The following is a 55530-nucleotide window of genomic DNA, read 5'->3' as shown; positions in this document are numbered from 1 at the left end:
CGCGCCCTGCGTCGGCGGCCTGATCGGCTCGCGGCTCGCGGGGCGGCTCGTCGAGCGGTACGGGCGGCACCGGGTCCTTCGCACCGCGGGGACGCTGCGGGCCTGCTGGCTCATCGGCCTCGCCTTCATCGGCCCCGGTGTCGCCGGGCTCGTGCTCGTCATCGTCGTCGAGTTCGGCCTGATCATGTGCTCGGGCGTGTTCAACCCGGTGTTCGCCACCTATCGCCTCGACCACACCCCGGCGGACCGCGTGGCCCGCACCCTGTCCGCGTGGTCGGTCACCAGCAAGCTCTCCATCGCGGCCATGACCGGCCTGTGGGGTCTGCTGGCGGGCGTCACGGGACCCCGTACCGCGGTCGGGATCGCCGGGGTCCTCATTCTGGCCACGCCGCTGCTGCTGCCGCGGCGCGACCACGAGCCGCGCGACGAACGGGACACCGCCACCCCGAAGCCGCACCTGACCTGACTCTGCACCTGACCTGACGCCGCACGGCAGTCACGCCTCACGGCAGTCACGCCGCACGGCAGTCACGCCGCAAGGCAGCCACCCCGCACCTCACATCTTGCGCATCCGGCTGATCTCCGCCGTCTGCTGCGCGATCACGTCGGCGGCCATCTCCTCGACCTGGATGTTGTTGCCGTCGGAGAGCGCATCGGTGGCCATCGTCACCGCGCCGTTGTGGTGAGTGATCATCAGCTTCAGGAAGAGCTCGTCGAACGTCTTGCCCTTCGCGGCGCGCAGCTGCTTCAGCTGGCCCTCCGTGGCCATGCCCGGCATCGTCCCGTGGTCGTGCCCCTGCTGCTTCTTCGCGCCGCCGTGCTTCTTCAACCAGCCCTTCATGGCGCCGATCTCCGGGCGCTGCGCGGCCGCGATGCGGTCGGCGAGGCGCTTGACCTTCGTGGATTCGGCACGTTTCGGGGCGAGTTCGGTCATCGTCAGTGCCTGGCCGTGGTGCGTGATCATCATCTGGGTGTAGGTGAAGTCCGCCGAGTTGGGGGTGTCGTCGTCGGTTCTCTGCTTGGCCGCGTCTTCGGCGGACATGGTCGCGGCCGTCTCGCCCGGTTTGCCGGGAGCGATCACCGAGGGCCCTGGCGCGGCCTTCTTGCCCGGTTCCGAACCGGAGTCGGAACCTCCCGAATCGCAGGCGCCGAGCGCGAGAACGGCGGCCGTGAGGAACACGGCGACGGCGGGCGTACGACGGTGGTGCACGGCTGCCTCCTGTGGCGCGCGGGGGAGTTGAGGACCGTCCTAGCACGCAAACGTGCGGGATTGATCAAAAACTTTCATTACAGATGCGTTGCCATCTGTTGATCTGTGCATGCTGAGCACGATACTGCGGGGTGTCCGTGAACCGTTCAACTACGAACGGCGACTAGGGAGGACGCAGTGACCCTGTTGAACAACCCCCGAACACGGCGCAGACGCTTCGGCGTCGGCGCGGCCGCGCTCGGTCTGATAGCCGCGCTGTTCAGTGCGGCGCCCGCCGGAGCGACGCCCGACCCGGGCGACTCTCCTGCCGCGCCCAAGAGTGTGTCGAAGAGTGACGCCGCCGAAGCGAGGGCGGCCATCAAGGACGGCGAGATACCCGCGCCCGACGAGATCGTGCACTCGGCCAACATCAAGCATCTCGCCAACATCCCCAAGGACGCGCTGCCGGGCACCAACTCGGACCTCGCGTTCCAGGGGAAGTACGCCTTCGCGGGCAACTACGACGGCTTCCGCATCTTCGACATCAGCAACCCGAAGAAGCCGCGGACCGTCTCCCAAGTCCTGTGCCCCGGCTCGCAGAACGACATCTCCGTCTCCGGGAACCTGCTCTTCCTCTCCACCGACTCCTCGCGCAGCGACAACTCCTGCAGCAGCACCTCGCAGCCCGCGACGGAGAAGTCCTCGTGGGAGGGCATGAAGGTCTTCGACATCAGCGACAAGTCGAACCCGAGGTACGTCTCCGCCGTCGAGACCGCCTGCGGCTCGCACACGCACACCCTGGTGCCGGAGAAGCGCAACGTCTACGTGTACGTCTCCTCGTACTCCCCGAGCGCGACGTTCCCGGACTGCCAGCCTCCGCACGACGGCATCTCCATCATCAAGGTGCCCCGCAAGGCCCCGCAGAAGGCGGCGGTCGTCGACTTCCCCGTCCTCTTCCCGGGTGAAGGCCCCGACGGCGGCGGAAACCCGGGCGGGCCCACCAACCCGGGCGTCTCCAAGACCACCGGCTGCCACGACATCACCGTGCTGCCCTCCAAGGACCTGGCCGCGGGCGCCTGCATGGGCGACGGGATCCTCTTCTCCATCAAGAACCCCGAGAAGCCCAAGGTCATCGACCAGGTCCAGGACAACAAGAACTTCGCGTTCTGGCACTCGGCGACCTTCAACCAGAAGGCCAACAAGATCGTCTTCACCGACGAGCTCGGCGGCGGCGGCGCGGCCACCTGTGACGAGGCCACGGGCCCGGAGCGCGGGGCCAACGGCATCTACGACGTCACCGGCAAGGGCGACAAGCGCAAGCTGGTCTTCAAGAGCTACTACAAGATCCCGCGCCACCAGGCCGCGACCGAGAACTGCGTGGCCCACAACGGCTCGTTGATCCCGGTCAAGGGCAAGGACCTGATGGTCCAGGCCTGGTACCAGGGCGGTGTCTCCGTCTGGGACTTCACCAACTCCTCGAAGCCGAAGGAGATCGGCTACTTCGAGCGCGGTCCCCTCAGCGCCGACACCCTCCAGACGGGCGGCTCGTGGTCGGCGTACTACTACAACGGCTACGTGTACTCGAACGACATCGCCAAGGGCTTCGACGTCCTGAAGATCGACGACAAGCGGACGGATCCCGCCGAGCGGGTCCGCGTCCGTGAGCTCAACGTCCAGACCCAGCCGGACTACTTCGACTGACCGGACGGTCGCGTGCGGCGCTGCGTGGACCGTTGAGGGGACCGTGTCTCCTGCGCGGCCTGATCGGCGACGCGCGCATGTGTCCCGCCGGGCGGTTCGTCGCCCGGCGGGACCCCGAGCTCCCAGGCGAGCCCGTACCGCTGGAAGAGCTCGGCCCGCAGCGCCGACGGCGGCATCGGCGCCCCCGGAAGCAGCACCGCGAAGACCGCGCCCATCAGCAGGGCGCGCAGCAGCGGATAATCGGTGTCCACGTCGGGCGAGCCATGGCGTACGACGGTGTCGCGGAGCAGTTCGGCGAGGTGCTGCTGCTCGGGGCAGCGCACGAATCCGTCCGCCTGCAGGATTCCCGCCATGTGCGTGCGCATCAGCAGGGGCTGGTCGTGGGCCAGGCCCAGGATCGCGTCGATGGCGCGGGCCAGGAGCTCGTCGCCGTCCGCCGACCGCGGCTCCCGTTCGAGGGCGGCCTGGAGCGTGCGGTGCATCAGCCGGTGCACCGCCGACTGCAGGAGCTGGCGCTTTCCGGGGAAGTAGTACGACACCAGGCCGCGGGCCGAGCCCGCGCGGTCCGCGATGTCGCCGAGTGTCGTCGCCTCGTACCCGCGTTCGCTCACCAGGTCGACCGTGGCCTGCAGGAGCCGCTCCCTGGAACGCCTTCGCAACTCTTCATTGACCGATGCGCTACGCGGGGACATCCTGTAACTCCTGCGTTGACTGGCTGAGAGCCAGTATACTCAGCGTGTCGCGGGCCAAGACCCTCAGTGGTCGTCGCATGGTCCGGTGCGACCTGGGGCAGGCAACACCGCGGGGGAGTGTTGCCTGCTCACAGGTGCCGATCGGCCGAACCCTCCTTACAGTGGGCCGGGGGGCCGAGGAGGCGTACTGAGATGGATCAAGAGCAGATTCTGTCCCGGATCTCGTCGATGGTCGACGACGAACGGACGCTGCGGGAGTCCCTCGCGGCGGGCGCGATCGACGAGGCGACGGAGCGCGCGAGGCTCGGCGCGCTGGAGCGTGAACTGGACCAGTGCTGGGACCTGCTGCGCCAGCGGCGCGCCAAGGCCGAGTTCGGCGAGAACCCGGACGAGGCGCGGGCCCGCCCCGCGGCCCAGGTCGAGGGCTACCGCTCATGAGGCGCCCCGCACCCTGACCCCCAGCACTGCGAAGCCGTCGAGGCCCGCGACATCTCAGCCCCCGTCGACGAGACCGAGGACGGGGCGCAGTCCGTCCGGCCGCCGGTCCACGGGCAGATGGTCCACGAAGTGGACGGCGCAGCCGAGTGCGGTGGCGCCGGCGTCCGCGTGCCGGTCGTCGCCGACCATCAGCGTGTCCGCGGGATCGACGCCGAGCGCTTCGCAGGCACGCGCGAAGAGGCGCGGGTCGGGCTTCTGGATCTCGTGCTCGAAGGACAGGGTGTACGCGTCGACGTACGGGTCGAGGCCGTGGGCGCGGAAGACGGGGCGCAGGTCCCACCCGATGTTGCTGATCACCGCGACGCGGATGCCCCGTTCGCGGAGCCCGGTGAGCACCTCGGCCGCGTCGGCGTAGGGGCGCCAGGCCTCCGGCCGCATGTGGCGGTCGTACAGGGCGTCGTGCAGGAGCGGATCGGGCAGCCGGACCTCGCGCGAGAGGGCGGTGAACGCGGCGCGGTGCTGAGCGGCGCTGCGGTCGCGCTGGGCCCACAGCGCCGCAAGGCGTTCGGGAACGAGGTCGGGCCGCGCCCCACCCGGCTGCGCACCGGCACGCTCGAGTTCCTCCGCCAGCCGCTCGAAGTCGGCCGCGGGGAGCGGAAGTCCGGCCTCCTGGAGCACCGCCCGCAACCAGGACCCGGTGGACTCGATGCGGAACAGAGTCCCGGAGAAATCGAAGAGCGCGCCCTTGATCGTCATGTCAGGGATCCTCCGGGACGGGCGGAGGGGTGGTCAAGTGCGCTTTGCGGCGTAGGCGTTGGGGGTGCGTCGGGGGGCTAGGTGGTCTCAGGGGCGCGGGTGCCCGGGCGGCGGGCGTACGTGGCGATCGCGAGGGTCACCATCAAGGTGCCGAGCAGCCAGCCGCCGACGACGTCCGAAGGCCAGTGCACGCCGTTCCAGACGCGGGTCACGCCGACCCCGACGACGGAGACCGCGGCGATCACGACGGCCGTGCGCCACACGGCGGCTCCGACGCCGTACATGCGCAGCAGCCACAGGAGCAGCCCGCAGACGACCGTCGCCGTCATCGCGTGGCCCGAGGGGAACGCGGCGAAGTGGGCGGAGTCCACCGGGTCCGGCCATCGCGGGCGCGGCTTGTCGACCGCGGCCTTGAGGCCCTGCTGCACCAGGGTGCCCACCGCGCAGGTGACCGCGAGCCACACGGCAGGGCGGTGCTGCCCGCGGAAGAGCAGCCACAGCACGGCCGCGGTGATCAGCAGGCGCATCGTCCACGGGTCCCACACCCAGTCGGTCAGGATGCGGCTGGCCTGGGTGACGCCGTCGTGCGCGACCGCCCAGCGGTGCGTGGTGCGCGCGATGTCACCGTCGAGGGTGCCGAGCGGGCCCCACTCCAGCTCGACCAGGAGGATCAGCAGGAGCGAGAGGACGCCCAGGAGCGCGGCGACGAGCGGGGCGCGGGGCCTGCGGGGACGGGTCGGACCGGGCGGCGAGTCGAGGGGAGCGGCGGGGTGCATGGAGAGATCCTCGCCGACGAGCGGTGCCGGAGGCCATCCCGGGGTGGTGTCCCGCGGGGTGCGCCCCGGCTTCCGCGGTCTCCGGCGGCAGGCCATCACCCCAGGGCGCGCAGCCCCGGCACGAACGTCACCAGGAGCGGGACCACCGGCACGAGCGCCGCGGCGGCCGTCAGCCGCAGCCGCCGCCCCGCGGTGAGCCGTGGCCGCGCGGACAGCAGCCGGTGCACCCGTTGCGGCACGTGGGCCTGCGGGGTCGGGCAGGGGCCGAACACGCCCCGGTCTTCGTTGAGCTCGACCAGCGCCAGGGCGATCGTGAGACGCCCGAAGCGCCGCGAGGCCACGTCGTCGGCGGCCAGCTCGACCAGGCGGTGCATCTCGTCCCGGAACGCGGCGAAGACCGGAACCTGCGGGAACCCCGTGGCCAGCGCGCCCGAGCAGTGCAGGAGCCAGTCGTGCCGCGCCTGCGCGTGCCCTTGCTCATGGGCGAGCACGGCATCCAGCTGACGGCCCTTCAGGCGGCGCAACGCGGCGGTGGTGATGACCAGTTGGGGAGCGGAGCCAGGCAGCCACCAGGCGTCGGGGCGCTCACCCTCGAGGACGACAAGCCGGTCGGCGCCGGGCTCCTCGCCCGGCAACAGCGGCGCGCGCAGGCGGAGTTCGGTGCGTCCCTTGCGGCGCCTGGCCCGGGCCCGGATGATCTCGCGGGTCAGCATCGCGGCGGTCCACACGCCGCCCAGGGCCAGCGCCACGGCCGTCGCGGGTGCCCAGGAGCCGCCCGCCCCGAGCGCGTACGCGTCGATCACGTCGTGCGGGGCGGGGGCGAAGACGTGGCCGCGCACGGCCTGCCATGCGGCGGCGGCGCTCAGGGTCATCGACAGGGCGCAGCACATGAGCACGCCCGCCACGACGCACTGCCACGCCCACAGCGCGACCACCGGTTCGCGCTCCGGCCAGTCGGCGCGTGCGATCAGGCGCGGGGCGACGACGGCGGTGAGGGCGCCCAGCAGCAACAGCGCGACGGGGAGCAACATGTGTCAAGACTATGAGGGCGGCGCTGCCGGAGGGTATGACCTATCGCCGCAAGTGACGCACGCCACGGCCGTTCGCGGGATATCACCCCTTACGGCCGCCGGGCTCCTCCCGCCCGGCGCCCCGCGGCGGCCTACAGCGTGAGCAGCATCGCGATCATGGCGATCCCCATGGACAGCCGGCACACCATCGCCAGTTCGGTGCGGTCACCCCACCCCGTGACCGCGCCGGCGCCGCTGACCCCGCCCCTCGCCGCCGCGAGCGTGGGGACGGGCAGCAGGCGGACGCCCGACCACAGGACGTACCCCGCGAAGTAGAGCAGCAGCGCCCCGGTGAGCGCCGGGGTGCCCCCGCCGCCGTGGCCCGCGTGCGCGGTGGGCGTCGCGGCCATGGCCACCGCCATGTAGACCATGGCGCACGCGCCGACCAGATGATGCAGGTGGTGGCGGTTCTGGCGGGCCGCCCAGAGCGCGCGGAGCGCTGCCGCGCCGAACACGGCCGCGTATCCGAGCCAGGCCCACCGCGGCGGGGTGAGCACGGCCGCGGGCAGAGCCATCAGGGCCATCCCGAACCCCATGAGCGCCTCGCCGCCGGCGGTCCGGCGCTGGGCCTCGATCCTGCTGCGCATCCGCAGCAGGCAGTAGGACCCGGTAGCCGCGCACAGCGCGACGAGCAGCCAGCCGGCCTGCGCCGGTCCGTGCACCGCGCACCTCCCCGATCGACGGTGTCCCTGGGGTCGATGCCCTCGCGCGGCGCGTCGTACGCGAGCGCATGGGTGTACGCGGGGAGCGCGGAGGGGGCGGACGCGGCGTGACGGAGGAGACTTCCGAGGTAAATCGTTTTCGAGTAAAACACTTGCTAAGGTTCTGGGTATGAGCAGTGCACCACCCTCCTCGCCCCGCCCCTCCGGCCCCTCCCGTGTCCGTCGACTCCCGCTCGCCGGTGTGCTGCGTCCGGGCAAGCCGTCCGACATCTGGTTCAAGCCCGCGTCGAGCGTGGTCGTCGCCACCGCGATACCGAACCTGACGCTTCTCGCCATCGGCCGCCTCGATCTCGTCATGTACACGATGGCCGGGTCGTTCTGCGCCCTCTACACGCACAACCTCCCCTACGCCGCACGGGCCCGCGCCCTTGCCGGAGTCGTCGTCGGCATGCTGGCCAGTGTCGGCATCGCCATGGTCGCCGCCTCGCTCACCACGTCGGCGGCGGTGCTCGTGGCGGTCGGGGCGCTGCTCGCCGCCGCGCAGAAGACGCTGTGCGACGCGACCCGCATCGGCCCGCCCGGGCACCTCATCTTCACGTTCATCAGCTCCGCCACGCTGTTCGCGCCGCAGTCCATCGGGCAGGTCCCCGGCCACCTCGCCCTGACGCTGGGCGCGGGCGCCGTGGCCTGGCTGGTCGGCATGGCCCCCGCCCTGGTGCGGCCGCACGGCCCCGAGCGCCGGGCCACCGCGCGGGCCCTGCGGGCGGCCGCTGCGTACGCCGATGCCTCGGGCCCCGGCCGCGAGCGCGCCCGGCCCGCTGCGGCCGCGGCCGTCCACGCGGCCTGGCAGTCCCTGCTCGCCGGCGGTGCACGCACGGCGGCGCGGCGCGCCCTGGAGCGCCTGGTCATCCGGGCCGAGGATGCCCTGGCGGCGCCGTCGACGGCGGACCCCGAGCAGTTGCGCTCCTGGGCGGCGGGTCTGCGCGGCACGGGCGCCGTGCCGCGCCCCGGCGGCGTACGGACCGAAGAGGACGAGGAACTCCTGGGCGTGGAAGCCGAGTTGGCCGCCGGAGCGGCGAGCGGCTCGGCCACCCCCCTGTGGCGGCGCCTCGGCCCCGGATCGCCGCTCCTGCCCATCGCGCTGCGCACGGCGGTCGGCTGCGCGCTCGCGGGGTACGCCTCGCTGGCCCTGGGCGTCGGCCGCCCCTACTGGGCGCTGGTCACAGCCGCGTCCCTCTATCAGGCCAACGTCACGCTCACCTGGAACAGGGGAGTGCAGCGCGTGGTGGGCAACCTCGTCGGAGTGCTCGCATTCGCCGCGATCGCTCCGCTGGCCCATCTCAATCACGCCGCGCTGATCGTCTGCTGCCTGGCGCTCGCCTTCGGGGCGGAGGCGCTGATCGGCCGCAACTACTGGCTCGGCAGCGTGTGCGTCACTCCGATGGCACTGCTGGTCACCGAGTTCGCCCGGTTCCAGCAGCCCGGAGAGCTGATCCTCGACCGGGTCGTGGACACGTTCGTGGGCGCGCTGCTCGGCATCGTCGCGGCGATGACCGTCACCAACCGGCGCGCCGCCGACCACATAGAACTGGCCATAGACGCCACGGACCGGGCCCGTGCGCGTGCCGAACAGGCCTTGGCGGCCCCCACCCCCGCCACCCTGCGCCCGGCGCGCCGCGTCCTGACCGCCGCGCTGGTCGACCTGCGCACCGCGCACGACGCGGCGGCGGGCGAGTGGTGGCAGCGCGCCCTGCCGGACCAGCGGGTGATGATCGCAGAGCAGGCCGGACATCGTACGCTCGCGGCGACGGTACGCGGCACGGAGCAGGGCGAACACGTACGGGCGTGAAGTGCCGGGCAAGACGGAAGGCCGAGGACGGGGCACATGAGGAACGGAAGCAGAGGGGACATGCCGGAGGAGGCAGGGCCCCACACGGGAGAGGTCGAAGGGGACGCCCCCGCCCCCGCGCCGGGCGGTGCGGCTTCGGGTGGCCCCGAGCCCGCGACGAGCGGTGCTCCCGCCGGTGATTCCGCGCCCGCGACGCCCGGCGCCCCCGATGCACCCCGTGACACCGTCGCCGCCGTCGTGCGGCAGTGGCAGGCGGTGCGGCCCGATGTCGATACCGGCCCGATGGAGGTCATCGGGCGCATCAACCGGTGTGCGGCTCTGCTGCAGCAGGCCGAGGACGCGCCGTTGCGTCGTGTGGGGCTGACCCGGCCGGAGTTCGATCTCCTCGGCGCGTTGCGCCGGACCGGACACGAGCTGACCCCGGGCGAACTGGCCCGCGAGACCTTCTCCTCGGGGGCCGCCGTCACCAAGCGGCTCAAGCAGCTCCAGGAACGTGACCTGGTCGACCGGCGTGCCGACACCCGTGACCGCCGTGTCTCGCACGTCGGACTGACCGACGCGGGCCGCGACCTGGTCGACTCGATCCTGCCCGATCAGCTCGCCTACGAGACCGTTGTCCTTGCCGGGATCGACGAGGGCGGGCAGGCGCAACTCAGCTCGCTGCTCGGGGAGTTGCTCGGACAGCTCGAGGGGCGGCTCGGGCTTTCACCGGGGTTCAGGGGATGACGGGCGGCGGCTGACCGGGCGGCGCCCAAGGAGTCGGCTCAGTGGTCCTCGACCGAGGCCGCCAGCAACTCCCGTGCCTCCGGCTCCACATGCTCCGCGTAGTACTCGTGCAGGGCCCTGCGGCCCAGGCGCGCGGCGAGCGGTCCGTTCCCCGCGGTGATCGCCGCCAGGACCTCGCGGTGGTGGGCTATGGAGCGCTCCATCCAGGCCGTGGTGTCCGTGACCCCCGCGATCTTCTTCTCGATGACCTCCACCACGGCCTCGTGCACGGCGCGTGCGCACAGGCCAAGGAGGGAGTTGCCGCTCGCCTCGGCGATCGCCCGGTGGAAGAGCGCGTCCGCCTCGCTGAACGCGTGCAGGGAGGCCGGGCCGCCGCGGCTGAGCGCCTCCATGCGGGTGATCTGTTCGCGCATCCGGGCGAGATCCTCCGCGGCGTGCAGGCGGGCCGCCAGACGATTGCTCTCCGCGTCCAACACCATGCGGAACTGCACCAGTTCGCCGAGCGTCGCCACGCTGGAGCGGGTCAGGCGGCCCAGAGCCTGGCTGAGGTTGTCGGGCGAGACGCCGAGCACCTCGGCGCCCAGCGGGTCGCCGGGGCGGGAGCGGATCAGGCCCGCCGACTGCAGGACACGCAGCGCCTCGCGCACCGTGGAGCGGCCCACGCCGAAGCGGTTGACCAGCTCGCGCTCGGCGGGCAGCCGGGAGCCTGGCGGCAGATCGCCGCTGAGGATGCGCTCCTCGATCTGCTCGGCCACCCGCTGATAGGCGCGGACCGGTGTGACCGGCCGGAACAGGTCGGCGTCGTCGGCGGCCATCGGCCCGCCCCCTCCACGGTACGTAGCTGACACGCGTCGCCGGCGCGGGAAAACCAAGATCTGGTGGTTGACCCGGCCGTGAACGTGGAGGCAGAGTACGGGAACTCAACTGGTCTGACCAGTCGACTGGCCTTGTGGCCAGCCGACTTGGAGGTTCCATGCACACCAGCTCACGTCATCCCGACCCGGCCGTCGACTCCGACGCCGTCATCGCCTTCACCCAGGACCTGGTCCGTCTGCGTACCGTCAACGCGGCCGGAGCCACCGTGGTGGAGCAGCCCGCGGCCGACCTCGTCGCCGGGCTCTTCACCGAGTTCGGCTGGACGTACGACGTGGTGGAGGTCGCGCCAGGGCGCCCCAACACGGTCGCCGTCGTCGAGGGCGGCGGCGGCGACGGGCCGACCCTGATGTTCGAGGGGCACATCGACGTCGTCACGGAGGGGGACCCGGGGGACTGGAGCGTCGACCCCTACGGGGCGGAGATCCGCGACGGCAGACTGTGGGGGCGCGGTTCCGCCGACATGAAGTCCGGCGTCGCGGCGATGATCTACGCGGTGCGGGCCCTGCAACTGGCCGGCCCCTTCCCGGGCCGAGTCGTCATCGGCGTCCTCTGTGACGAGGAGGGGCTGATGCTCGGCGCGAAGGCCTTCGCCGCCACCCCGCTCGCGCGCGAGGTGGACGGGGTCATCGTCTGCGAGCCCGAGGGGTACGAGGTGTGCACCTCGGCCCGCGGCGGCATCCGGCTCCGGCTCGATCTGGACGGGGTCATGGCCCACGGCGCCATGCCGCAGGAGGCCAAGAGCCCGATCGTCGCCGGGGCGCGCGTCGTCGAGGCGCTCGCCCAGGTGCAGGACTGGGCCCAGAAGCGGTACGGCACCCACCCGCACGCGGGGAGCGTGACGGTCACGCCGACCGTCCTGCACGGCGGGGACCCGGACCAGCTCAACGTCATCCCCGCACATGGGCTCGTAGGCGTCGACGTACGCACGATTCCCGGCACCGACCACACCGAACTCATCGAAAAAGTAAGGGAGTTCGCGGTCGAGGCGGCCGGGACCGTGGGGGTGGGCGTCGGGCTGACCGTGGTCGACGACCGGCCCGCCGTCGAGATCCCCGACGACCACCCCGTGGTCACCGCGCTCGTCGAGGGGCACCGACAAGTGCACGGCGCCGCACCGCCGTTCGGGGCGGTGCCCGGCACCACGGACGGAACCATCCTCACCCGCGACGCCGGTCTGGCGACCGTCGTCTACGGGCCCGGCGGGAAGTGGATCGCGCATCAGAAGGACGAGTTCGTCGAGGTGCACGAGATCGTCGAGTACACGCGGGTGTACGCCGCCGCCGCGCACGCGTTCCTGAACGGCACCCACAGCCCCAACACCACCAACACCGGAGGTGCGCGATGACCTGCCCCGAAGGGCTGCCCGTCGGGGACGGCTGGGTGACCGCGCCCGGCAGTGGCCCCGTCCGCTTCCCGTACGACGGCGGTGAGATCGGCACGGCGCCGATCGGCGACGAGGAGCTCGCGGCACGGGCCGTCGAGCATGCCGCCGCGGTACGCGTGCAGGTCGCCGCGCTGCCCGCGGGGGTGCGGCGACAGGTGCTCGCCGGGGTGGCCGACGCGCTGGCCGAAGCGGAGCCCGAACTGGTGGATCTGCTCGTCCTGGAGACCGGTAAGCCGATGATCGACTGCCAGGTCGAGATGCGGCGGGCGGTGGCCACCTGGCAGTCCGCCGCCGACGAGGTGGCCCATCTGCACGGCGAGACCGTGCCACTGGACCTGCAGCCCTCCGGCGAGGGCCTCTTCGGCTACTGGACGCGGCGGCCCGTCGGCGTGGTGGTCGGCATCGCGGGCTTCAACTACCCGGTGCTTCTGGCCTCGCACAAGATCGCACCGGCGCTCGCCGCGGGCTGCCCGGTGATCGTCAAGCCCGCACCGGCGACACCGCTCGCCACCCTGCGGCTCGTCCATCTCGTGAGGGAGCAGCTCGTGGCGGCGGGCGCGCCTGCCGGAGCGGTGCAACTCGTCACCGGGGACGCGGAGGTCGGCCGTACGCTCACCACGCATCCGGAGGTCGCCGCGGTCTCCTTCACCGGGTCCGCGGCCGTCGGTCACCGCATCGCGCGGGACGCGGCGCCCCGCAAGGTCGTCCTCGAACTCGGCTCCAACGCGGCGCTCGTCGTGGCCGCGGACGCCGATATCGACGCGGCGGCCGACGCGGTCGTGCGGGGCGGGTTCTACGCATCGGGACAGGCATGCATCTCCGTGCAGCGGGTCATCGTGGTGGCCGCGGTCGCGGAGGAGTTCGAGAAGCGGCTCGCCGAGCGGCTGCCGGACGTGGTGGTCGGCGACCCGCGGGTTGCCGGAACCCGGGTGTCGGCGCTCATCGACGAGACGGCGACGGAGCGGGTCCTTGAGTGGGTCGAACGCGCGCGGGCGGCGGGGGCGCGGCTGGTTGCCGGGGGAGACCGCGAGGCGGGCGGCCGGTGCATTGCCCCGACACTGCTGGCCGATGTTCCCGACGGCGAGCCCGCCTGGGACGAGGAGGTCTTCGGACCGGTCGTCTGCCTGCGCACGGTGCCGGATCTGGACACCGCGTACGACCTCGTCAACGCGAGCCGCTACGGCCTGCACGCCGCCGTCTACACCAAGGGCCTGCGGGCCGCGCTGGAGGCCGTGGAACGCCTGGAGGTGGGCGGCGTGGTGGTGAACGAAGTCCCCGGCTACCGCAGCGACATCGCGCCCTACGGCGGCGTCAAGGACTCGGGCATCGGCCGCGAGGGCCCCAGATTCGCGATCGAGGAGATGACGGTGACACGGATGGCGGTCATCAGGCCCTAGGCCCGGCCCGGGCCACCAGCCGTGAGCCGCTGTACCTGGGGCGGGCCGTGCGGACCACCTGTCGTCCGGTCCAAGCGCCCGGAGAACTCGACCCCAGCCCCGCCCCTCCCTCCCCCCATCGGACGACCGACACAACCGCACCCCACCCCCGGCCGGCAGCTCCGGCCAGAGAGGCGGCATGACCATGGACTACGGCAACCTGTTCCGGCTCGACGGCCGCCGCGTCGCGGTCGTGGGCGGTGCGAGCGGCATCGGCCGCGAAGCCGCCCGCGCGCTGGTCGCCCAAGGCGCGCACGTCATCGTCGCCGACCGGGACACGGAGGGCGCGGAACGGACGGCGGCGCTCGCGATGCGCCCGGACGACCCGGCGGACCAGCGCCTCGGTACGGCCGTCACGCACCCCCTTGACGTCCTCGACCCCGACGCCGTCCGCGGTGCCGTCGCCGCGTGGGGGCCGCTCGACGGGCTCGTCGTCACCGTCGGGGCCAACGTGCGCAAGCGCCTCGCCGACTACAGCCTCGACGAGTTCGACCGTGTCATCGCGCTGAACCTGCGCTCCTACCTCACGCTCATCCAGGCGGTCGCCCCCGGCATGGCCGAGCGCGGCCGGGGGAGCGTGGTCGGGTTCGCCTCGATGCGGGCCTTCCAGGTGGAGCCTGGGCAGGGGCCGTATGCCGCGTCCAAGGCGGGGCTGATCCAATTGCTGCGGACGGCGGCCTCGGAATGGGGGCCGCAGGGCGTGCGGTTCAACGCTGTCGCGCCCGGTGTCGTCCGTACGCCGCTCACCGATCAGATCGCCGCCGACCCCGCATGGTTCGATGCCTACGCCCAGGCCTCCGCGCTCAAGCGGTGGGCCCGCGCCGACGAACTCGCGGGAGCCGTCACCTATCTCGTGTCGGACGCGTCCACCTACGTCACCGGCACCGTGCTGAGCGTCGACGGCGGCTGGACCGCGGTCGACGGCCGTTACGACCCGTCCGTGTGATCCGTGCCGTCCGTCCGCCGCCCCACAAGGAGTTCCTCCCATGTCCCCCACACCTGACGACAGCGCGCACGTAAGCCCTCTCGACGGTCTGCCCACCCTCAGCGGCGTGGCCCGCCCCTCCCTCTGGCTGCTCCTCGTACCCGTCCTGCTCTACGGCTCGGCCCCCTTCGTCGCCAACCGCATCGAGCCACGCGTCCTGGGCGTCCCCTTCCTGCTGGCCTGGGTCATCGCCGCCACGGTGATCAGCCCCCTGGTCATCTGGCTCGCCGCCCGGCTCGATCCGGCGTACCGCACGGGCGCGGTGGAGCCCCTCCCGGCCGACGACCTCGTGGGCACCGACACCGAAGGAGGCCGCCGATGAACGGCTCCGCGGCCGTCGCCACCACCATCTTCGGGCTCGCCATGGTCGCCACGATCCTGATCGGCGTGTGGAGCGCCCGCGGCCGGTCCAAGGGCCTCGCCGAGTGGTCCGTCTCCAGCCGTGGGCTCGGCGTCCTGTTCATCTGGCTGCTCATGGCCGGGGAGACCTACACGAGCTTCTCGTTCCTCGGCACCGCGGGATGGTCGTACTCGTTCGGCGCGCCGATCCTCTACCTGGTCGCCTATCTGACCGTCGGTTTCGCCGTCGCGTACGTCGTGGGCCCCGCGCTGTGGACGTACGCGAGCCGGCACGGCCTCATCTCCATCGCGGACATCGCCGAATTCCGCTTCCGCTCACGCCCGGTGGGGATTCTCGTCGCCGTCGTCGCGACGGTCTTCATCGTCCCCTACATCCAGGTGCAGATTCAGGGCATGGGCGTCGTCGTGAACGCGATGACGTACGGCAGTGTCGACCTGAAGGTCGCCGCCGTCATCTCCTTCGTCGTGGCGGAGGTGTTCATCCTCGTGTCGGGCCTGCGCGGTTCGGCGTGGGTGAGCGCGCTCAAGGACATGCTGGTGATCGTCGCCGTCGTGTTCCTCGCCGTGTACATCCCCATGCACTACCTCGGCGGGTTCGGCGACTTCATGCAGCGCATGGTGACCGAGAAGCCCGAGTGGCTGACCTTTCCCGGGCACGAGTCCGGCGGGCGCAACGCCATGTGGTTCCTGAGCACCGTGGTGCTCAACGCCGTGACGATCACCATCTTCCCGACCACCGTGGCCGGTTACCTCAGCGCGAAGAGCCCGAACGCGCTGCGCCGCAACGCGCTGCTCCTGCCCTGGTACCAACTGCTGCTGTTCGTCCCGATGGTGGTCGGCGCGACGGCCCTGTTCGTGATGCCGACCCTGGGCAACCCCGACCTGGCACTCTTCAGCCTCGTCACCGATTCGCTGCCCTCACCGGTCGTCGCGCTCATCGGCGTCGCGGGCGCGCTGTCGGCGATCGTGCCGATGAGTGTCTTCATGCTCTCCATCGGTACTTTGTGGGGCCGCACCGTCCTCGGCGGCGGCAACGGCGCCGACCCGCGGGCGCGCCGCCGAGCGGCCGGGAAGGCCGGCGACGCGCACGACATGCGGGCCAAGCGGCTCTCCCAACTGGTCTGCGTGGTCGCGGGGTTGATCGCCCTGGCGGGCAGCCTCTTCTACCCGAACACCCTCGTGGAACTCTCCGTCCTGTCGTACGAAGGTCTGGCGCAGCTCGTGCCGGTCGTGCTCCTGGCCCTGTTCTGGCGGCGGCTGACCGCGCGGGCCGCGGTGGCGGGGATGCTCACCGGACTCGCGGTGATGACCGCGCTGTGGGCCACCGACAACGACCCGTACCACGGCGTGAACGGCGGCATCATCGCGCTCGGCGCCAACCTCGTCGTGCTGCTCGCGGTGGTCTGGCTCGCACCGGGGCCAGGACCCGCCACAAGCTCCGCCACCGGCCCGGTGGTACCGGAGGAGAGCGCGACACAGGCGGGGGCCCGGTGACCGGACACTCAGCCCTGGCGTTGCCGCACGAGCGTATGGAGGCAGGAGGGGATGTCATCGGCGCCAAGCACGAAGTCCACCTGGCCGGTCTCGATCGCGGACTTGGGCATCCCGTGGAACTTGGCCGTGGCCGGGTCCTCCACGATGACGGTGCCGCCGCCCGACTTGACCGCTTCCACCCCGCGGGCGCCGTCGCCGTCGGCCCCGGTGAGGACACAGGCGATGAGCAGCGGCCCGTACTTCCCGGCCGCCGACTCGAAGAGGGGGTCGGCGGCCGGGCGGGCCTGGTTGACCCGGGGCTCCTGGGACAAGCCCAGTCGGCCGTCCGTGTGGACGCACAGATGGTGATCGGGCGGTGCGATGTACACCGTCCCCGGCTCCGGGAGCTCACCGTCCTCGGCCAGCTTGACGGTCAGCGTGGTGCGGCGGGACAGGATGGCGACGATGTGCGTCTCACGGGCACGACGGAGGTGATGGGCCACCAGCACCGGCGCAGGGAAGTCGGCGCCGATGCCACTCAGCAGCGCCTGCAACCCCTCGATGCCCCCAGCGGAGGAGGCCACCACGACGGTGGCGCGGCGGGTGTGCGGCTCTTGCGGATGTTGGCTGCTCACGCGCGAACCCTAACCTCCTCCGCCGTCTCCCCGGGCGATGCCATCCTCATGTCGGACGACGCATTGGACCTGGCTCGTGAGTGAGGCAAGCATGACGGACAGGGATGACTTCGAGGTGCCGGGTCTCCGGGAGCCCGTGGAGATCCGGATCGACCGGTGGGGCGTCCCGCATCTGTACGCCGCGTCCCAGGACGACCTCTTCCTGGCCCAGGGCTTCAACGCGGCCCGCGACCGCCTCTTCCAGCTCGACCTGTGGCGGCGGCGTGGACTCGGCCTGCTCGCCGAGGTGTTGGGGGAGCGGTACGCCGAACACGACCGCGCCGCACGGCTGTTCCTCTACCGCGGTGACATGGCCGAGGAGTGGCGCGCGTACGGCGACGACACGGAGCGGGTGACGACGGCCTTCGTCGACGGCATCAACGCGTTCGTGTCGCTGTGCCGCGCGGACGCGACCCCACTGCCGCCCGAATTCGCCTTGTTGCGATACGAACCGGCGTACTGGCAGCCCTCCGACGTGGCCCGCATCCGCAGCCACGGCCTGCAGTACAACCTCCGCGACGAGGTGGCCCGAGCGCTCACCCTGCGCGATCACGGCCCCGCGGTGGAGGAGCTGCGCCGCCGCCGCGAGCCCGCCCCGCACCGGCTGCGCGTCCCCGATGGCCTCGACCTGTCCGTCATCCCGGCCGACGTCCTGCGCGTGTACGACATGGCCACCACGCCCCCGTGGGCGGCGGACGCGGCGCCCCGCCAGGGCCTGGACGGCTCCAACAACTGGGTCATCGCCCCCTCTCGCACCGCCACCGGCCGGCCCCTCCTGGCCAACGACCCGCACCGCGGGATCGCCCTGCCCGCGCTTCGCTACCTCGCGCACCTCTCGGCGCCTGGCATCGACGCCGTCGGAGCGGGCGAACCGGCCCTGCCCGGAATCTCCATCGGCCACAACGGCCATGTCGCCTTCGGCCTGACGATCTTCCCGATCGACCAGGAGGACCTGTACGTCTACCGCACGAACCCCGAGAACCCGCGTGAGTACTGGCATCAGGACCGCTGGGAGCCGATGACACGGGTCACCGAGACGATCCCGGTGCGTGACGGCGACGCCGTCCCGGCCGACCTGTGGTTCACCCGCCACGGCCCGGTCATCCGTGAACTCCCCGAGCGGGACACCGCGTTCGCCGTCCGCGCCGCCTGGCTCGGACCCGGCATGGCCCCCTACCTGGGCAGCATGGACTACATGCGGGCGGCGAGCCCCGACGCGTTCGTGGCGGCGATGCGACGCTGGGGCGCCCCCGGCGAGAACCAGGTCTACGCGGCCCCCGACGGCACGATCGGCTGGCGGCCCGCCGGCCGTGTCCCCGTCCGCCCCGGCTGGGACGGCACGCTCCCGGTGCCGGGCGACGGGCGCTATGAATGGGACGGCTTCCTGGACGTGGAGGAACTGCCCTCCGTCCGCGACCCGGCCCAGGGCTGGTTCGCCACGGCCAACCAACTGAACCTGCCGCCGACGTACCCGAACGCGGAAAAGACGGTGACGTACGACTGGTACGCACCGACCCGCCACGACCGCATCACGGAGGAACTCGGCTCGCACGGATCCTGGACGGTCGAGGACTGCGTACGACTGCAGACGGATTACGTGAGCCTGCCGGGACGGCGGATCCAACGGCTGCTCGTGGGCCTCGAGGACAGCAGGGCCACGGTCGCCGCCGCCCTCGCCCTCCTGCGGGACTGGGACACCCGTCTCACCGCCGACTCGCCTGCCGCCGCCCTCTTCGAGGTCTGGTACCGGCGCCATCTGCGGCCCGCCCTCCTGGCGCGGGCCCTCGGCGGAGCAGTGGGCGAAGAGCGGGTCGAGCAGGCCCTGGCGGGTGTTCTGCCCGTCGAGGACGGCGCGGGGGATGCCCGCGTCGACATGGAACTCCTGGACCAGGGGCCTGATCCCGGTCTGTTGCTCGGCACGCTGTCCTCGGCCGTGGACGAGGTCGCCGGGCTGCTGGGGGACGACCCCGCCGCCTGGTCCTGGGGCGCCCTCCACCACGCCCACCCGCACCACCCCATCGCCGCGCTGCTCGCCGGTCCCGCCCCGGAGTGGGCCGCCGTGGGGCCGGCCCCGCGTGGCGGCAGCGGGGACACCGTGGGAGCCGCCGCCTACGGGCCCGGGTTCCGGCAGACCGCGGGGGCCACCTTCCGGGTCGTGGTGGACGTCGGCTCCTGGGACGACTCCGTGGCGATGAACTCGCCGGGGCAGTCCGGCGATCCGGGCAGCCCGCACTACGACGACCTGTTCGCGGGCTGGGCCGCCGACGGTTCCTTCCCGCTCCTCTACTCGCGGGAGGCGGTGGAGAAACACACGCGGCGGACGATCACCCTGCGACCGTCCGCCGCGGACGGTCAGGGGGCGGCCGAGCCGAAGGGCAGGTAGTCCACCTCGTACCCGAAACAGCGTGGGCCGGTCAGCGCGAGGCCGCCCGGAGTGATCCAGCGCGGGTCGCAGCGGGCGGCGATGACGCTGACCCGCAGGCCGTAACGCAGGCCCTCCGTGGTCACCGGGTCGCCGGTCCCGCTGTCCAGGACACAGATCAGGTCGGGCGTGGTCGCCACGGTCACCCCGTCGCGCGTGGCCATCAAGTGCTCGTTCTGGAAGCCGAGTTCGAGCACCCGGCCCGCGTCACCGCGCGTTCCCTCGACGCGGGCGTGGCCGCGCGCGAAGCCGCCCTCCGTGCGGCGGGCCACGTCGGTCACCCTGCCCGTCAGGAGGGGGATGCCGTCCAGCAGCGACCGCGCGGCCGCCACCGGATCACCGTGCGCGGCGCGTGCCTCGCGCACCACGGCTCCCAGCCGCGCGGCGAGCGTCAGCGTCGCCGGGACCAGGCCGTCGGCGAGCTGATCGCCGCGCAGCACCGTGTCCGCGCAACTGATCTGGCAGCCGAGCTCCACGCACAGCGCGCGGGCGATCCGCTCGGCGGCATGGTTGTCGACGGCCTCGACGACGATGGTGTTTCCCTTGTCGTCGGCGAGCGCCATCGGCGAGTTGGAGATCCCGGCGAGGCCGGGCAGCACCATCTGCGCCTCGGGGAACGCCCGTCCCATCGCGTCCCCGTCCACCAGGGGCAGCCCGGCCCGCGCGGCGCACGCGATCGGCAGCATGGAGTTGACCCCGCCGACCTCCAGCGGCGTCAGGTGCGTGGCCCGGCGCCCGAGGTGTCTCTCCAGGGCGCGCAGCGCGTCCAGGTGCTCCCGCCCGTTGGGCACACGCTCGAGAAGGACGGTGGGCGCGCCCATGCCGGAGATGGGGATCACGGTCGCGTCGGCGTCGACCTCGTCGATGCCGGTGACCCGCACCGGACCGTACGCGCGGATCGCCTCGCGGGCGAGCAGCTTGCCGATGTACGGGTCGCCGCCCCCGCCCGTGCCGAGGATGCCCGCGCCCCGCGCGATGTCGTCGAGGTTGCCGAGGGTGATCTCATGCATGGGCGACCGCCCCGGCGCCGGGCGCGGTGGCCCCGCCGGGACGCCCCAGGTCCAGATCGCCCACGGCCCGCACCCGGATGCGCGTCGCACCGCCGGGCAGATAGGCGAGCGGCACCTCCTCGATGTCGACGACGCGTACGCTCCCGGCGCGGGCCCCGGCGTCCAGCGCACGCCCGACGGCCTCGTCCCGGGCCCCGGCGAGCACGGTGTCCCGGTGTCCGTCGGGGACGCGGAAGACCCGGTCGACCTCGCCGCCGACCTGCGCGATCGCCGCGCCCACCGCGTTGGCCACGTCGAAGTGGTCCGGCCTGCGCACATCGGTGAAGCCGGGCAGCGCATCGGGCACGAGGACGGAACCGCCTCCCACGACGACCACCGGCAGCACCGCCGCCGAGGTCCGCATCCGGTCCACGCCTTCGGCGAGCCGCTCGTCGACGCGGGCCAGCGCGCGGTCGGTGAACTCACGCCCCAGGTGGGCGACATGTGGGCCGTGCCCGATGTCCGCGCGGCCCGCGGCCACCGCGAGATCCGTCGCCGTCAGCTGCCTGCCGCCGAAGACGAGCGCTTCGCGCGTGAGCAGGTGGCCAACGGACCGCGGCCCCGTCTCACCGTCGCGCGACACCACGGACCCTCCGCCGATGCCGAGCGAAAGGACGTCGGGGATACGGAAGTTGGTGCGGATCCCCGCGGCCTGGCTCTCGCCACCGGCCTCCCGCGGATAACCCCCGCTCAGGACGCCGATGTCGGCGGTGGTGCCGCCCACGTCGACGACCGCGCAGTCCCCGATCCCGGAGAGGAGCGCCGCGCCCCGCATCGAGTTGGTCGGCCCGGACGCGAACGTCGCGACGGGGTACGCGCGCGCGAAGTCGACGTCCATCAGCGTCCCGTCGTTCTGCGAGAGGAAGAACGGCGCCGTGATCGACATCTCGGCCAGCGCCTTGCCGAACGACTCGACGATGACGGTGGCCAGATCCCGCAGCGATGCGTTGATGATCGTGGCGTTCTCGCGCGCGAGCAGCCCGACCCGGCCGAGATCGTGCGAGAGCGAGAAGTGCACGCCTTCGCCCAGCTCCGCCCGCAGGATCTCGGCGGCGCGCCACTCGTCCGCCTCCGCGACCGGCGAGAAGACCGACGACACGGCGACCGAGGTGAGACCGCGTGCGGCGATGTCCGCGGCCGTCCTGCGCAGCTCGTCCGGGTCGAGCGGAGACAGCGGCCGCCCGTCGAACTCCCGTCCGCCATGGCAGAGATAGCCGTGCCCGCCGACGGCGGCCCGCTGCCGCGCCGGCCAGTCCGCCATGGGCGGCAGGGCGGCGGTGGCGGGGAGGCCGAGGCGTACGGCGGCCACCGGTGTGAGCCGGGCGCCCTCGACGAGCGCGTTGAGGAAGTGCGTGGTGCCGATCATCACCGAGGTGACGGATTCGGCGGGTGGTGTCAGGCTCCGGATCGCCGAGGTGACACCGGAGGTGATGTCGGGCGTGGTCGGTGACTTGGCGGCCGCGAGTACGCGGTCGTCGTACCCGAGGAGGGCGGCGTCGGTGTTGGTCCCACCGACATCGATGCCGATACGCATGGTGGTGGAGTCCTTCGTGTGGCGACAGGGCGGGTGATGCGTAGTACGGACGTGACGCGCGCCGTGATCAATCAGACGGCGAGACGGCGGAGTCCGGGGCGTCTCCCGGCCATCTGGCGGCCGCATCGACCTTCAGACGGCGGCCGCGCCGTACCGGAGCCCTGGTTCATCGGCTTCTCACCGTCCTGCCCAGGACCCCGGCACGCTGAAGCGCGACCCCTACCCCACCACTGGTAGTCGCCGCCCGTCCGCACGACCAGGGAGGAATCCGCTGCTCCGGCGTGCGCGCAGCACCCTGTCGTGCTCCCGCGCGAAGGCCGGCGCTCGCGGCTCGCGAGCACCGGCCTTCGTATGAACCCTGTCTGTTGAACCTGTCCGCGGCCCTACGGGAACAGCGGCTTCTCCGGGGCCATGGAACGTGCCGCCACCTCCGACGTCATCCGCGCGTGGATCTCCTCCGGCGAGAGATAGACGTCCGTCTTCTCGAAGTCCGCCAGTGTGGCGGGCCGCTGGGACTGGAACCCGGTGCGCACGTAGTCGTCGCCCGCGAGCGCGTTGAGCCCCCAGTTCGCGGCCGTACGGAAGCGCGCGGTGACGGTCCGCAGCGCCCCCAGGTGGTAGCCGCGCGCGACGATCTGCGCGGGCAGCCCGGTCAGCTGCACGCCCAGCGGCTTCGACACGGCCTGGATGCCGCCGAGGTCCACGACCAGGCCCATGTCCTTGTGCCGGTAGGAGGTCAGGGCCGTGCCCCGCAGTGCCGCGGTGACGTTCTTCGCCGCCGCCCACCCCTGGCGCATGGCGTGCTGCGCGGTCGGCGGGCAGATCGCGTCGCCACCCTTGGCGAGGTCGGGGACGGCCGCCGCGTCGCCGAGCGCGAACACACCGTCCATGCCCGGAACCGTCAGCTCCGGATCGACGACCAGGCGCCCGCGGTTGGTCTCCGCGCCCAGTGTGGCGATGAGCGGACTCGGTGCCACACCGGCGGTCCAGATCAGCGTCCGGCAGGGCAGCGCGCGCCCGTCGGTGAGGGTGACGGTGTCCTCGGTGGCCTTGTCCACCGTCACCCCGAGCGAGACCTCGACGCCACGCCGCCGCATGATGGCGAGCGCCTTCTCGCCGAGCCGGTCGCCCAGTTCAGGCATCAACTTCGGTGCCACGTCGACCAGATGCCACTTGATCTCCGCGGGGTCGAGCCCCGGGTACCGCTCGGCCGCGGCGCTCGTCAGGCGGTGCAGATACGCCGCCGTCTCCGTCCCGGCGTACCCGCCGCCGACGACCACGAACTGCAGCCGCGACTCGCGCTCGGCCCGGTCCGAGCTCGCCGACGCCAGGTCGAGCTGCGAGATCACGTGGTCACGGATCCAGGCGGCCTCGGCCAGCGTCTTCACTCCCACGGCGTGCTGGTCGACTCCGGGGATGTCGAACTGCCGGGTCACGCTGCCCGGGGTCAGGACGAGATAGTCGTAGCGCTCCACGACCTCCTCGCCGTTGATCTTGCGTACGATCACGGCCTTCGCGCTCGGGTCCACGCCGATGGCCCCGCCCGGCACGATCGCCGTACGGCGCAGCATGCGGCGCAGCGGCACGGCGACCGACTGCGGCGTCAGCACGCCCGACGCGACATGGGGAAGCAGGGGCAGATACAACTGGTGGTCCTGCGGGCTGACGAGTCGCAGTTCGGCGTCCTGCGCCTTGAGCGTCCGCTCCAGCTTGTGCGCGCACTCCATACCGGCGAAGCCACCGCCGATGATCAGAATCCGGGGACGTTGCATACGAGATCGCTCCAGGGTTGGGCGAGGGGTCCGGTCAATCCTCCGACGAGGGGCGTCCCGGCGCATGTCGGGTGCGCCGGGCGAGGAATCCGGGTACCCCGTGCCCGCCGGACGAATCGGCATCACGCGTCCGGTGAGCTCGGCGGCCGGCCGTAAGGGCGGTTCTCCGTCAGATCCCGGGCCGGTACCGGATCGGGTGGTCCTCCGGCACCTCGACGATGACGATCTTGACGCCGTCGGGGTCCGCGATCCACATCTCGACCAGGCCCCAGGGCTCCTTCTGCGGCTCCCGCACCACCTCCACGCCCCGGGCCACGAGTTCCGCGTGCGCAGCGCGCGCGTCCGCCACCTGCAGCCACAACTGGAGGCCGGGTGCGGGCGGGGTCTTTGAGCGCCCGGAGACCTCCAGGTGGCCGCCGCCCAGGAAGTAGACGGTGCCGCGGTCGGGACCCGTGCCGAACTCGCGGTAGACGGCGAGGCCGAGCGCCTCGCCGTAGAACGCGCGCGAGCGCTCGGGGTCGGTGGGACGGAGAAGTGTCCTGCTGCTCAGTACATGCACCATGCAGCCGCACCTTAGTGGGGGGATACGCTCGTCCGTGCCTCGCCCACGCCGCGCCCGACAGCGGCGGGCCAGAGAGATCGGAGAACCCGCCCCATGGACACCGCCCCGCGCCCCAGCACGAGCGACCTCACCGTCACCGCGAGCGACCTCACCTTCCGGGACGCCACCGACGCGGACGTCGACGGACTCGTCTCGCTGATCCAGTCGGCGTACCGCGGTGACGCGAGCCGGGCCGGCTGGACCACGGAGGCGGACATCCTGGAAGGGCAGCGGACCGACCCGCAGGGTGTCGTCGATGTCATCAAGTCCCCGGCGAGCAAGCTGCTCACGGTCGAGCGGGACGGCGGGATCATCGCCTGCTGCCAGCTCGAACACCGCGGGGAGCACGCCTACTTCGGGATGTTCGCGGTGAGCCCGGCACTACAGGGCGCGGGCCTCGGCAAGGTGATCATGGCGGAGGCCGAGCGGCGGGTCCGCGAGGCGTGGGGCGTGAAGGAGATGCACATGACCGTGATCTCCGTACGCGACGACCTCATCGCCTGGTACGAGCGGCGCGGCTACCGCCGTACGGGAAAGATGACTCCCTTCCCGTACGGCGACGAGCGCTTCGGCGTTCCCCGGCGCGACGACCTGCAGTTCGAGCTGCTCGTCAAGCCGCTGGTCTGAGCGAGGGCCGGGTCAGGCCGTGAAGCGGCCCGTCCGCTTGATCTCCGGGTAGTCCGTGGTCGCTCCGTCCAATTGCAGCGCGCGCACGAGCCGCAGGTCGTCCTGGGTGTTCACGACCCAGCCGATGATGCGCAGGTCGGCCTTCTTGGCACGCTCGACGATCTCCAGCGTCAGCCGCCTGATGTTCAGGACGAGGGTGGTGGCACCGACCGCCGTGGCGCGCTCCACGACGTCGGTGCCGTAGCGGCTCGCGACGAGAGCGGTGCGCACGCCGGGGACGAGGCGGGCGATCTCGGCGATCGCCTCGTCGTGGAAGGAGATCACCTCGACGCGGCCGACCAGGTCGCGCCGGTGCATCACCTCGGCGAGGGCGCGGGCGGCGGCCACATCCTTGATCTCGGCCTGCAGCGGCGCCTTCACCGCGTCGAGGACCTCTTCGAAGACGGGGATGCGCTCACCGCGCCCCGCGTCGAGCTCCCGCAGCTCGGCCAGGGTCTTCTCGGCGATCGGTCCCTTGCCGTCGGTCGTACGGGCCACGTCCGCGTCGTGCATGACGACGAGGGCGCCGTCCTTGCTCAAGTGCAGATCGAGCTCGATGAGATCGAGGCCCGCGGCTTGCGCGGCGATGAAGGACCGGAGGGTGTTCTCGGGTTCGACACCCATGACCCCGCGGTGACCGATGGTGAGGAAGTTCAAGGTTCACTCGCTTCCGTCGACGGCGGCTCGGTGGCCGCGGGGAGGTGCCACGCGGCAAGGTCGCAGCCTAACGGCCCGCCTCCGCGAAGGAACCGCCCGTACGGGGGTGCCCGGAGGAATCGGAGTCGTCCGCTCTGCTTCCCACGATCCCGAGCAGAAGACCGGTGATGACGGCGGCGACAAGGACGGCACGGGTGGTCACAGGTGCACTGCTCCATACGGCGGGGTCGGCTGGCCCCGCTCGTCCTACCGTCTCGGGCCCCCGGACCGCGAGCCACGTCACCCGTGGGTGGGCGAGTCCCCCCGGGGTTGACCGGGGGGAGCGCATGCGCTGCTTTCCGTGCGCTCGGCGGGCGTCGGCGGCGCCATCTCCATGAGATCGACGAGCATCGCCTCCGCCAGATCTATCTCCGCCTCGAGGCGCCGCCCGCTCCAGCGCAGGGCGATCTGCGGGTGGGTCCAGGCCGCCTCCCCGTCCGCCCGGGCGAGCGCGTCGTGCACCTCCTTGAGCTCACCCCGCGTGTGCGCGATGTGCTCGGTCACCAGGGCCCGCAGGTGCTCCGGCGCCGCGAGGTGCCCGAGCCAGACCCGCAGGAGCAGCGGGTGCTTCAGGACGGCGGGGCCCGCGTCCTCGGCGCCCCCCGCCCATCCGATCAGCGCGGCGCGCCCCTCGGCGGTGATGGCGTACGACCGCTTCGCGCGAGGCTCCTCGGGCCCCGAGCGCCGCGACGTGGCGTACCCGAGTGCTTCGAGGCGGCGCAGCTCGGCGTAGATCTGGCTGATGGCGGGGGACCAGTAGAAGTGGCGCAGCGAGGCGTCCGCCCACTTCTTCAGCTCGTATCCCGTGCGCTCCCCGGGGAAGGAGAGCAGGCCGAGCACCGCCCACGCGGTCGGCGGCAGTTCGGCCGGCCGCCGCACGGACGGGGGACCCTGGGGTGAGGTGGAGGGGGGGACTGCCATATGACTGATTGAAGTGAACGTCACAGTCCCGGCGCAAGATGTGTGCGGTGCGAAGGACATGCGCGGGTATAGGGGCTTCATGAGTGATCTCCCGACGTCGCACATCCGCAGGCTGCTGGGCGCCACGGACCGCCTGGCGTTCCACCGTGTGGCCGCCCGCTCCTGGCCGGCGGCGCAGCCCGTGCTGCCCCGGCTGAGCCGCGCGGCCGACCACGGTCTGCTGTGGTTCGGCATCGCGGCGGGGATGTGGGTGTTCGGCGGCGCACGCGGCAGGCGGGCCGCGGTGCGTGGCGTCTCCTCGCTGGCCCTCGCGTCGGCCACGGTCAACACGCTCGGCAAGAGCGCGGTGCGCCGCTCCCGGCCGCTCCTGGACACGGTGCCGGTGATAAGGCACCTGTCGCACCAGCCGATCACCAGCTCCTTCCCCTCCGGGCACTCCGCGTCGGCGGCCGCCTTCGCCACGGGTGTGGCCCTGGAGTCGCGGGGACTCGGCGCGGCCGTGGCCCCGGTCGCGGCGTCGGTCGCCTTCTCCCGCGTCTACACCGGCGTGCACTACCCCAGCGACGTCCTGGTCGGCGCGGCCCTCGGCGCGGGCGCCGCCTACGCCGTGCGCGGCATGGTGCCCTCCAGGTCACAGCTGCCGCCGCCCGCGCGCCCCCGGACGGACGCGCCCGCGCTGCCGGAGGGCGAGGGGCTCGTCGTGGTGGTGAACCCCTCGTCCGGGGCCCAGCCGCAACTCCTCGACCCGGTGCGGCAGTTGAAGATGGCCCTGCCCCGCGCGGAGGTGGTGCTCTACGAGGAGGAAGCGGGACCGCTGCCCAAGGTCCTCGAGGAGGCCGCCAGGGACGCCGCCCGGCGCGGCGGGGTCTTCGGCGTGTGCGGCGGGGACGGCACGGTGAACGCTGCCGTGACCCAGGCCCTGCGCTTCGACGTGCCGCTGATGGTGCTGCCCGGCGGAACGTTCAACCACTTCGCCGCCGACCTGGGCGTCGACACGGTCGCGGACGCCTGCATCGCCCTCGCCGAGGGCAGCGCCGTGAAGGCCGACGTCGGCCGGGTCAAGCCCCTGGCCGGGACCGGCCCCGACGGCGGGGCACACTCCGAGCCGGTGTACTTCCTGAACACGTTCAGCCTCGGCTCCTACCCCGAGCTCGTACGCATCAGGGAGGAATGGTCCCCGAAGATCGGCGGTCCGCCCGCGGCCCTGCTCGGCGTCGCCCAGATCCTGCACACGGGACGGCCGCTGCGCGCGGTGGTGAACGGCAAGGCCCGCTCGATGTGGATGCTCTTCGCGGGCAACGGCGCCTACCGCAGCACCGGCATCGCCCCGGTGCGCAGGCACGACCTGGCCGACGGCCTGCTCGACGTCCGCATCGCGCACGGCGGTCGCTTCGCGCGCAGCCGCCTGCTGGCCGCGGCGATCGTCGGCCAGCTGACCAAGACCCGCCTGTACGCCTCCGCCAAGGCCCAGCGCCTGGTCATCTCGGGCCTGCCCGAGGGCACACGGATGGCGTACGACGGCGAACTCGCCCCCGCCCCCTCCGCACTGCTCCTCGACAAGCTCCCCGAGGCGCTCACCGTGTACCGGCCGACGCTCGACTGACCGCGGGGCGGACCGGCACGGCGTTACGCCAAGCGGAGCACTCGGGGTGCGCGGCGCTCCCGTCGCCAGTGTGCTGGCCTTCATGGGCTACGACATAGACAGCCCGCGTGAAGCGGGCAGCACACGACGCGACGTACTCGGCGTCGCCGCGGTCCTCCTGACCGGCGGCGCCCTCACGGTGGCGGGACCCGCGTCGCACGCCGCCGCGGAAACGGACGGCGGCTGCGGCCTCGGCTACGACGAGGAGTTCGAGGAAGCCCTCGCCGAGGCGGACGAGGCGGTCCCCGAGAACCGGGCGCTCGCCCCGGAGAAACCAAAACGCAAGTTCGCCCTGCCGCTCCGCCGGCGCTTCCGCGTCTCCGCCCGCTACGGGGTACGCGGCAACTGGCTCGCCGGACACCACACCGGCATCGACCTCGCGGTCCCCACGGGAACCCCGGTGCACGCCGTCGGCGGCGGCACCGTGGTCCTGGCCCGCTGGTCCGGCGCGTACGGCAAGGCGGTCACGGTGCGGCTGCGGGACGGGCACTACGCCGTGTACGCGCACCTCTCGCGCATCTCCGTGCGCCAGGGGTCCCGCATCGGCACCGGCGACCGCCTCGGCAGCAGCGGGTCCACGGGCCGGGCCACCGGCCCACACCTCCACCTGGAGATCCGAGCCGAGCGTGGCTACGGAACGGACGTCAATCCGGTCAAATACCTCGCGCGGCGGGGCGCCCGCTTGTTGTGAGCTTCCCCGCACCATCTTCTTCGGCCGGCCTTCTTCAGCCGACGCTGACGCGGCCCGCGACCGTCGTGGAGGTCGTTGTGGTGTGGGCCAGGTGTGCGGTGCGGGTGGGGACGTCGACCGTGTAGGTGTCCACGGTCATCGCCCGCCCGGAGACCTTCAGGATCATGAATCCCACGTCGGAGAAGTTCTGCCAGGCGGCAAGGTGGTCGAAGTGGGCCCTGCCGTCACCGGACTTGGCGGCCGCGCCGCAGACGATCTGCCGGGTGCCCGCCGTGCGGGTCGTGGGCTCCAGGATCTGCAGGGTGTGGTCGTGCCCCGAAAGGATCAGGTCGGCGCGGCCGCACACCACCTGCTCGTACAGCTCCTTGAGGTGGATGCCCCGCGTGTAGTGGCCGATGAGGAAGCCGTCGTACGAACCGGCGCTGCCGTGCTTGCCGTTGTTCAGGTAGGGGTGGTGGCCGAGTACCACCTTCCAGCGGGCCCGGGACGCGGCGAGGGCGGAGTCCAGCCACTGGCGCTGGGCCCGCATGTAGGGGCCGTCCCACTGGTAGTGGCGTGAGGTCTGGGCGACGGTCGAGGCCACGGGGTTGGTGTCGAGGGCGAAGAACTCCACCACCGGGTCACTGCCCTCCGGAGCCGACGGCAGGGCCACGTTGTAGTAGCGGCTCGGCATGTACCAACGCGGGGAAGTGGCCGCGTACGAGACCTCGCGGTCCCCGCGCGAGGGGTCACCGCCGCTGCCCGGGATCAGGCCCGAGCAGTCGTGGTTGCCGAGCACCATGAGCCAGGGGACGTCGATGCCCGTGTTGGGCGTCTCGAACTTGTCCCGGAACTCGGAGTCGTGGTCGGACTCGGGCCCGTTCTCGTAGATGTTGTCACCCAGGCCGACCGCGAGGGAGACCTCCTCCTCGCGGCACACCCGGCGGGCTGCCTCGGTCACGGCCAGCTGTTCGTCGCCACCGGTTCCGGAGTCCCCGGTCAGCAGGACGGCGAACTCCCCCTTCTGGTTCGGCGCTTCGGGGAGAGGGAATTTCGCCGCGCCCCGGGTCGCCCCGCCCGGCGTCGCGGCGGCCTGCCCCGCGCCGAAGGGCAGCACGGCGAGCGCGGCCCCTGCGGCGGCACCGCCGAGCAGGGTGCGCCGGTGCAGGGTCAGGGCACCTGGCCCCCACTTGTCGGCGAGGTCCCGGGCCAGCGGCGCGTCGTCCCGCAGCCACTGCTGCTCGGTCAAGTCCGCGCGGGGCGGTATCAGTTCGTCATCGCACATCCGAGCGTTCTCCCATATCGGCGCGGCCAACGGAAGACGATCAGACGAATTGCCGGTGGCGACGCGGTCTCAAGCCACTGACCGGCGCCGCGAGGCCACCGGCGCGCCGCCCCCACGCCGCCCTGGACCACCGGGCCGAACTGGCCGAGGGTGGTCAGGTCCCGCTCGCCACGGCCAAGGAGGCCCCCGCACATGCCCGATGAGCCCCGCCCCGCTTCCCCCCTGGCCGGAACGAGGGTCGTGGACCTGTCCAAGATCCTCGCCGGGCCCTACGTCACCATGTCCCTCGCCGACCTCGGCGCGGACGTCATCAAGGTCGAGCACCCCCGGGGCGGCGACCCGACCCGTGCCTGGGGCCCGCCCTTCAACGGCCCCGACGCCACCTACTACCTGGCGGCCAACCGCAACAAGCGCTCGGTGACCCTCGACCTCAAGTCCCCCGAGGGGCAGGAAGCCGTGCACCGGATGCTCGCCGACGCGGACGTGCTGGTGGAGAACTTCCGCCCCGGCAGCTCCCTGGCCGACGTCTTCGACCACCGCGCGCTCAGCGAGCGCTACCCCCGCCTGGTGCTGCTCCACATCTCGGCGTTCGGCGACACCGGACCGCTGCGCGACGAGCCCGGCTACGACATGGTCGCCCAGGCGAGCGCCGGACTGATGTCACTCACCGGTGAGCCCGAAGGCCCGCCCGTCAAGGCCGGGTACGCGATGGGCGACCTAGGCGCCGCGCTCTTCGGCCTCATCGGTGTCACCTCGGCCCTCGTCGAGCGCGAGCGCACGGGACGCGGCCAGTACGTCACGACGTCCCTGTACGAGTCGCAGCTCGCCCTGCACATCAACTGGGCCACGGGCTACTTCGCCACCGGGGAACGGCCCACCCGCCTGGGCTCGGGCCATCCGAGCCTCGTCCCGTACCAGGCGTACGCCGCCTCCGACGGGTACTTCGTGATCGCCGTCGGCAGCGACGGACTCTTCCGCCGCCTGAGCGAGACGCTCGGCCACCCGGAGTGGGCCGACGACCCGCGCTTCGCCACCAACCGCACCCGCGTCACCCACCGCAAGGCCCTCAACGCCAAGCTGGAGGCGGTCCTCGTCGACGACACGGTGGCTCACTGGTGCGGCCTGCTCAAGCAGCGCGGCGTTCCCGTCGCCCCCATCCGTACCCTCGACGAGGTCTACGACTGCCCGCAGACCGAGGCGCTCGGTATGGTGCAGAAGGTCGATCACCCCGATGTGGGCCCGCTCCAGCAGGTCGCCTTCCCCGTCAGCTTCCGCGGCGAGCGCCCCGCCGTGCGCACCGCACCGCCCACCCTCGGCCTGCACAGCAGGGACGTGCTGGCCGAACTCGGTTACGACGAGGCGGCCATCGACCGCCTCCTCGACCACTCGTGACACCTGGCCTCCCTGCCCGGGGGCCCGGGGCCTCAGCAGCTCAGCTTGTGCAGCGCGGCGCCCACCAGCGTCTGTACGCCCGGCAGCAGGACCGAGAGGTCAGGGGCGAACAGGGGACTGTGATTGGCCGGCACACCAGTGATCTTCTCGCCGAGTTCCTCGCCCGGGGCGGCGTGCCAGGCGGCTTGAGAGGTCGATGACACGAACCAGAAGTCATAGGGCACCCCGGTGGGCACGAGGAGCGAGAAGTCCTCGCTGCCCATCGCGGGCCCGAAGTCGAACACGCTCCGCGCGCCGAGCAGTTCGCGGTGCAGGGCCGCGATCTCCGCGTCCAGTGCCGCGTCATTGACCGTGGCCGGGAAGCTCGCGCCCAGGTTCACCTCGGGCGGCGTCGGGCACCCGGCGGCCTGGCATTCCCCCTCGACGATGCGGCGAACGGCGGCCAGCACCCGCTCGCGCACCTTCACGTCCTGCGTACGGAGGTTCAGGCCGAGCCGGGCCTCCGCGGGGATGATGTTGGGCCGCCGGCCGGCGTGGAACTCCCCCGTGGTCAGCACCACCGAATCCGCCGCCGAGACCTCACGGGACACCACGGTCTGCAGCCGGGTGACGATGTACGCGGCCGTCACCACCGGGTCGACGCCTGCCTCGGGCCGCGAGCCGTGGCCACCGACGCCCGGCACCACGATGTGCACGTCGTCGGCGGCCGACATGATCAGCCCCGGCGTGTGCGAGACGAGGCCCGCGGGACCGGGGGCGACATGCTGGCCGAAGACGGCGTCGGGGCGCGGGAAGCGTTCGTGGAGCCCGTCGGCGACCATGGCCCGGGCTCCGCCGCCCGCCTCCTCGGCGGGCTGCCCGATCACCACGAGGGTGCCCGACCAGGTGTCCCGTGCGGCCGCGAGTGCTTCGGCGGCGAACGTCAGCCAGGTGACGTGCATGTCGTGGCCGCAGGCGTGCATCACTCCGTCGACCGTGGAGGCGTACGCGAGCCCCGTGGTCTCGGTGACCGGCAGCGCGTCCATGTCGCCGCGCAGCCACACCACGGGCCCCTCGCCGTTCTCCAGGACGCCCACGACGCCGGTGCCGCCGACCCCGGTGGTCACCGCGTACCCGGCGGTGCCAAGCCGTCCGGCGAGGATTTTGGCGGTGCGGTGCTCCTGGAAGGAGAGCTCGGGGTGGCGATGCAGATCCTGGTACAGCTTCTCCAGATCAGGTGCCTTCAGCCCTGAGGTGACGTCCAGGGCCAGACGCGCTGCGGCGGCTGCGGTGGGCATGCGGCTCCTTGCGTTCGAAGCGATCGAGACGGTGGACACGACCGAAGCATGAGGGACACGACCGAAGCATTCGAGGGACGGGATCACCCTTTCGGTCACCCTCGCACAGGGCAAGGCGCCCGGCAGCGGACGCCTCGGAAGGTGCGGCAGGTGGCGAAGTGTAAAAATCAGCCCATACCCCTCAAAGGAGTGTGGTCAGCGTGTCCCGGAACCGCCGTCTGATCCTGGCCTCACCGGCCGAGGTCTGGAGCCTGCTGTCCGACGGCCGCCGGTACGGGGAGTGGGTGACCGGAACCCAGGAGGTCCTCGCCGTGGACCCGCACTGGCCCGCGGTGGGTGCCCGCCTGAAGGTCCGGGTCGGCGTCGGCCGGCTGGTCCTGGACGACACCTGCGTCGTCCGCATCAGCGAACCGGAGAGCCGCCTGCAGCTGGAGGCGAAGGCGGGCCCCCTCGGCGCGGCCCGCATCGCCATGAACCTGGTCCCCTGGGGCGAACACACCCTCATGATCCTCGACTGGCACCCGCTCAGGGGTCCCGGCACCCGGATGCACGGTCTCCCCGTGGACTACGTGATCGGCGTCCGCAACGGCATGATGCTGACGAAACTGGCCAGGGTCGCGGTGGGCGAACACGGCCGGAACGTCTGAGGCTCAGTCCAGCGATTTCCAGGCCACGGCGTCCCATGGGGTGGTGCCAGGATCACCCCATGGGGCGCGGGACTCAGGACGGCTGCGGTTGCCGCAGTCCCCGCAGGAGCAGCGCGATCAAGCGGCGGGGGTCGTAGCGGTCGGGGTCGCTGTCGTGCCCGATGCAGAGGTTGCCGATGCCGCGCATGAGTTCGTAGGCGCGGGTGCCCGGCTTGATCTCGTCGGCGTCGGCCGCGGCCTGGAGCAGTTGCTCGCAGACCGGCACCAACCGGTCGAGGAAGTACGTGTGCAGCGCCTCGAAGCCGCTGCTGTCCGACTGCAGCGCGTTGGCGAGCCCGTGCTTGGTGACCAGGAAGTCGACGAAGAGATCGACCCATTGGTGCAGCGCGGCCAGCGGGGAACCGGCATCCGCCAGCAGGGCCGGGCCCGCCTCGGCGCACGCCTCGACCTGGTGGCGGTAGACGGCGACGACGAGATCGGACCGGGCCGGGAAGTGGCGGTAGATCGTCCCCACGCCGACACCCGCCCTGGCCGCGATCTCTCGGATCGGCGCGTCGACACCGGAGCTCACGAACACCGCGGCGGCGGCGGCCAGCAGCGTCTGTTCGTTGCGCCGCGCGTCGGCCCGCTTGCTTCGGGGCGCGCTCCGGGCCGGTACCTCTCCGGAGTTGCTTGCAGCGGGCATCGTGCTCTCCTTCCCGCGGGTCGGGGGTCGTTGACAAAGCGGAACACTGTTCCGTATCGTAATCGGAACAACGTTCCGCTTGCAGCATATCCGAAGCCGGACGTTTCCGACCGTCTGCCCCACTGCCCCCTGCCTCCTTGGCTGCCGATGTGCACTGAACCGGCAGCGCAGGCCACCGAAGGGAACCCCGCACCATGAGTGCATCGCATTCCGCAACAGCTAGCGCCGCCACAGCCGAAACCGCCGACATCCTCGGCTCGCCCAGCCCCGTCCTCTCCGTCAGCCCCGTGGTGCTTCCGTCCCCCGACCGGGCCGTCGACCTGGAGGTCCGCGTCTCCGCCCCCGTGACCGGGAACAACCTGCCGGTCATCCTCATCTCGCACGGCCAGGGCTTCTCGAACCACCTCTCCTCGCTGAACGGCTACGCCCCGCTCGCCAACTACTGGGCGGCGCGCGGCTTCGTCGTCATACAGCCCACCCATCTGAGCTCGCGGACGCTGAGCCTGGACCCCGACACCCCTGGCGCGCCCCTGTTCTGGCGCTCGCGCGCCGAGGACATGAAGCGCCTCCTCGATCAGCTCGACGTCATCGAGTCCGCCGTCCCGCAGCTCCGCGGGCGCGTGGACCGCGACAAGGTCGCCGTGGCCGGGCACTCGATGGGCGGGCACACCGCGAGCCTGCTCCTCGGCGCCCGGCTCACCGACCCGGAGGACGGGACGGAGGTGGACCTGGCCGATCCGCGCGTCAAGGCGGGCGTCCTTCTCGGCGCGCCAGGGAGGGGCGGTGACGCCCTCACCGACGAGGTCGCCAAGAACTACCCCTTCTTCTCGACCACGGACTTCTCCGGCATGGCGACGCCGACTCTCGTGGTCGCGGGCGACAAGGACGAGTCCGCCCACCTGACCGTCGCGGGCGCGGACTGGCACGCCGATCCGTACGCCCTCGCGCCGGGACCCAAGGACCTGCTCACCCTGTTCGGCGCGGAGCACGGGTTCGGCGGGATCTCCGGATACGACGTCGCCGAGACCACGGACGAGAACCCCGCACGCGTGGCCGCGGTCCAGCGCCTCACCTGCGCCTACCTTCGCAGCGAACTCCGCGACGGAGACCTCGCCTGGCAGAGGGAGCGCGAGGCGCTGGCGGCCGACCCCGACCCGATCGGACACATCGTGTCCAAGTGACGCCGAGGGGCGTGCCGCGGGGCGTGCCGAGGGGCCCTGCGCACCGCGCCGCATCGGCGGGCGGCGGCGGTCGCCGCCTCAGCGGACGACGTCGAAGACGTTCTTCTGCAGGCCGTTGGCGTAGACCTCGTGCTCCACGAGCCGCAGCTTCTGGGCGTCCTTGTCCGTGGCGCTGAACAGGCGCTTGCCCGCGCCGAGCAGCAGCGGGAAGACGAGCAGGTGGTAGCGGTCGATGAGACCCGCGTCGGAGAGGCCGCGGTTCAAGGTGGCGCTGCCGTGCATGATGATCGGGCCGCCCTCGGTCTTCTTCAGGGCGGCCACCTCGTCGAGCGAGCGCAAGATCGTGGTCTCGCCCCAGTCCGACACCAGGTCACCCTCGGCGAGGCTGGTGGAGACGACGTACTTCGGCATCTCCTTGTAGTCGGCGAACTCCTCCATGCCCGGCCACACGGGGCTGAACGCCTCATAGCTGACCCGGCCGAACAGCATCGCCGTGGCCTCCTGCTGCTCCCGGCCCTTGATCTCGTACGCCTCGGGGAGGAACTCCACGTCCTTGAAGGTCCACCCGGAGTTCCGGTAGCCGGGCTCGCCGCCCGGCGCCTCCACGACACCGTCGAGCGAGACGAAAGCGGTGCTGATCAACGTACGCATCTGAAGCTCTCCTGGAAGTCCGGTCGTGGTGGTCGCCGCTTCATCATCGCGGCTACGGAGGTAATGACCTCGGCTCTCGCGGAAAGTAATCGGTCGCCCTCCGGAACCCGGGCCGACGGGCCCCACGCGCCCGGGTTCAGTCGCGACAACGGCTGTGCCTCTCGGCCCGCCAGGTCTCGCAGTTGTACGTCGTCACGGTGACGTCCTTGGCGGGCAGATACAGGGGGCGTTGGCTGCGGTGGTCGTAGAGGACCACGGTGCTGGGCCCGTGCCCGATGTAGAGCAGGTGCTCGGTGTCGACCGCCCCCAGGTCGAGGCCTTTGGCGCCGTCCCTGACCGAAAGCCGCACATCCGCGGGATACGCGCGCACGGCCAGGACGGTGATGGGACCGAAGTGCAGGGGCTCGACCCACTTCCCGCCCTTGGCGCTGTCCGCCATCTCGTCGGCCACGTAGGTGACGAGGGCCCCGACGAGTGCGATTCCCACCGCGCAGCACACAAGGATCGCCGTCCTGCGCTTCTCGGGCCGTGTCATGGCCGTACGCACGCGACCGGCACGGACCCGGGTGCCCGCGGGGCCGAAACGGTAGACGCCGTACAGACACGCGTTGGCCAGTCCGAAGAGCGTCGCGGAAGCGACGAGACTCATCAGCACGAGCCCCGCGGATCCGCTCAGCCGGGTCGAGTACTCCAGGCCCACGTCGCCGGGGGCCATGCCCAACTCGCGGTAGAACTGGTCGTACTCGATCGTCAGCAGCCCGAACAGGAGGGCCCCACCGGCACCGAGGGTGGGTAACAGGTACTTCTCGATCCACGTGCTCAGAGCCAGATCCGGGCCCGGAGCCGTGGCCGCCGGGGTCGTCGGCGATGTCGCCGACGCGCGAGGACCGGGCAGGGGAGCGCCCGGAGCGTGCGGTGTGGAGGTCATGGGCGGACGGTAGGGACGACGCGGGCCGGAACCAATGGTTCCGGCGCGGCACGGCCCTCAACCACCCGTTCGTGGGACAGCTTTCTCCGACGGCCGGAGAAAGCCGCGCCCAGGAGAAGGTCAGGACAGGTTCAGGAAAAGGACAGGACAAGGTCATTCCGGAGGGCGGAAAGGCGTTGTCCGCCTCTGCCTGCTCGTTCTACCCTGGCGCCCAGGCCAGCCCCCAGCCCCCGGACCGGCCCGACCGCTCGGCTCACGCTCTGCCGCCGAGCGGCAGGCACGTCGGCAACTCAGGCTGCCGGGTCCGTACTTCCTTGCAGCGGACGCATGGACACCGGCTCGTCCCGCCGGCTGTCGCGCCAGGGGGCCACTCCCGCGGTCCCCTCGCGCCGGTCGGTGCGGACACCCGCTCCTGGGGTACCAGGGGGAGCCTGCCCCCAGGAGCGCCGCGGCCGCCGCCGCCGAAACCGGCGGCGGCCGCAGGCTCCGGCAGCACCGCCCGATGCCGGAGCACACCCTCCTTACCCGCGCTGCATGGTCCGACACCCCCACGACAACAGGACACGGGACCAAGTAGGCGCCCGTTTCGGGGGAGTGGGCGAGGCGAAATGGTGAACACCGCTGCCGCCCCGGAGATGAGCAGCGGATACGGTGCTCTGGTGACTGATGGGGAGGGGACGGTGCCCGGGACCGCGCTGCTGATTGCGGCGGCGCCGGTCGGCAAGGCCCGTATGGTGGATGCGGCTTCCGTGCTGCCCGTGCTCGCCGCGGTGTCTCCGGCGGTGCTCGCCGGTAGCGCGACCGCGAGTGTCGTGGAGCTCGCGGACCCGCTTGACCCGCAGACCGTGCTGACTCGGCTGCGTGCGGCCGCGATGGCGCCGGGGCCTTTGACGGTGTACCTGATCGGGCAACTGCATCTCGATCGCCGTCAGCGACAGCAGCATGTCGCCCTGGCGCGGACCACGGCGGCGACGGTGCGCTACACCGGCTTCCCCTGGCACTGGATCGCCCAGGAGCTGCGGCTGCGCCCGCCCGGCAGCACGACCGTCGTCGCCGATCTGCATGCCGACGCCGACAGTTGGCAGCAACTGGCGCAGCGGCCCCTGGACGTGGGTGCGGGCGTGGCGCTGTACGGGCGCGTCGCCCCGCCGCCGGGCAGGCGTGCCGTCGCGGCGCCCTCCTACATGAAGGCGCTGGCGACGGTCCTGCGCAGCGGGCACCGGCCGCCGCTGCCGGACCTGCATCAGCACGTCGCGGCCCAGACGGCGGAGGAGGGCGCGGCCGGAGTCATGCTGCTCTGTGCCGACCCCGCCCTCGTGGCCTTCCCTGCCGGCGCTCCCGGAGGCATGCGCGACCATGCGCCGGTGCCCGCCCACCAGGTGACGGTGCCCGCCCAGCAGCAGGCGCCCGCTTCCGTACCCACTGACGCGCCAAAGGCACCCGGCGCGGACCCGCACGCGGCGATCACCAAGGCCGTGGAGGCGGGACGGCACGGCGAGGCCGCGGCCATGGCGGCGGCCTGGGAGCAGGAGGCACTGCGTACGTACGGGCCCTCATCGCCCGAGGTGGTGCACTGGATGGAGGTCCGCGGACACCTCGCGATCTTCGCCAAGGACCCGGGACGCAGCTGCGAGATCTGGCTCGCCGTGGTCTCCGCCCGGCTCACCGCGGGCCAGGCCCCCGACGCCCCCGATGTCGAGGCCGCCGCGGACCTGGCCCACCACCAGTGGGAGCAGGTCCGCGACCCGGACACCGTCCGCGAACTGGGCCCGGCCCTGGTCGCGTTGCGGCGCCGCGTCCCCGGCCGTCAGCGCGGCACGGTGAACCTCGTCCAGCAGCGTCTCGTGCAGTTCCACACGCAGGTCGGCTGAGGGCCGGAACGGTTCTACGCCGACGTCGCCGACGTCGCGGACGGCGACGTGCCGGGGGCCGCGGCGTCGTGGCTCGGGGCTCCGAACCACGTGGGCAGCAGGTCGAGAAGTTTCTGTTGGTCCTCACCGACCCACGCCACATGGCCGTCGGGCCGCAACAGCACGGCGGGCACGTCCAGTTCCTCGGAGACGTCGACGACGTGATCGACCCGGTCGGCCCACCCGGCGACCGAGAGCCGGCCGGTCTGGTCGAGCAGCAGCCCGCGGCCTTCGTGCATCAGCCCGTAGAGGTGCCCCTGCTTCAACTCCACGTCCCGCAGGCGCCGTCCGAGGAGTGCGTGGCCCTCGCCGAAGTCGTAGCTGACGTCGACCGCGGTGATCATCCCGGTCACGTACCGGTTCACCTCCTCGAAGTCCATCAGTCTGGCGAACAGCTCCCGCAGCGCCGTCGCACCCGGATCGGACCCGAGCATCGCGATCTGCGCACGGGTGTTGTCCAGGACGCGGGCGCCCACCGGGTGCCGTTCCGTGTGGTAGGTGTCGAGGAGTCCCTCCGGCGCCCAGCCGCCGACCTCCGCGGCCAGCTTCCAGCCGAGGTTGAAGGCGTCCTGCACGCCGAGGTTGAGCCCTTGCCCGCCGGTCGGCGGGTGGATGTGCGCCGCGTCGCCCGCCAGCAGCACCCGGCCGACCCGGTAGCGCTCGGCCTGCCGGGTGGCGTCGCCGAACCGGGAGAGCCAACGCGGCGCGTGCACGCCGAAGTCGGTCCCCGCGTGGGCCCGCAGCTGCTGCTTGAAGTCGTCGAGGGTCGGCTCGGTCGCGCGGTCCTCGGTCACCCCGTCGGCCGGGACGACGATGCGGTACACGCCGTTCTCACCGGGGCTCAGGCCGAACCGCAGCTGCGTCTTGTGGACTTCGGCGACGGCAGCGTCGATCGTCGCCTGATCCGCGGTCACCTCCATCTCGCCGAGGAGGGTCTCGACCGAGGCGGGCACGCCGGGGAAATCGACGCCGAGCAGTTTGCGTACGGCACTTCGGCCGCCGTCACAGCCGACGAGATAGCGCGAGCGCAGGTGCGTGCCGTCCGCGAGTTCGGCACGCACCCCGTCCTCGTCCTGGCTGAGGCCGACCACCTCGCAGCCGCGCCGGATGTCGGTGCCGAGTTCGACCGCGCGCTCGTGGAGCAGCCGCTCGGTGACGGGCTGCGGAGTGGCCACCCCGTACGGGTGCGCCGTGTCCAGCTTCTCCGGCCACGGCTTGATGATGCCGCCGAACAATCCACCGACCTTGAACTTCTCGTTGACCGCGAGGAACCGGTCCAGCAGGCCGCGCTGATCCATGACCTCGACACTGCGCGCGTGCAGGCCCTGCCCGCGGGACTGCTGGGTGGCCTGCGCCGTCTTCTCCAGGACGACGGTGTGCACACCGTGCAGCCGAAGCTCGCTCGCCAGCATCAATCCGGTCGGTCCGCCGCCGACCACGATCACGTCAATCATTGTTCTCATTTCGCTGGGTTTCCGGTTGAGATCGATGATTCTGCGTCACGACCGGGGCCTTGCCGCAAGGCCCCCCATGCGCTATATGTTGAGCATGGCAAGGAGTTCGGACACTCCTTGCCTTTGTCATGCGTCGCGCGCGTTCCGGTACGGGATTGTCGGCGAGGAGCGTCCCAGCATGAGCACTCTCGACATCCTTTCCGAGGACGAGCAATTCGTCGTCAGCACGGTGCGGGACTTCGTCGACAAGGAAGTGCGTCCTGTCGTAAGGGAGTTGGAGCACTCCGACACCTACCCCGAAGCCCTGATCGAGCAGATGAAGCGCCTCGGCGTCTTCGGCCTCGCCGTCCCCGAGGAATTCGGCGGCACACCGGTCTCCATGCCCTGCTACGTCCTCGTCACCGAGGAACTCGCCCGCGGCTGGATGAGCCTGGCCGGTGCGATGGGCGGCCACACCGTGGTCGCGAAGCTGCTGCTCCACTTCGGCACGGAGGAACAGCGGCGGCGCTTCCTGCCGAAGATGGCCACCGGGGAGATCCGGGCGACCATGGCGCTCACCGAGCCGGGCGGCGGCTCGGACCTCCAGGCCATGCGTACGTCCGCGCGCAAGGACGCGGGCACCGGCACCGGCCCCGACGCGGGTGGCTACGTCATCAACGGGTCGAAGACCTGGATCACCAACGCCCGCCGGTCCGGGCTCATCGCCCTGATGTGCAAGACCGATCCGGCCGCCGAACCCGCCCACAAGGGAATCTCGATCCTGCTCGTCGAGCACGGTCCCGGCCTGACGGTCGCGCGTGACCTGCCCAAGCTCGGCTACAAGGGCGTGGAGAGCTGCGAGTTGTCGTTCGACGACTACCGGGCGCCGGCCGACGCCGTACTGGGCGGGGTCGAGGGCAAGGGCTTCGCCCAGATGATGAAGGGCCTGGAGACCGGACGGCTCCAGGTCGCGGCGCGCGCACTGGGGGTCGGCCGGGCCGCGTTCGAGGACTCCCTCGCCTACGCCCAGGAGCGCGAGGCCTTCGGCGAGCCGATCTGGAAGCACCAGTCGATCGGCAACTACCTCGCCGACATGGCCACTTCACTCACCGCTGCCCGCCAGCTCACCCTGCACGCCGCCCGGGAGGCGGAGGCGGGCCGCCGCGTGGACATGGAGGCAGGCATGGCCAAGCTCTTCGCCTCCGAGACAGCCATGCAGATCACCCTCAACGCCGTCCGCATCCACGGCGGTTACGGCTACTCCACCGAGTTCGACGTGGAGCGCTACTTCCGCGACGCCCCGCTGATGCTCGTCGGCGAGGGCACGAACGAGATCCAACGCAACGTGATCGCAACCCAACTGGTCAAACGAGGCGGCCTCGACGCGTGAGCACGGCTGCTCCTCGTCAGCGAGGGCTCACGGAGGCGGTCCGCTGTACCGTCGCCGCCGCTTTCCACGGGTAGCCGTCCGGGTCGGTGAACGGGGTGGTGGTGGCGTTGATCGTGAGGCGGTGTGATCCGGTGCCGTCGGGGGATACGCCGAGGTCCTTGGCCAGGGCGCGGCGCCGGTACAGCGCCAGCTTGAAGGCGCCGGACGCGGTCTCGAACTCGCAGTACATGCGGCCGAAGCTCTTTGCCACGGCGAGGCCTTGCCCGACGTAGAACTGCTTGCTCGTGGCCATGTCCGCGACGCCGAGCAGGAGCACCATCTCGTCGATCTGCCGGGTGACAGGGCCGGTGTCCTTCTTGGCCGAGGTCGCGACCTTCCAGATCGTCCCGTCGGGGGCCTGTACGACGCCGCCGTAGCCCCAGAGCGACTTCGTGACGGGCTTGAGGGAGGTGGCGCCCGCGGCGAGGGCGGCGTCGACGAGGCTCTTGACGTCGCCCGGCTGGGACACCGTGAGCGCGAGCGTGAACCCCCGGAATCCGGTGCTGGGCTCCTCGGAGGCCCGTAGCCGCAACTGCGTGTCGAGACCGAAGGCGGTGGTGTAGAAGTGGCGCGCGGCGGTGGGGTCGGCCACGTCGAGGGTGACAGATGCGATGTTTGCCATGTCCATCACGCTAGAGAGGACAGGGCGGCTGATGCTTCTCCATTCCTGACCGGTCCGACACCCTGCCCCGCCGTGTCCCCGGCGGCGGCCGCCTGGCGGAGCATCCGCGTTACGACCGCGCTCTCGCGTTCGAGTCGCCTCCCCCGAGTGTCCGTGACGGAACTTCGCGGGGTGGGGAGGCGTTGGCAGGGTGACGCGTGGAACGCGCGCGGACGAGCTAACACAGCCGAGGTGGCACGGATGGCGATGTGGGACCGGATCAAGGACCAGGCCAAGGGTCTGCAGCAGCAGTCGCAGGGGGGACGCAGCAGCTCCGGCGGTCACGGACGGCCGGGTTCGGGGTCGGGCGGGTCCAAGGCGCAGCTCGTGGGCGTGCTCAAGTCCCAGCTCGCCTCCCTGAAGACGGAGCTCAAGAGCGGTTCCTACCGCGACGCGAGCATGGCCATGTGCGCGCTCGTCGCCGCCGCTGACGGCTCGGTCGACCCTGCCGAGCGCCGGCACGTGGAGTCGCTGATCCTGCAGAACGACGTCCTGAAGAACTTCCCGCCGGAGCAGCTGCAGCAGCGGTTCAACAAGCACGTCGACCAGCTGTCGTTCAACTTCCAGCAGGGCAAGACGGAGGTCATGCAGGAGATCGCCAAGGCGGCGAAGAAGCCGACGGAGGCCAAGGCGGTCGTGCAGACCGGCTTCGTCGTCGCCGGCGCGGACGGGTACATCGCCCCGGCCGAGGAGCAGGTCCTGCGCGAGGCGTGCGCGGCACTCGGCCTCTCCCCGCAGGAGTTCGGCCTCTGATCCGCAGGGCGCACGCGGGCGCGTGATCCGGGGTCCACACCCACGCGGTGTGGGCCCCGGCCTGCGCTGTGCCCACCAGAGGCCTAGGAGTCCTCCTCCGGCCACTGCCAGCTCATGCCGTAGATGCCTTGCCGACACTGAGCCGCGTACAGGTGGGCCGCGCCGGAGGAGTCCACGGTCAGGGGGCGTACCTTGCGCTGCTGGGCGGAGGCGTTCTCCCGGTAGTACGAGTGGCAGATCGCCGGCGGCCGCTCGCGGGGGAAGTGCACCTGGAGGAGATAGGCGTCCTGGTTGCCGCGTATGCCCCGCTCGTGGAGCGTCGTCGGGTGGCCCTGCGGCTCGGTGCGGATCTCGTAGTCGACGGTTGTGGTCTCGCCGAACGACAGCGGACGGCCGAAGCCGATCTGGAGCATCACTCCGCCCGAGACCGCGTCCTGCCGCATCGATTCCAGCTGTCCGCAGTGCACGGTCGCCTCGGGCGGTCCGGCGTCGGGGTCGTCCAGGAAGTGCAGGTTGATCAGCCGGTCGGGACCGTCGCAGACGGCGCGGACCAGGTGGTTGATGGTCAGTCGGCTGACGCAGCCCCGCCGGTCAAGGTGCAGCACCTCGCGGGTGAGGAGAATGGCGATCCCCTGGTTGAAGCGCGGGAAGGCGTCGCCGAGTGCCTGTTCCTGCCGGGACGCGCGACCGTAGAGACGCCGGGTCGCGTGCTCGTCGACGCGTACGACCGGACGGCGCCCGCGCGGGCGTTGGGATCGCAACAGCCCGGAGAGTTCTCCGGGCGCCAGGTCGAGGATGCTCTCCAGTGCGACAACGGCGCGCAGTGAGTCCGAGCGCTCGGGGCGGGTGCGATCGCGCTGCCAGTAGCTGAGGGTCGCGGGCGTGAGCCGGATGCCGCGGGCGGTGAGCCGCTCGCAGATCCGGTCCAGGGGGAGCCCGCGGCGCCGCACCGCCTCGCGCAGGGCGACGGCGAACGGAGCGGGAGGCTCAGTCGAAAGGACCGCCCCCGCACCGGATTCCGAGTCGTCCGACGTCAGCCCGGATGAGACCGTCACGAATTTCGCCTCCCGGCATGACAGATGACGAGCCGCACTCCCGGAACAGGCGCAACCGCCCGATGAATGCCGTTCGCGTCACCGCTGGACATGGCCGGACCCGGGTGACGGACAAAGGAATTCCCGCCTGACGCCTCGCCTACCAAACCCCGCCGGACCGCGTTCGTCAATATTTGTAACACCGATTCCGCATCACGTATCGGCCTCGGAGCGTTCGTCGGGCCGGGACCGGCTTCCACCGGAAAGGCGCCGTACGGGCGTCGCCGCCGGGCAGCTCAGAAGCGGTCAACTCCCGCCTCCGGGTGCTCCGCTGTGCGCGCGGAGGGGGTGCCACTTCCCACCCCCACGCCCGTGGGTGCGCATTAAGTGTTTACCCCTTTCGCCTTAAGGGCCGGTGCCCCGCCATGCCTTGTGCGGCCGCCCGAAGTGACGGGAAGGTTTCGCCCAACGGCGCGGTCCGGGAAATCCCGCGTACGGCGCCGATGGATGTTCGGTGCACCAATTGACCCCACCCCGGTGCACCGAACGTCCATATGCCACCCCCCACTTACCCTTGGAAGGCATTCCCATGGCGCATGTTCGGCATTACCTCCTTGCTGCCGCGGCAGCCGGGGCCCTGGTGGCCACGACGGGTGTCACCGGCGCGCACGCCGACGCACCCCCCACCCCGCGCTACGAGCCGCAGATGATCGAGGCCCTGGCGGACACGCTGGGTGTGAGCGAGACCGCCGCCGTACGGCGTCTCGACGAGCAGGCGGACCAGCAGCGCAGACTGGACCGGCTGCACCGGGACGGCGTCCGGACGGACGGTGCGTTCTTCGACGCGAAGGGCGAACTGACCGTGAACGTCGGCGCATCCCGCGCGGCGGCGCAGGTCAAGGCCACCGGCCTGACCGCCCGCATACCGAGCCGGGGCGAGGCGGAGCTGAAGCGCGTCACCGCCGCCCTCGACGCGGCGGCGGCCGAGCGAGTCCCGAGCGGCATAGCCTCCTGGGGGGCGGACCTTGCCTCCGACACGGTCAAGGTCACGGTGGCCGACGCCACCGCCCCGGCGGCGCGGGCCTTCCTCAAGGAGGCCCGCGAGTTCGGTGACGCCGTCCGGGTGGTCAAGGGCGGGCAGGAGCTGGAGGCGAAGGCGGCCGTCGCGCCGGGCAGCCGGATGAACATCAACAACCAGCCCGGTTCGTGGTGTTCGGTCGGCTTCGGCGCACGCAACGCGGCGGGCCGGCAGTACCTCGTCACGGCGGGCCACTGCGTGGTCGGCAACCCGGGCCTGTACTTCAACGGCTCGAAGTTCGCGACCGGCTCCACGACCCGCTTCGCGCTCGGCCAGAACAGCGTGGACATGGGCCTGGCGACGATCCAGTCGGGCTCGTCGATCACCACGGCGGTCGGCACCTGGGGCAACGGCGCCTCGGTCCCGGTGCGCGGCAGTCAGCGCGCGGCGGTCGGCGCGACCCTGTGCAAGTCGGGCTCGACGACGGGCTGGACGTGCGGACGGGTCGGTGCGTACAACGTGAGCGTCACCTACACCGATCGCAACGGCGGCCCGGACACCGTGGTCAACGGCCTCGGCCGGTCCACGGTGTGCGTGGAGGGCGGCGACAGCGGCGGCGCGTACATCGCGGGCAACCAGGCCCAGGGCATGACCTCGGGCGGCCCGACGAACCAGTCGTGCGGCGGGGTGAACGACCAGGGCTCCTCGTACTTCCAGCCGCTGGACGACACGCTGCGGTACTACGGCCTGACGCTCAACACGAACTGACCTCCCGCGCCTGAGGAGCACGCTTCCCCGGGAGGGCCGCCACGGCCCTCCCGGGGATTTCCTGTGCGCTGCCGCCGGCCCGTGGAGCCAAGTGGTGTTGTCGCTCTTGCAAGTTCGACATCTGCCGACTAGTCATATGACTGCTTGAAACAAGGGCGCCGACCCGTAGTGGCTCAACTCCCGGGAGGGCACGTGAAGTTCTCCGTCATATTCGAAGCACAGCTCGCCGATCCCACCGTCGAGCGAGAGCATCAGCTCATCCACGACAGCGTCGAACAGGCCGTCCTGGCCGAGGAGATGGGATTCGACCGCGTCTGGGCCGTCGAGCACCACTCCCTGAAGTGGTACGCCCACATGAGCGCCCCGGAGATCTTCCTGACCTGGGTCGCCGCGCGCACCAGCACGATCCGCATCGGCCACGGCGTGGTCTGCATGCCGTTCGCCTTCAACCACCCGGCGCGGGTCGCCGAGCGCGCCGCCATGCTCGACCTGCTGTCCGGCGGGCGGCTCGACCTCGGGGCGGGGCGCGGTGGGACGCTCCAGGAGACCTCGCTCTGCGGCGTCGACAAGGAACGTACGACCCAGGAGGTCGAGGAGGCGCTGCAGATCATCGGGAAGGCCTGGGAGAGCGAGGAACTCGAGCACCACGGCGCGCTGCTCGACATCGATCCGCACCCCATCCTGCCCCGGCCGCGGCAGACCCCGCACCCCCCGCTCTTCCTCGCCTGCAGCAGGACCGAGACCTTGACGCAAGCCGCCGAACTCGGCATCGGCGCCCTGGTGATGGGCTTCGCAGGCCCGGAGTCGATCGCGGAGATGAGGGACGCGTACGACACGGCGATCGCGGGCCGCACCGACGCGCGCCTCGTGTCCCGCGTCGTCAACGACCACTTCTCCGTGCTCTGCCCGACCATCGTGCTCGACGACCGCGAGCGGGCCCGGCGCGTCGGCATCCGCGGGCAGCGGTTCTTCGCGCAGTCCATCGGACACTGGTACGGCGGCGCCGGCATCCCCGATGAGGCCGTGGTCGAGGGGGCCGACGAGGCGGCCGCGATGCGGGAGGCCGCCGAGCAGGTCGTCGCGCGGCTGCACGAGCACGACATTCCGGTGCGGCCCACCTCCACGGCCACCTTCAACGCCGATCACGCCTATGGAACCGCCGACGACGCCATCGCGTACGTGGAACGGCTCCGCGACGCGGGCGCCGACGAGATCATGTGCCTCATCCAGATGGGCACCGTCCCGCAGGAGGCCTGCGTGGAGACCCTGCGGCAGTGGGGCGAGAAGGTCATCCCGTACTTCCGGGCCCAGGAGGCAGGGTGACGGCGGCGAGCACGGACGGTGACCGCCTCGCCCCGGCCGCACGCCCCCTGGTCGACGCGCTGAGCGCCGCGTTCCCCGACCTCGGCGGCACCGTGACCGACGCGGCCGAGGCGCGCCGCGTCCTCGCCGCAACGCCTTCCACCGGGAAGGCCGCCCCGATGGTGGGCGCCGTCGGGGACCGGCGCATCCCCGGTCCCGCGGGAGCTCCTGACCTGCCCGTCCGCGTCTACCACCCGCCGGGGCGGACCCACCCCCGCCCCACCGTCGTCTTCTTCCACGGCGGTGGCTACACCCTCTGCGGTCTCGACACCCACGACGCCATGGCCCGCACCCTCTGTGCGCGGTCCGGCGCAGTCGTGGTCTCCGTCGCCTACCGCCTCGCCCCCGAGCATCGCTTCCCCGCGGCCACCGAGGACGCCTACGCGGCCCTGTGCTGGGCCGCGGCCCGGACGGCGGCGGGCGGGCTCGGCGGCGACCCGGGCGCCGTGGTGACGGCCGGGGACAGCAGCGGGGGCGGCCTCGCCACCGTCGCGACCCTGATGGCGCGGGACCGGGGAGGGCCCGCCGTGGCGCTCCAGGTGTTGATCTACCCCGTGCTCGACGCGGGGCAGGGCAGCGGTTCGTATACGACGAACGCGACCGGCTACTTCCTCACCGCCGCGCACCTGCGCTGGTTCTGGGAGCAGTACCTCGGCCCGGACGGTGACGGCACCCATCCCTACGCCTCGCCCCTGGGCGCGGACGTCGCCGCACTGCCACCCGCGCACATCGTCACGGCGGGGTGCGATCCGCTCTGCGACGAGGGCGCCGCGTACGCGGTCAGGCTGCGCCTGGCGGGGGTCCCGGTGACACGGGGGCACCGGTCGGCGATGTTCCACGGGTTCCTGAGCTTTCCGCGACTCCTGGACGATGCGCGGACCGCGGTGGCGGAAGTGGCAGAAGCAGTTGCCTCTACGGTGCCCGGCAGGAAAATCAGCGGTGATGTTGGGGGTGTCACAGGATAATTTCCCGGACCTCCCCTTGTGGTGGGGAACCTCGCACACATACGGTGTTCTGACGCGAGGTTCTCCCGTGGAGGTTGACAAGTGACGGAAATTCTTGTGCAGAGGGTTACGGAAGGTGCGGTTCCTCCCGTGAGTGGGGGTGCCCCCATGGGAAGGGTCGTGGAGCACCCGGCTTGGCCGATGCTCAAGGAAGCCGTGGAAGAGATCCGCCCGTGGCAGTCCGCGGACGGCTCGATCGACTTCGACGCGGAGGGCGCCCCGGCGCGGTCCGTGGCCGAACTCGCCGTCGACCGCGTGATATCCGGGATCGAGCAGCTCGCCCCGCTGCTTCCGCACGACGCCGCGTACCACCAGGCGCTCGGCGTGGACCTGAGGCGCTGGGCGGACGGCGGTTTCCAGGTGCCGGACTTCCTCGACTCGCTGCTCGCCTTCCAGCCCGCGGCGCATCGCGAGGACGGCCTGCAGCACCTCGTGGTCTTCCCCATGTACACGCAGAACGGCAACCCGGACCGCAACCTCGAAGCGGTCGTGCTGCGCATGGTCTGGCCGGAGTGGCTGGCGGAGCTGGAGCGCACGCGCTACGACAACCCGCTGTTCTGCGGCATCACCTTCGAGGACTTCACCGCCGGGTACGACACGAACTCGGCCGTGCTCTTCCCGGAGACCATCGCCGTGCGCGAGGCCCCCGAGCGCTTCAGCTGGGGCGGCATCTTCTGCGACCGCGAGGCGGCCCGCTTCCGCCGCGTCACCGAGGCCTCCGTCGACATCCTCGGGCTCGAACTGCCCGACGACATCCGCGAGATGATCGGCGACCAGGACCGCTGCCAGCAGGCGTTCGTCCTGTGGGACATGGTCCACGACCGCACCCACAGCCACGGCGACCTGCCGTTCGACCCCTTCATGATCAAGCAGCGCCAGCCGTTCTGGATGTACGGCCTGGAGGAGCTGCGCTGCGACCTCACCGCCTTCAAGGAGGCCGTGAAGCTGGAGGCCGAGGGCGTCCCGCAGGCGCGTGACGTGCAGTACGCCGTCCTGTTCGACCGGATGTTCCGCTTCCCGGTCACCGGCGACCGCGTCAAGAACTACGACGGCCTCGGCGGCCAGCTGCTCTTCGCGTACCTCCACAAGCACGACGTCGTCCGCTGGACCGACAACAAGCTCAAGATCGACTGGGAGCGCGCGCCGCGGGTCACCAACCAGCTGTGCGCCGAGATCGAGGAGCTCTACCGCGCGGGCATCGACCGCCCCAAGCTCGTGCACTGGTTCGCCGCGTACGACCTGGTGTCCCAGTACCTCGCGCCGCACCCCGGATCGCGCTGGGCCAAGGGCCCCGACGCCCTGGATGTGCAGCTTCCGCCCAGAAAACTCGTCGACGACGTGCTTCCTGACGAGTTTCCGCTCAGCATGTTCTATGAGGCGCTCTCCAAGAAGCTCAAGCGAGTGATCGCCGAAACCAAGGGGATCACCGCCGCGAGCGTCGAGCAGGTCGCCGCGTGAGCAACCGCACCAAGGAGGCGAGGACGATGTCCGCACTCGATGGAGCCGTGGTCGCGGTCGCGGGGGCAGCCGGTCCGGCAGGCCGTGCCACGCTGCTCAGGCTCGCGGAGGCCGGTGCCACGGTCGTGGCGTCCGACGCCGACGCGGCCCGCCTCGCGGAGGCCGTGGACGCCGCGCGGTACGCGCACGGCGGAGCCACCGTCATAGGTGACACCGTCGACCTGCTGGATCTCGGGGCGACCCGGGAGTGGGCCACCCGCACCGAGAAGGAGTTCGGGCGGATCGACGGCCTGGTCCACCTCGTCGGCGGCTGGCGCGGCAGCGCCACCTTCGCCGCGACCGACCTCGCCGACTGGGACCTGCTCGAAAAGCTCCTGATCCGTACGGTGCAGCACACCTCGCTCGCCTTCCAGGACGGCCTGCAGCGCAGCGACCGGGGGCGCTACCTCCTGATCAGCGCGGCCGGCGCCTCCAAGCCGACGGCGGGCAACGCGGCCTACTCCGCGTCGAAGGCGGCGGCAGAGGCGTGGACCCTCGCGCTCGGCGACGCCTTCCGCAAGGCGGGGGGCGAGCAGGGCCTGTCATCGGCGGCTGCCATCCTGGTGGTCAAGGCGCTGGTGCACGACGCGATGCGCGCGGAGCGGCCCAACGCGAAGTTCGCGGGCTTCACGGACGTCACGGAGCTGGCCGAGGCCATCGCCAAGGTCTGGGAGCAGCCCGCCGGAGAAGTGAACGGAAAACGCCTGTGGCTGACCGAGAAGCCGTGACCGCTCGCGACACCCGTGACCGAGAAGCCGTGAACCCTCCGAAGACCGACGCGCGCCGCCACCACGACCCGGACGTACGGGGATTCGCGAGCGACAACTACGCGGGCGCCCACCCCGAGGTGCTCGCGGCCATCGCCCTCGCCAACGGCGGTCACCAGATCGCGTACGGCGAGGACGACTACACGGCCAACCTCCAGCAGGTCATCCGCGGCCACTTCGGCCCCACCGCCGAGGCGTTCCCGGTGTTCAACGGCACCGGAGCCAACGTCGTCGCGCTCCAGGCGATCACCGACCGCTGGGGTGCGGTGATCTGCGCCGAGTCCGCGCACATCAACGTGGACGAGGGCGGCGCCCCCGAGCGCATGGGCGGCCTCAAGCTGCTCACGGTGCCGACGCCCGACGGCAAGCTCACGCCCGAGCTGATCGACAAGCAGGCCTTCGGCTGGGACGACGAGCACCGGGCGATGCCGCAGGTCGTCTCGATCGCGCAGAACACCGAACTGGGCACGCTCTACACGCCCGACGAGATCCGCGCCATCTGCGACCACGCGCACGAGCTCGGCATGAAGGTGCACCTGGACGGCTCGCGCATATCGAACGCCGCCGCGTCCTTGGACGTCCCCATGCGGACGTTCACGAACGCGGTCGGCGTGGACATCCTGTCCCTGGGCGGCACGAAGAACGGCGCGCTCTTCGGCGAGGCCGTCGTCGTCCTCAACCAGGACGCCGTCAGCCACATGAAGCACCTGCGCAAGATGTCCATGCAGCTCGCCTCCAAGATGCGCTTCGTCTCGGTGCAGTTGGAGGCGCTGCTCGCCAAGGACCTCTGGCTGCGCAACGCCCGCCACGCGAACGAGATGGCCCAGCGCCTGGCCGAAGGGGTGCGCGCCGTCCACGGCGTGGAGATCCTCTACCCGGTGCAGGCCAACGCGGTTTTCGCGCGGCTGCCGCACGACGTGAGCGAGCGGCTGCAGAAGCAGTACCGCTTCTACTTCTGGGACGAGGCGGCGGGCGACGTCCGCTGGATGTGCGCGTTCGACACGCGCGAGGAGGACGTGGACGGTTTCGTCGCGGCCCTCAAGGAGGAGATGGCGCGCTAGCCTCTCCGTAGAACTGCATAGATATGCGATCGACCGTAAAAGCATTGACTAGCGGTCGGTCGCATTTCTATGCTCCCGTGGCATGCAGCTGATCCAGCAAAACCCTGACCTCTCCGCCTACTTGGCCGCCGATGAGGTCATCGATCATCATCATCCGCTCGTGCGCGAGACGGCCGCGCGCCTTGCCGCGCAGGCCACGGATTCATACACATACGCTCGCGCGGCCTACGAATTCGTGCGCGACACCATCCCGCACTCCGCCGACAGCGGCGACCCGCGCGTGACCTGGCGCGCCTCCGACGTCCTGGAGCAGGGCACGGGCATCTGTCACGCCAAGTCCCACGCGCTGGCCGCGCTGCTGCGGGCCGAGGACATCCCCACCGCCCTGTGCTACCAGCGGCTTACGCACGACGCGGGCACGGGATACGTCCTGCACGGCCTGGTGGCCATCCGCTTCCACGGAGCCTGGCACCGGCAGGACTGTCGGGGGAACAAGCCCGGAGTGGACGCCCAGTTCTCCCTCGACGGTGAGCGGCTGGCCTTCGCGGTGGATGTTGAGTCCAGTGAGATGGACTATCCGGTACTCTGTGCTGTACCGCGCCCGGCGGTTCTCCGCGCCCTGAAGGAAGCCCCGGACCGGCCGTACCTGTGGGAGCACCTCCCCGACGCACTCTGAACCGCCCCACTCCGAACCGCCCCACCCCGAACGCAAGGCAGCCGATGACCTTCCAGATCACCGTGACCGACGACGTGCGCGACCTCGCGCCCGGCTTCACCCACGTCGCCATCGAGGCCCACGGGCTCGTCAACGGGCCAAGCACCGACGAGACCTCGGCCCTCCTCGACGAGGCCGCGCGGCGTCTCGCCGAGCGGCTCGGCGACCGCGCCCCGCACGAGGATCCGCACATGGTGGCGTGGCGCGCGGCCTACACCGCCTTCGGCGCGAAGCCGTCCCGTACCCGCAACTCCGCCGAGGCGCTCGCCAAGCGCGCACTCGCCGACGGCGGCCTGCCGCGGATCAACGCCCTCGTCGACGTCTACAACGCGATCAGCGTCGCCCACCTGATCCCGGTCGGCGGCGAGGACCTGGACCACATCAAGGGCGGCATGCGTCTGCTGCGGGCCGACGGCACCGAGGACTTCGTCACCATGGCCGCGGGGGAGCAGGCGGTCGAGCACCCGGACGCGGGTGAGGTCGTCTGGTGCGACGACGAGGGTGTCACCTGCCGCCGCTGGAACTGGCGCCAGGGGCCGCGCACCCGCCTCACGGAGGAGTCGGTCAACGCCATCTTCCTTCTGGAGGGGATGGGGCCGGACTCCGGCGTCGAGGAAGCGGGCGCCGAACTGGCCGAGCTGCTCGCGAAGTTCAGCCCCGGCGCGCGGCTCACCGTCCACGCGCCGGAGCGGGCGTCGCAGCGCCCGGAGTAATCGATTCAGCTCGCCTCGGCGGCCTTCACCTCGGCGGGAGTCGGCGCGGTGCCGCCGAGGTGCGCCGGCATCCACCACGTGTCGTCCGGGCCCTTGGGGCGCACGGGATAGGCACGCTGCGCGGCTTCGAGGAGTTCCTGGCAGCGCTCGCGAAGGCGCCGGGTGATCGCGCCCGCGAACTGGTCCTTCGGTGCCTCGACCGGCTCACCGACGCGGATCGTGATCGGGATGTGGCTGCGCCCGAAGTTGCGCGGCTGGCCCTTGGTCCACAGCCGCTGTGTGCCCCACAGTGCCATCGGGATCAGCGGTACGCCGGCCTCCTGGGCCAGGCGCGCGGCGCCGGACTTGAAGGTCTTCAGCGTGAAGGACGGAGAGATCGTCGCCTCGGGGAAGACGCCGATGATCTCCCCGGCACGCAGCGAGTCGAGCGCGTGCTGATAAGCCGTCTCACCCTGCTTGCGGTCGACGGGAATGTGCTTCATCCCGCGCATCAGCGGACCGGAGATCTTGTGCCGGAACACCGACTCCTTGGCCATGAAGCGCACGAGACGCTTCTGCGGCAGGGCCGCCAGGCCGTCGAAGATGAAGTCGAGATAGCTGATGTGATTGCTGACAAGCACCGCGCCACCGGTGCGAGGGATGTTCTCCGACCCCTTGCAGTCGATCTTCAGGTCCCATGCCTTGAACAGCGTTTTAGCGGCACCGATGACCGGACGGTAGACAAGCTCTGCCATGGGTGGGGGTGACCCTTCGTTTCTGCCTGGGGAGGGTTCCCGGCGGGAAGTTACGCAGCCGTAGGTTTTTCGGCGTTGCGCAGATCGTGCCCCAAGAACGGACCGCTGGCCACCCATCGTGCCCGGCAGGCGCGAGATTCTCGTCACGTCGGGAATGTTTCCCGGCGCCGGGGCGCTGAAGTCGGGGACGGTTGGATCATGACGCAGGAGCGGGAGGCTGACGTGCGGATACGCGACGCGGGAGACCGCATCGCCCTGTCGGGACCGGGCACGTGGGCGGGACGCGAACTGGGGGAGCGCGCCACGCTCGTGCAGTTCTCCAGCGCTTTCTGCCAGCCCTGCCGGGCGACCCGCCGTGTCCTCTCCGAGGTGGCCGCGATGGTCCCCGGCGTCTCCCACGTGGAGATCGACGCCGAAGCCGAACTCGATCTCGTACGGGAACTGCGCATCAGCAGGACACCGACCGTGCTGGTTCTCGACGCGGACGGACAGGTCGTCCAGCGCGCGACCGGGCAGCCGCGCAAGGCCGATGTGATCGCCGGCATCGGCAAGGCCGTGTGAGACCGCGGGACCCGGGGGAGGAGGGCCATGACCCGACGACGTCTTTCACATCGCGGAACGGACTTGACTGCACCCCGCATCTATCGCCAGCCTGCTCCCATGCCTCCGGAGCTCCTTCTCTACGAGCGCGTCCACGTGGACCTCGCCCGTCATGCAAGTGCGCGCTGTCCGGGCTGCTGAGCAGCCACGGAACCGCTCGTACCTCCTGCAGAAGGACAATTCCATGACGGCCACGCCCGATCTCCGCACCCCTCAGCTCGCCTCCCCCGACCTCCTGCGCTCCGTGTTCCGGCAGCACGCGGCGGGGGTCGCGGTGATCACCGCCCAGGGTCCCGCCGGGCCCGTCGGCTTCACCGCCACCTCGCTCGTCTCCGTCTCCGCCGAGCCCCCGATGCTCTCGTTCGGCATCGGTACGGGGGCCTCCAGCTGGCCCGCGGTCTCCGAGGCCGAACACGTCGGCGTCCACATACTCGGCGAGCACCAGCTCGACCTCGCCACGACGTTCGCGCGCAGCGGCGCCGACCGCTTCGGCGCGGACACACGCTGGTACGAGGGGCCCGAGGGAGTGCCCGTGCTCGACGGCACGCTGGCCTGGCTGGTCTGCAGGGTGGCGGCGCGGGTGCCCGCCGGTGACCACCGGATCGTCCTCGCGGAGGCGGTGGTCGGTGACCCCGCGGGAGCCGGGCGGCCGCTGCTCTACCACCAAGGTCGCTTCAACGCCCTGCGCGACTGAGAGTTCCCGGCGGGCCTTCCCGACGCCCGATTACAGAGCGTTGGGAAGGTCACAGTTCAAAGCGCTTGCTTAGTGGGAATGAAATGGGTGTACTGGCGAGTAATATTCTGGTGGGAGCGCGGGCCGCCCCGACCGGGATCCGCCTCTTCAGGCGCCTATGCTGCCTGCAAGAAGGCAGTGGCCAGAGCAAGGCAGCAGCCCAGTAAAGACGATGCAGTAGGAGAGCCGGCGTGAGCTTGAGGATCGTTGTCACCGTGAAGTACGTGCCTGACGCCACCGGCGACCGGCACTTCGCCGATGACCTGACCGTC

The 55530-nt window shown here is 71.4% G+C and carries 53 protein-coding genes and 2 pseudogenes (1 of these 55 only partly in view); 31 read left to right on the top strand and 24 right to left on the bottom strand.

The genetic code is table 11. From position 1 onward, the window contains the following. On the top strand, positions 1 to 466 hold the final stretch of the coding sequence (locus tag ACWD02_RS35530) for an MFS transporter (protein ID WP_451218655.1). 791 nt of this gene lie to the left of the window's left edge; the window shows 466 of its 1257 coding nt (coding positions 792-1257); its start codon lies off the left edge, out of view; its stop codon occupies positions 464 to 466. A 90-nt stretch (positions 467 to 556) separates the two neighbouring features. Here ACWD02_RS35530 and ACWD02_RS35525 read toward each other — a convergent pair whose 3' ends face one another. After that, a complete protein-coding gene (locus tag ACWD02_RS35525; protein ID WP_451218652.1) occupies positions 557 to 1210 on the bottom strand; it encodes a DUF305 domain-containing protein in 654 nt (217 codons plus the stop codon). A gap of 177 nt (positions 1211 to 1387) precedes the next feature. On the opposite strand from ACWD02_RS35525, the gene ACWD02_RS35520 reads away from it, so the two are divergent. Continuing rightward, positions 1388 to 2890 carry an LVIVD repeat-containing protein gene (locus ACWD02_RS35520; RefSeq protein ID WP_451218649.1) on the top strand — a complete coding sequence of 501 codons (1503 nt, stop codon included), beginning with the start codon at positions 1388 to 1390 and terminating at the stop codon, positions 2888 to 2890. On the opposite strand, the gene ACWD02_RS35515 is transcribed toward ACWD02_RS35520, so the two are convergent. Beyond that, entirely contained in the window at positions 2878 to 3582 is a 705-nt protein-coding gene (locus ACWD02_RS35515; protein WP_451218646.1) for a TetR/AcrR family transcriptional regulator, read from the bottom strand. The genes ACWD02_RS35520 and ACWD02_RS35515 overlap by 13 nt on opposite strands. Before the next feature lie 192 nt (positions 3583 to 3774). On the opposite strand from ACWD02_RS35515, the gene ACWD02_RS35510 reads away from it, so the two are divergent. Further along, the gene (locus tag ACWD02_RS35510; protein ID WP_451218643.1) at positions 3775 to 4020 is read left to right on the top strand and encodes a DUF2630 family protein; all 246 of its coding nucleotides are present in this window, start codon (positions 3775 to 3777) and stop codon (positions 4018 to 4020) included. A 54-nt stretch (positions 4021 to 4074) separates the two neighbouring features. Here the strand turns inward: ACWD02_RS35510 and ACWD02_RS35505 are convergent, their stop codons facing one another. The 4 genes from ACWD02_RS35505 to ACWD02_RS35490 form a co-directional block, all read right to left on the bottom strand. Then, positions 4075 to 4776: an HAD family hydrolase gene (locus ACWD02_RS35505; RefSeq protein WP_451218640.1), complete on the bottom strand. Its 702-nt coding sequence runs from the start codon at positions 4774 to 4776 to the stop codon at positions 4075 to 4077. A 77-nt stretch (positions 4777 to 4853) separates the two neighbouring features. Beyond that, positions 4854 to 5552 (bottom strand): phosphatase PAP2 family protein, encoded by a 699-nt coding sequence (locus ACWD02_RS35500; protein WP_451218637.1) that lies wholly within the window; start codon positions 5550 to 5552, stop codon positions 4854 to 4856. Between the two features lie 95 nt (positions 5553 to 5647). Continuing rightward, positions 5648 to 6583 (bottom strand): M56 family metallopeptidase, encoded by a 936-nt coding sequence (locus ACWD02_RS35495; protein ID WP_451218634.1) that lies wholly within the window; start codon positions 6581 to 6583, stop codon positions 5648 to 5650. Positions 6584 to 6714: 131 nt separating this feature from the next. Continuing rightward, positions 6715 to 7284: a DUF5134 domain-containing protein gene (locus tag ACWD02_RS35490; RefSeq protein WP_451218631.1), complete on the bottom strand. Its 570-nt coding sequence runs from the start codon at positions 7282 to 7284 to the stop codon at positions 6715 to 6717. 169 nt (positions 7285 to 7453) lie between these two features. On the opposite strand from ACWD02_RS35490, the gene ACWD02_RS35485 reads away from it, so the two are divergent. Then, positions 7454 to 9133 (top strand): FUSC family protein, encoded by a 1680-nt coding sequence (locus ACWD02_RS35485; protein WP_451218629.1) that lies wholly within the window; start codon positions 7454 to 7456, stop codon positions 9131 to 9133. 60 nt (positions 9134 to 9193) lie between these two features. Beyond that, positions 9194 to 9859 (top strand): MarR family winged helix-turn-helix transcriptional regulator, encoded by a 666-nt coding sequence (locus ACWD02_RS35480; RefSeq protein ID WP_451218626.1) that lies wholly within the window; start codon positions 9194 to 9196, stop codon positions 9857 to 9859. A 38-nt stretch (positions 9860 to 9897) separates the two neighbouring features. On the opposite strand, the gene ACWD02_RS35475 is transcribed toward ACWD02_RS35480, so the two are convergent. Beyond that, positions 9898 to 10674, bottom strand: coding sequence for a FadR/GntR family transcriptional regulator (locus tag ACWD02_RS35475; protein ID WP_451218623.1), 777 nt, complete (start codon positions 10672 to 10674; stop codon positions 9898 to 9900). A 158-nt stretch (positions 10675 to 10832) separates the two neighbouring features. Between ACWD02_RS35475 and ACWD02_RS35470 the strand changes: the two genes are divergently transcribed. From ACWD02_RS35470 to ACWD02_RS35450, 5 genes are all read left to right on the top strand, one after another. Next, positions 10833 to 12080 (top strand): M20 family metallopeptidase, encoded by a 1248-nt coding sequence (locus tag ACWD02_RS35470; RefSeq protein WP_451218621.1) that lies wholly within the window; start codon positions 10833 to 10835, stop codon positions 12078 to 12080. Then, positions 12077 to 13516: an aldehyde dehydrogenase family protein gene (locus tag ACWD02_RS35465; protein ID WP_451218618.1), complete on the top strand. Its 1440-nt coding sequence runs from the start codon at positions 12077 to 12079 to the stop codon at positions 13514 to 13516. Before ACWD02_RS35470 ends, ACWD02_RS35465 begins: the two co-directional genes overlap by 4 nt. Positions 13517 to 13694: 178 nt before the next feature. Further along, on the top strand, positions 13695 to 14501 hold the full coding sequence (locus ACWD02_RS35460; protein WP_451218615.1) for an SDR family NAD(P)-dependent oxidoreductase: 807 nt from the start codon (positions 13695 to 13697) through the stop codon (positions 14499 to 14501). A 40-nt stretch (positions 14502 to 14541) separates the two neighbouring features. Beyond that, complete coding sequence (locus tag ACWD02_RS35455) at positions 14542 to 14862, top strand: DUF3311 domain-containing protein (RefSeq protein ID WP_451218612.1); 321 nt, start codon at positions 14542 to 14544, stop codon at positions 14860 to 14862. Beyond that, positions 14859 to 16394 (top strand): sodium:solute symporter family protein, encoded by a 1536-nt coding sequence (locus ACWD02_RS35450; protein WP_451218609.1) that lies wholly within the window; start codon positions 14859 to 14861, stop codon positions 16392 to 16394. The genes ACWD02_RS35455 and ACWD02_RS35450 overlap by 4 nt, the downstream gene beginning before the upstream one ends. Before the next feature lie 8 nt (positions 16395 to 16402). Here the strand turns inward: ACWD02_RS35450 and ACWD02_RS35445 are convergent, their stop codons facing one another. Beyond that, positions 16403 to 17008 (bottom strand): chemotaxis protein CheB, encoded by a 606-nt coding sequence (locus ACWD02_RS35445; RefSeq protein ID WP_451218606.1) that lies wholly within the window; start codon positions 17006 to 17008, stop codon positions 16403 to 16405. A 91-nt stretch (positions 17009 to 17099) separates the two neighbouring features. Between ACWD02_RS35445 and ACWD02_RS35440 the strand changes: the two genes are divergently transcribed. Then, on the top strand, positions 17100 to 19430 hold the full coding sequence (locus ACWD02_RS35440) for a penicillin acylase family protein (RefSeq protein WP_451218603.1): 2331 nt from the start codon (positions 17100 to 17102) through the stop codon (positions 19428 to 19430). Here ACWD02_RS35440 and ACWD02_RS35435 read toward each other — a convergent pair. The 4 genes from ACWD02_RS35435 to ACWD02_RS35420 form a co-directional block, all read right to left on the bottom strand. Beyond that, complete coding sequence (locus ACWD02_RS35435; protein WP_451218600.1) at positions 19400 to 20479, bottom strand: DUF917 domain-containing protein; 1080 nt, start codon at positions 20477 to 20479, stop codon at positions 19400 to 19402. The two genes, ACWD02_RS35440 and ACWD02_RS35435, sit on opposite strands and share 31 nt — an antisense overlap. Beyond that, a complete protein-coding gene (locus ACWD02_RS35430; RefSeq protein ID WP_451218598.1) occupies positions 20472 to 22052 on the bottom strand; it encodes a hydantoinase/oxoprolinase N-terminal domain-containing protein in 1581 nt (526 codons plus the stop codon). The genes ACWD02_RS35435 and ACWD02_RS35430 overlap by 8 nt, the downstream gene beginning before the upstream one ends. A 383-nt stretch (positions 22053 to 22435) precedes the next feature. Then, positions 22436 to 23824, bottom strand: coding sequence for an NAD(P)/FAD-dependent oxidoreductase (locus ACWD02_RS35425; RefSeq protein ID WP_451218595.1), 1389 nt, complete (start codon positions 23822 to 23824; stop codon positions 22436 to 22438). A gap of 169 nt (positions 23825 to 23993) precedes the next feature. Further along, entirely contained in the window at positions 23994 to 24386 is a 393-nt protein-coding gene (locus tag ACWD02_RS35420) for a VOC family protein (RefSeq protein WP_451218592.1), read from the bottom strand. 93 nt (positions 24387 to 24479) lie between these two features. Between ACWD02_RS35420 and ACWD02_RS35415 the strand changes: the two genes are divergently transcribed. Beyond that, complete coding sequence (locus tag ACWD02_RS35415; RefSeq protein ID WP_451218590.1) at positions 24480 to 25052, top strand: GNAT family N-acetyltransferase; 573 nt, start codon at positions 24480 to 24482, stop codon at positions 25050 to 25052. Between the two features lie 12 nt (positions 25053 to 25064). Here ACWD02_RS35415 and ACWD02_RS35410 read toward each other — a convergent pair whose 3' ends face one another. From ACWD02_RS35410 to ACWD02_RS35400, 3 genes are all read right to left on the bottom strand, one after another. Continuing rightward, positions 25065 to 25748, bottom strand: a complete 684-nt coding sequence (locus ACWD02_RS35410) for a glycerophosphodiester phosphodiesterase (RefSeq protein WP_361048193.1) — start codon at positions 25746 to 25748, stop codon at positions 25065 to 25067. 67 nt (positions 25749 to 25815) lie between these two features. After that, on the bottom strand, positions 25816 to 25950 hold the full coding sequence (locus ACWD02_RS35405; protein WP_451218585.1) for a hypothetical protein: 135 nt from the start codon (positions 25948 to 25950) through the stop codon (positions 25816 to 25818). Between the two features lie 77 nt (positions 25951 to 26027). Then, positions 26028 to 26708 (bottom strand): PadR family transcriptional regulator, encoded by a 681-nt coding sequence (locus ACWD02_RS35400; protein ID WP_451218582.1) that lies wholly within the window; start codon positions 26706 to 26708, stop codon positions 26028 to 26030. A 79-nt stretch (positions 26709 to 26787) separates the two neighbouring features. Here ACWD02_RS35400 and ACWD02_RS35395 point away from each other — a divergent pair, with 79 nt between their 5' ends. Next, positions 26788 to 28311: a phosphatase PAP2 family protein gene (locus tag ACWD02_RS35395; protein ID WP_451218579.1), complete on the top strand. Its 1524-nt coding sequence runs from the start codon at positions 26788 to 26790 to the stop codon at positions 28309 to 28311. Positions 28312 to 28357: 46 nt separating this feature from the next. Next, positions 28358 to 29041, top strand: coding sequence for a M23 family metallopeptidase (locus ACWD02_RS35390; RefSeq protein WP_451218576.1), 684 nt, complete (start codon positions 28358 to 28360; stop codon positions 29039 to 29041). A gap of 34 nt (positions 29042 to 29075) precedes the next feature. On the opposite strand, the gene ACWD02_RS35385 is transcribed toward ACWD02_RS35390, so the two are convergent. Then, positions 29076 to 30305: a metallophosphoesterase gene (locus tag ACWD02_RS35385; RefSeq protein ID WP_451218573.1), complete on the bottom strand. Its 1230-nt coding sequence runs from the start codon at positions 30303 to 30305 to the stop codon at positions 29076 to 29078. Positions 30306 to 30497: 192 nt separating this feature from the next. Between ACWD02_RS35385 and ACWD02_RS35380 the strand changes: the two genes are divergently transcribed. Beyond that, entirely contained in the window at positions 30498 to 31697 is a 1200-nt protein-coding gene (locus ACWD02_RS35380) for a CaiB/BaiF CoA transferase family protein (RefSeq protein ID WP_451218570.1), read from the top strand. Between the two features lie 32 nt (positions 31698 to 31729). Here ACWD02_RS35380 and ACWD02_RS35375 read toward each other — a convergent pair whose 3' ends face one another. Continuing rightward, positions 31730 to 32974: an amidohydrolase gene (locus ACWD02_RS35375; RefSeq protein WP_451218567.1), complete on the bottom strand. Its 1245-nt coding sequence runs from the start codon at positions 32972 to 32974 to the stop codon at positions 31730 to 31732. 200 nt (positions 32975 to 33174) lie between these two features. Between ACWD02_RS35375 and ACWD02_RS35370 the strand changes: the two genes are divergently transcribed. Continuing rightward, complete coding sequence (locus ACWD02_RS35370; RefSeq protein WP_363206452.1) at positions 33175 to 33621, top strand: SRPBCC family protein; 447 nt, start codon at positions 33175 to 33177, stop codon at positions 33619 to 33621. Between the two features lie 73 nt (positions 33622 to 33694). Here ACWD02_RS35370 and ACWD02_RS35365 read toward each other — a convergent pair whose 3' ends face one another. Then, positions 33695 to 34306, bottom strand: a complete 612-nt coding sequence (locus ACWD02_RS35365) for a TetR/AcrR family transcriptional regulator (RefSeq protein WP_451218564.1) — start codon at positions 34304 to 34306, stop codon at positions 33695 to 33697. 194 nt (positions 34307 to 34500) lie between these two features. Here ACWD02_RS35365 and ACWD02_RS35360 point away from each other — a divergent pair, with 194 nt between their 5' ends. After that, positions 34501 to 35487 carry an alpha/beta hydrolase family protein gene (locus ACWD02_RS35360; RefSeq protein WP_451218561.1) on the top strand — a complete coding sequence of 329 codons (987 nt, stop codon included), beginning with the start codon at positions 34501 to 34503 and terminating at the stop codon, positions 35485 to 35487. A gap of 78 nt (positions 35488 to 35565) precedes the next feature. Here ACWD02_RS35360 and ACWD02_RS35355 read toward each other — a convergent pair whose 3' ends face one another. Both ACWD02_RS35355 and ACWD02_RS35350 read right to left on the bottom strand, forming a co-directional pair. Further along, a complete protein-coding gene (locus ACWD02_RS35355; RefSeq protein ID WP_451218559.1) occupies positions 35566 to 36138 on the bottom strand; it encodes a dihydrofolate reductase family protein in 573 nt (190 codons plus the stop codon). 136 nt (positions 36139 to 36274) lie between these two features. Beyond that, positions 36275 to 37066 (bottom strand): hypothetical protein, encoded by a 792-nt coding sequence (locus ACWD02_RS35350; RefSeq protein ID WP_451218556.1) that lies wholly within the window; start codon positions 37064 to 37066, stop codon positions 36275 to 36277. A 680-nt stretch (positions 37067 to 37746) separates the two neighbouring features. Between ACWD02_RS35350 and ACWD02_RS35345 the strand changes: the two genes are divergently transcribed. Next, the gene (locus ACWD02_RS35345; protein ID WP_451219162.1) at positions 37747 to 38937 is read left to right on the top strand and encodes a hypothetical protein; all 1191 of its coding nucleotides are present in this window, start codon (positions 37747 to 37749) and stop codon (positions 38935 to 38937) included. Between the two features lie 14 nt (positions 38938 to 38951). Here the strand turns inward: ACWD02_RS35345 and rox are convergent, their stop codons facing one another. Further along, positions 38952 to 40430: a rifampin monooxygenase gene (gene rox / locus ACWD02_RS35340; RefSeq protein WP_451218553.1), complete on the bottom strand. Its 1479-nt coding sequence runs from the start codon at positions 40428 to 40430 to the stop codon at positions 38952 to 38954. A 178-nt stretch (positions 40431 to 40608) separates the two neighbouring features. Between rox and ACWD02_RS35335 the strand changes: the two genes are divergently transcribed. Continuing rightward, the gene (locus ACWD02_RS35335; RefSeq protein ID WP_451218550.1) at positions 40609 to 41799 is read left to right on the top strand and encodes an acyl-CoA dehydrogenase family protein; all 1191 of its coding nucleotides are present in this window, start codon (positions 40609 to 40611) and stop codon (positions 41797 to 41799) included. A 16-nt stretch (positions 41800 to 41815) separates the two neighbouring features. Here ACWD02_RS35335 and ACWD02_RS35330 read toward each other — a convergent pair whose 3' ends face one another. Next, complete coding sequence (locus tag ACWD02_RS35330) at positions 41816 to 42460, bottom strand: glyoxalase (protein ID WP_451218547.1); 645 nt, start codon at positions 42458 to 42460, stop codon at positions 41816 to 41818. Between the two features lie 240 nt (positions 42461 to 42700). On the opposite strand from ACWD02_RS35330, the gene ACWD02_RS35325 reads away from it, so the two are divergent. Then, the gene (locus tag ACWD02_RS35325; protein WP_451218544.1) at positions 42701 to 43252 is read left to right on the top strand and encodes a tellurite resistance TerB family protein; all 552 of its coding nucleotides are present in this window, start codon (positions 42701 to 42703) and stop codon (positions 43250 to 43252) included. A gap of 83 nt (positions 43253 to 43335) precedes the next feature. Here ACWD02_RS35325 and ACWD02_RS35320 read toward each other — a convergent pair whose 3' ends face one another. Continuing rightward, entirely contained in the window at positions 43336 to 44307 is a 972-nt protein-coding gene (locus ACWD02_RS35320) for a hypothetical protein (protein ID WP_451218541.1), read from the bottom strand. Positions 44308 to 44875: 568 nt separating this feature from the next. On the opposite strand from ACWD02_RS35320, the gene ACWD02_RS35315 reads away from it, so the two are divergent. The 8 genes from ACWD02_RS35315 to ACWD02_RS35280 all read left to right on the top strand — a co-directional run bounded on the left by ACWD02_RS35315 (position 44876) and on the right by ACWD02_RS35280 (position 53191). After that, positions 44876 to 46072, top strand: coding sequence for a S1 family peptidase (locus ACWD02_RS35315; protein WP_451218538.1), 1197 nt, complete (start codon positions 44876 to 44878; stop codon positions 46070 to 46072). A 192-nt stretch (positions 46073 to 46264) separates the two neighbouring features. Further along, a complete protein-coding gene (locus tag ACWD02_RS35310; protein WP_451218536.1) occupies positions 46265 to 47395 on the top strand; it encodes an LLM class flavin-dependent oxidoreductase in 1131 nt (376 codons plus the stop codon). Then, positions 47392 to 48399 carry an alpha/beta hydrolase fold domain-containing protein gene (locus ACWD02_RS35305; protein ID WP_451218533.1) on the top strand — a complete coding sequence of 336 codons (1008 nt, stop codon included), beginning with the start codon at positions 47392 to 47394 and terminating at the stop codon, positions 48397 to 48399. Before ACWD02_RS35310 ends, ACWD02_RS35305 begins: the two co-directional genes overlap by 4 nt. Before the next feature lie 81 nt (positions 48400 to 48480). Continuing rightward, on the top strand, positions 48481 to 49896 hold the full coding sequence (locus ACWD02_RS35300) for a DUF6421 family protein (protein WP_451218531.1): 1416 nt from the start codon (positions 48481 to 48483) through the stop codon (positions 49894 to 49896). A 26-nt stretch (positions 49897 to 49922) separates the two neighbouring features. Beyond that, positions 49923 to 50663, top strand: a complete 741-nt coding sequence (locus tag ACWD02_RS35295) for an SDR family NAD(P)-dependent oxidoreductase (RefSeq protein WP_451218528.1) — start codon at positions 49923 to 49925, stop codon at positions 50661 to 50663. A 29-nt stretch (positions 50664 to 50692) separates the two neighbouring features. Next, the gene (locus ACWD02_RS35290; RefSeq protein ID WP_451218525.1) at positions 50693 to 51763 is read left to right on the top strand and encodes a threonine aldolase family protein; all 1071 of its coding nucleotides are present in this window, start codon (positions 50693 to 50695) and stop codon (positions 51761 to 51763) included. 82 nt (positions 51764 to 51845) lie between these two features. After that, positions 51846 to 52439, top strand: coding sequence for a transglutaminase-like domain-containing protein (locus ACWD02_RS35285; RefSeq protein ID WP_451218522.1), 594 nt, complete (start codon positions 51846 to 51848; stop codon positions 52437 to 52439). Between the two features lie 44 nt (positions 52440 to 52483). Beyond that, the gene (locus tag ACWD02_RS35280) at positions 52484 to 53191 is read left to right on the top strand and encodes a B3/B4 domain-containing protein (RefSeq protein WP_451218519.1); all 708 of its coding nucleotides are present in this window, start codon (positions 52484 to 52486) and stop codon (positions 53189 to 53191) included. A gap of 5 nt (positions 53192 to 53196) precedes the next feature. Here ACWD02_RS35280 and ACWD02_RS35275 read toward each other — a convergent pair whose 3' ends face one another. Next, entirely contained in the window at positions 53197 to 53925 is a 729-nt protein-coding gene (locus tag ACWD02_RS35275) for a lysophospholipid acyltransferase family protein (RefSeq protein ID WP_451218516.1), read from the bottom strand. Between the two features lie 217 nt (positions 53926 to 54142). On the opposite strand from ACWD02_RS35275, the pseudogene ACWD02_RS35270 reads away from it, so the two are divergent. The 3 genes and pseudogenes from ACWD02_RS35270 to ACWD02_RS35260 all read left to right on the top strand — a co-directional run. Further along, a pseudogene (locus ACWD02_RS35270) lies at positions 54143 to 54486 on the top strand (thioredoxin family protein). A 223-nt stretch (positions 54487 to 54709) separates the two neighbouring features. After that, entirely contained in the window at positions 54710 to 55219 is a 510-nt protein-coding gene (locus ACWD02_RS35265) for a flavin reductase family protein (RefSeq protein ID WP_451218513.1), read from the top strand. Positions 55220 to 55449: 230 nt separating this feature from the next. Continuing rightward, positions 55450 to 55530: pseudogene (locus ACWD02_RS35260) on the top strand (electron transfer flavoprotein subunit beta); the annotation flags it as partial.

It is taken from the genome of Streptomyces sp. NPDC002853 (assembly GCF_053591915.1).
Note: the sequence above shows the minus strand (reverse complement) of the source record. Positions and strands in the feature narration are given on the sequence as shown.

What these genes read in the sequence shown, in the direction of transcription:
- ACWD02_RS35515 (WP_451218646.1), bottom strand. Translation starts at nt 3,582, where the DNA reads ATGTCCCCGCGTAGCGCATCGGTCAATGAAGAGTTGCGAAGGCGTTCC.
- ACWD02_RS35510 (WP_451218643.1), top strand. Translation starts at nt 3,775, where the DNA reads ATGGATCAAGAGCAGATTCTGTCCCGGATCTCGTCGATGGTCGACGAC.
- ACWD02_RS35505 (WP_451218640.1), bottom strand. Translation starts at nt 4,776, where the DNA reads ATGACGATCAAGGGCGCGCTCTTCGATTTCTCCGGGACTCTGTTCCGC.
- ACWD02_RS35500 (WP_451218637.1), bottom strand. Translation starts at nt 5,552, where the DNA reads ATGCACCCCGCCGCTCCCCTCGACTCGCCGCCCGGTCCGACCCGTCCC.
- ACWD02_RS35495 (WP_451218634.1), bottom strand. Translation starts at nt 6,583, where the DNA reads ATGTTGCTCCCCGTCGCGCTGTTGCTGCTGGGCGCCCTCACCGCCGTC.
- ACWD02_RS35485 (WP_451218629.1), top strand. Translation starts at nt 7,454, where the DNA reads ATGAGCAGTGCACCACCCTCCTCGCCCCGCCCCTCCGGCCCCTCCCGT.
- ACWD02_RS35480 (WP_451218626.1), top strand. Translation starts at nt 9,194, where the DNA reads ATGCCGGAGGAGGCAGGGCCCCACACGGGAGAGGTCGAAGGGGACGCC.
- ACWD02_RS35475 (WP_451218623.1), bottom strand. Translation starts at nt 10,674, where the DNA reads ATGGCCGCCGACGACGCCGACCTGTTCCGGCCGGTCACACCGGTCCGC.
- ACWD02_RS35470 (WP_451218621.1), top strand. Translation starts at nt 10,833, where the DNA reads ATGCACACCAGCTCACGTCATCCCGACCCGGCCGTCGACTCCGACGCC.
- ACWD02_RS35465 (WP_451218618.1), top strand. Translation starts at nt 12,077, where the DNA reads ATGACCTGCCCCGAAGGGCTGCCCGTCGGGGACGGCTGGGTGACCGCG.
- ACWD02_RS35460 (WP_451218615.1), top strand. Translation starts at nt 13,695, where the DNA reads ATGACCATGGACTACGGCAACCTGTTCCGGCTCGACGGCCGCCGCGTC.
- ACWD02_RS35455 (WP_451218612.1), top strand. Translation starts at nt 14,542, where the DNA reads ATGTCCCCCACACCTGACGACAGCGCGCACGTAAGCCCTCTCGACGGT.
- ACWD02_RS35450 (WP_451218609.1), top strand. Translation starts at nt 14,859, where the DNA reads ATGAACGGCTCCGCGGCCGTCGCCACCACCATCTTCGGGCTCGCCATG.
- ACWD02_RS35440 (WP_451218603.1), top strand. Translation starts at nt 17,100, where the DNA reads ATGACGGACAGGGATGACTTCGAGGTGCCGGGTCTCCGGGAGCCCGTG.
- ACWD02_RS35435 (WP_451218600.1), bottom strand. Translation starts at nt 20,479, where the DNA reads ATGCATGAGATCACCCTCGGCAACCTCGACGACATCGCGCGGGGCGCG.
- ACWD02_RS35430 (WP_451218598.1), bottom strand. Translation starts at nt 22,052, where the DNA reads ATGCGTATCGGCATCGATGTCGGTGGGACCAACACCGACGCCGCCCTC.
- ACWD02_RS35425 (WP_451218595.1), bottom strand. Translation starts at nt 23,824, where the DNA reads ATGCAACGTCCCCGGATTCTGATCATCGGCGGTGGCTTCGCCGGTATG.
- ACWD02_RS35420 (WP_451218592.1), bottom strand. Translation starts at nt 24,386, where the DNA reads ATGGTGCATGTACTGAGCAGCAGGACACTTCTCCGTCCCACCGACCCC.
- ACWD02_RS35415 (WP_451218590.1), top strand. Translation starts at nt 24,480, where the DNA reads ATGGACACCGCCCCGCGCCCCAGCACGAGCGACCTCACCGTCACCGCG.
- ACWD02_RS35400 (WP_451218582.1), bottom strand. Translation starts at nt 26,708, where the DNA reads ATGGCAGTCCCCCCCTCCACCTCACCCCAGGGTCCCCCGTCCGTGCGG.
- ACWD02_RS35395 (WP_451218579.1), top strand. Translation starts at nt 26,788, where the DNA reads ATGAGTGATCTCCCGACGTCGCACATCCGCAGGCTGCTGGGCGCCACG.
- ACWD02_RS35385 (WP_451218573.1), bottom strand. Translation starts at nt 30,305, where the DNA reads ATGTGCGATGACGAACTGATACCGCCCCGCGCGGACTTGACCGAGCAG.
- ACWD02_RS35380 (WP_451218570.1), top strand. Translation starts at nt 30,498, where the DNA reads ATGCCCGATGAGCCCCGCCCCGCTTCCCCCCTGGCCGGAACGAGGGTC.
- ACWD02_RS35375 (WP_451218567.1), bottom strand. Translation starts at nt 32,974, where the DNA reads ATGCCCACCGCAGCCGCCGCAGCGCGTCTGGCCCTGGACGTCACCTCA.
- ACWD02_RS35365 (WP_451218564.1), bottom strand. Translation starts at nt 34,306, where the DNA reads ATGCCCGCTGCAAGCAACTCCGGAGAGGTACCGGCCCGGAGCGCGCCC.
- ACWD02_RS35360 (WP_451218561.1), top strand. Translation starts at nt 34,501, where the DNA reads ATGAGTGCATCGCATTCCGCAACAGCTAGCGCCGCCACAGCCGAAACC.
- ACWD02_RS35355 (WP_451218559.1), bottom strand. Translation starts at nt 36,138, where the DNA reads ATGCGTACGTTGATCAGCACCGCTTTCGTCTCGCTCGACGGTGTCGTG.
- ACWD02_RS35350 (WP_451218556.1), bottom strand. Translation starts at nt 37,066, where the DNA reads ATGACCTCCACACCGCACGCTCCGGGCGCTCCCCTGCCCGGTCCTCGC.
- rox (WP_451218553.1), bottom strand. Translation starts at nt 40,430, where the DNA reads ATGATTGACGTGATCGTGGTCGGCGGCGGACCGACCGGATTGATGCTG.
- ACWD02_RS35335 (WP_451218550.1), top strand. Translation starts at nt 40,609, where the DNA reads ATGAGCACTCTCGACATCCTTTCCGAGGACGAGCAATTCGTCGTCAGC.
- ACWD02_RS35330 (WP_451218547.1), bottom strand. Translation starts at nt 42,460, where the DNA reads ATGGCAAACATCGCATCTGTCACCCTCGACGTGGCCGACCCCACCGCC.
- ACWD02_RS35325 (WP_451218544.1), top strand. Translation starts at nt 42,701, where the DNA reads ATGGCGATGTGGGACCGGATCAAGGACCAGGCCAAGGGTCTGCAGCAG.
- ACWD02_RS35315 (WP_451218538.1), top strand. Translation starts at nt 44,876, where the DNA reads ATGGCGCATGTTCGGCATTACCTCCTTGCTGCCGCGGCAGCCGGGGCC.
- ACWD02_RS35295 (WP_451218528.1), top strand. Translation starts at nt 49,923, where the DNA reads ATGTCCGCACTCGATGGAGCCGTGGTCGCGGTCGCGGGGGCAGCCGGT.
- ACWD02_RS35285 (WP_451218522.1), top strand. Translation starts at nt 51,846, where the DNA reads ATGCAGCTGATCCAGCAAAACCCTGACCTCTCCGCCTACTTGGCCGCC.
- ACWD02_RS35280 (WP_451218519.1), top strand. Translation starts at nt 52,484, where the DNA reads ATGACCTTCCAGATCACCGTGACCGACGACGTGCGCGACCTCGCGCCC.
- ACWD02_RS35275 (WP_451218516.1), bottom strand. Translation starts at nt 53,925, where the DNA reads ATGGCAGAGCTTGTCTACCGTCCGGTCATCGGTGCCGCTAAAACGCTG.
- ACWD02_RS35265 (WP_451218513.1), top strand. Translation starts at nt 54,710, where the DNA reads ATGACGGCCACGCCCGATCTCCGCACCCCTCAGCTCGCCTCCCCCGAC.